Origin of the sequence: Myxococcus sp. AS-1-15 (assembly GCF_020037055.1) — a bacterium.
Taxonomy (GTDB): Bacteria; Myxococcota; Myxococcia; order Myxococcales; family Myxococcaceae; genus Myxococcus; species Myxococcus fulvus.
The window spans coordinates 1-56646 of record NZ_JAIQDF010000009.1; the positions used below are offsets into that span (position 1 = coordinate 1).

General features: G+C 69.5%; 53 protein-coding genes and 1 pseudogene (1 of these 54 only partly in view). 26 read left to right on the forward strand and 28 right to left on the reverse strand.

Annotated features, from left to right (window positions below; all coding sequences use genetic code 11):
• The coding region (locus K8625_RS23400; RefSeq protein WP_223783955.1) for a double-CXXCG motif protein at positions 1–735 on the forward strand (735 nt) is incomplete at its 5' end.
• A gap of 90 nt (positions 736–825) precedes the next feature.
• On the opposite strand, the gene K8625_RS23405 is transcribed toward K8625_RS23400, so the two are convergent.
• The 19 genes from K8625_RS23405 to K8625_RS23495 all read right to left on the reverse strand — a co-directional run bounded on the left by K8625_RS23405 (position 826) and on the right by K8625_RS23495 (position 16755).
• Positions 826–1905, reverse strand: a complete 1080-nt coding sequence (locus K8625_RS23405; RefSeq protein ID WP_223783956.1) for a hypothetical protein — start codon at positions 1903–1905, stop codon at positions 826–828.
• A 190-nt stretch (positions 1906–2095) separates the two neighbouring features.
• On the reverse strand, positions 2096–2653 hold the full coding sequence (locus tag K8625_RS23410; protein WP_223783957.1) for a hypothetical protein: 558 nt from the start codon (positions 2651–2653) through the stop codon (positions 2096–2098).
• Entirely contained in the window at positions 2650–2976 is a 327-nt protein-coding gene (locus K8625_RS23415; protein WP_223783958.1) for a hypothetical protein, read from the reverse strand. The genes K8625_RS23410 and K8625_RS23415 overlap by 4 nt, the downstream gene beginning before the upstream one ends.
• A 356-nt stretch (positions 2977–3332) precedes the next feature.
• Positions 3333–3572 carry a hypothetical protein gene (locus K8625_RS23420; protein WP_223783959.1) on the reverse strand — a complete coding sequence of 80 codons (240 nt, stop codon included), beginning with the start codon at positions 3570–3572 and terminating at the stop codon, positions 3333–3335.
• Positions 3573–6226: 2654 nt separating this feature from the next.
• Positions 6227–6682, reverse strand: coding sequence for a hypothetical protein (locus K8625_RS23425; RefSeq protein WP_223783960.1), 456 nt, complete (start codon positions 6680–6682; stop codon positions 6227–6229).
• Positions 6679–7782 carry a hypothetical protein gene (locus K8625_RS23430; protein WP_223783961.1) on the reverse strand — a complete coding sequence of 368 codons (1104 nt, stop codon included), beginning with the start codon at positions 7780–7782 and terminating at the stop codon, positions 6679–6681. Before K8625_RS23430 ends, K8625_RS23425 begins: the two co-directional genes overlap by 4 nt.
• Positions 7779–7940, reverse strand: a complete 162-nt coding sequence (locus K8625_RS23435) for a hypothetical protein (RefSeq protein WP_223783962.1) — start codon at positions 7938–7940, stop codon at positions 7779–7781. The genes K8625_RS23430 and K8625_RS23435 overlap by 4 nt, the downstream gene beginning before the upstream one ends.
• On the reverse strand, positions 7937–8431 hold the full coding sequence (locus K8625_RS23440) for a hypothetical protein (RefSeq protein WP_223783963.1): 495 nt from the start codon (positions 8429–8431) through the stop codon (positions 7937–7939). The genes K8625_RS23435 and K8625_RS23440 overlap by 4 nt, the downstream gene beginning before the upstream one ends.
• The gene (locus tag K8625_RS23445; protein WP_223783964.1) at positions 8424–10229 is read right to left on the reverse strand and encodes a hypothetical protein; all 1806 of its coding nucleotides are present in this window, start codon (positions 10227–10229) and stop codon (positions 8424–8426) included. The genes K8625_RS23440 and K8625_RS23445 overlap by 8 nt, the downstream gene beginning before the upstream one ends.
• Positions 10230–10327: 98 nt before the next feature.
• The gene (locus K8625_RS23450) at positions 10328–10906 is read right to left on the reverse strand and encodes a hypothetical protein (protein ID WP_223783965.1); all 579 of its coding nucleotides are present in this window, start codon (positions 10904–10906) and stop codon (positions 10328–10330) included.
• 86 nt (positions 10907–10992) lie between these two features.
• Complete coding sequence (locus tag K8625_RS23455; protein ID WP_223783966.1) at positions 10993–11274, reverse strand: hypothetical protein; 282 nt, start codon at positions 11272–11274, stop codon at positions 10993–10995.
• Positions 11271–13052, reverse strand: coding sequence for an amidohydrolase (locus K8625_RS23460; RefSeq protein WP_223783967.1), 1782 nt, complete (start codon positions 13050–13052; stop codon positions 11271–11273). The genes K8625_RS23455 and K8625_RS23460 overlap by 4 nt, the downstream gene beginning before the upstream one ends.
• Positions 13053–13401: 349 nt before the next feature.
• Complete coding sequence (gene bet, locus K8625_RS23465; protein ID WP_223783968.1) at positions 13402–14454, reverse strand: phage recombination protein Bet; 1053 nt, start codon at positions 14452–14454, stop codon at positions 13402–13404.
• Between the two features lie 10 nt (positions 14455–14464).
• Positions 14465–14608: a hypothetical protein gene (locus K8625_RS23470; protein ID WP_223783969.1), complete on the reverse strand. Its 144-nt coding sequence runs from the start codon at positions 14606–14608 to the stop codon at positions 14465–14467.
• Positions 14609–14699: 91 nt separating this feature from the next.
• The gene (locus tag K8625_RS23475) at positions 14700–15074 is read right to left on the reverse strand and encodes a hypothetical protein (protein ID WP_223783970.1); all 375 of its coding nucleotides are present in this window, start codon (positions 15072–15074) and stop codon (positions 14700–14702) included.
• A complete protein-coding gene (locus K8625_RS23480) occupies positions 15071–15457 on the reverse strand; it encodes a hypothetical protein (RefSeq protein ID WP_223783971.1) in 387 nt (128 codons plus the stop codon). The genes K8625_RS23475 and K8625_RS23480 overlap by 4 nt, the downstream gene beginning before the upstream one ends.
• Complete coding sequence (locus K8625_RS23485) at positions 15454–15927, reverse strand: hypothetical protein (RefSeq protein ID WP_223783972.1); 474 nt, start codon at positions 15925–15927, stop codon at positions 15454–15456. Before K8625_RS23485 ends, K8625_RS23480 begins: the two co-directional genes overlap by 4 nt.
• Before the next feature lie 159 nt (positions 15928–16086).
• Positions 16087–16425, reverse strand: a complete 339-nt coding sequence (locus tag K8625_RS23490; RefSeq protein WP_223783973.1) for a hypothetical protein — start codon at positions 16423–16425, stop codon at positions 16087–16089.
• A gap of 117 nt (positions 16426–16542) precedes the next feature.
• Positions 16543–16755 carry a hypothetical protein gene (locus K8625_RS23495; protein ID WP_223783974.1) on the reverse strand — a complete coding sequence of 71 codons (213 nt, stop codon included), beginning with the start codon at positions 16753–16755 and terminating at the stop codon, positions 16543–16545.
• Positions 16756–17086: 331 nt separating this feature from the next.
• On the opposite strand from K8625_RS23495, the gene K8625_RS23500 reads away from it, so the two are divergent.
• The 4 genes from K8625_RS23500 (at position 17087) to K8625_RS23510 (ending at position 20387) form a co-directional block, all read left to right on the forward strand.
• The gene (locus tag K8625_RS23500) at positions 17087–17329 is read left to right on the forward strand and encodes a hypothetical protein (RefSeq protein ID WP_223783975.1); all 243 of its coding nucleotides are present in this window, start codon (positions 17087–17089) and stop codon (positions 17327–17329) included.
• 95 nt (positions 17330–17424) lie between these two features.
• Positions 17425–18132, forward strand: a complete 708-nt coding sequence (locus K8625_RS23505) for a hypothetical protein (protein WP_223783976.1) — start codon at positions 17425–17427, stop codon at positions 18130–18132.
• Positions 18133–18873: 741 nt separating this feature from the next.
• Positions 18874–19125 carry a helix-turn-helix transcriptional regulator gene (locus tag K8625_RS44520; RefSeq protein WP_370641956.1) on the forward strand — a complete coding sequence of 84 codons (252 nt, stop codon included), beginning with the start codon at positions 18874–18876 and terminating at the stop codon, positions 19123–19125.
• Positions 19122–20387: a site-specific integrase gene (locus K8625_RS23510; RefSeq protein WP_223783977.1), complete on the forward strand. Its 1266-nt coding sequence runs from the start codon at positions 19122–19124 to the stop codon at positions 20385–20387. Before K8625_RS44520 ends, K8625_RS23510 begins: the two co-directional genes overlap by 4 nt.
• Here K8625_RS23510 and K8625_RS23515 read toward each other — a convergent pair.
• Positions 20336–21829 carry a sigma-54 dependent transcriptional regulator gene (locus tag K8625_RS23515; RefSeq protein ID WP_223783978.1) on the reverse strand — a complete coding sequence of 498 codons (1494 nt, stop codon included), beginning with the start codon at positions 21827–21829 and terminating at the stop codon, positions 20336–20338. The two genes, K8625_RS23510 and K8625_RS23515, sit on opposite strands and share 52 nt — an antisense overlap.
• Positions 21830–22048: 219 nt before the next feature.
• On the opposite strand from K8625_RS23515, the gene K8625_RS23520 reads away from it, so the two are divergent.
• From K8625_RS23520 to K8625_RS23580, 14 genes and pseudogenes are all read left to right on the forward strand, one after another.
• Positions 22049–22801, forward strand: coding sequence for an OmpA family protein (locus K8625_RS23520; RefSeq protein ID WP_141332153.1), 753 nt, complete (start codon positions 22049–22051; stop codon positions 22799–22801).
• A gap of 27 nt (positions 22802–22828) precedes the next feature.
• The gene (locus tag K8625_RS23525) at positions 22829–23263 is read left to right on the forward strand and encodes a chemotaxis protein CheW (protein WP_046715198.1); all 435 of its coding nucleotides are present in this window, start codon (positions 22829–22831) and stop codon (positions 23261–23263) included.
• Positions 23264–23266: 3 nt separating this feature from the next.
• On the forward strand, positions 23267–23638 hold the full coding sequence (locus K8625_RS23530; RefSeq protein ID WP_223745496.1) for a protein CrdC: 372 nt from the start codon (positions 23267–23269) through the stop codon (positions 23636–23638).
• On the forward strand, positions 23635–25425 hold the full coding sequence (locus K8625_RS23535) for a methyl-accepting chemotaxis protein (RefSeq protein ID WP_223745497.1): 1791 nt from the start codon (positions 23635–23637) through the stop codon (positions 25423–25425). Before K8625_RS23530 ends, K8625_RS23535 begins: the two co-directional genes overlap by 4 nt.
• Positions 25422–27242, forward strand: coding sequence for a methyl-accepting chemotaxis protein (locus tag K8625_RS23540; protein WP_223783979.1), 1821 nt, complete (start codon positions 25422–25424; stop codon positions 27240–27242). Before K8625_RS23535 ends, K8625_RS23540 begins: the two co-directional genes overlap by 4 nt.
• Before the next feature lie 44 nt (positions 27243–27286).
• A pseudogene (locus K8625_RS23545) lies at positions 27287–27457 on the forward strand (Hpt domain-containing protein); the annotation flags it as partial.
• Positions 27458–28684: 1227 nt separating this feature from the next.
• Complete coding sequence (locus K8625_RS23550) at positions 28685–30367, forward strand: response regulator (RefSeq protein WP_223784130.1); 1683 nt, start codon at positions 28685–28687, stop codon at positions 30365–30367.
• A 79-nt stretch (positions 30368–30446) separates the two neighbouring features.
• Positions 30447–31502, forward strand: coding sequence for a chemotaxis-specific protein-glutamate methyltransferase CheB (gene cheB / locus K8625_RS23555; RefSeq protein WP_141332148.1), 1056 nt, complete (start codon positions 30447–30449; stop codon positions 31500–31502).
• Positions 31503–31569: 67 nt separating this feature from the next.
• Positions 31570–32769 carry a protein-glutamate O-methyltransferase CheR gene (locus tag K8625_RS23560; RefSeq protein ID WP_223784131.1) on the forward strand — a complete coding sequence of 400 codons (1200 nt, stop codon included), beginning with the start codon at positions 31570–31572 and terminating at the stop codon, positions 32767–32769.
• Positions 32770–32828: 59 nt separating this feature from the next.
• Entirely contained in the window at positions 32829–33677 is an 849-nt protein-coding gene (locus K8625_RS23565; protein ID WP_223745499.1) for a tetratricopeptide repeat protein, read from the forward strand.
• Positions 33674–33805, forward strand: a complete 132-nt coding sequence (locus K8625_RS43820) for a hypothetical protein (RefSeq protein ID WP_255665906.1) — start codon at positions 33674–33676, stop codon at positions 33803–33805. The genes K8625_RS23565 and K8625_RS43820 overlap by 4 nt, the downstream gene beginning before the upstream one ends.
• A gap of 66 nt (positions 33806–33871) precedes the next feature.
• A complete protein-coding gene (locus tag K8625_RS23570; protein WP_223745500.1) occupies positions 33872–34816 on the forward strand; it encodes a 5'-nucleotidase in 945 nt (314 codons plus the stop codon).
• A gap of 109 nt (positions 34817–34925) precedes the next feature.
• The gene (gene rpmE / locus K8625_RS23575) at positions 34926–35195 is read left to right on the forward strand and encodes a 50S ribosomal protein L31 (protein WP_141323673.1); all 270 of its coding nucleotides are present in this window, start codon (positions 34926–34928) and stop codon (positions 35193–35195) included.
• Positions 35196–35414: 219 nt separating this feature from the next.
• Positions 35415–36296, forward strand: coding sequence for a site-specific DNA-methyltransferase (locus K8625_RS23580; protein ID WP_223784132.1), 882 nt, complete (start codon positions 35415–35417; stop codon positions 36294–36296).
• 30 nt (positions 36297–36326) lie between these two features.
• Here K8625_RS23580 and K8625_RS23585 read toward each other — a convergent pair whose 3' ends face one another.
• The gene (locus K8625_RS23585; RefSeq protein ID WP_223745502.1) at positions 36327–38081 is read right to left on the reverse strand and encodes a M1 family metallopeptidase; all 1755 of its coding nucleotides are present in this window, start codon (positions 38079–38081) and stop codon (positions 36327–36329) included.
• A 132-nt stretch (positions 38082–38213) separates the two neighbouring features.
• Between K8625_RS23585 and K8625_RS23590 the strand changes: the two genes are divergently transcribed.
• Both K8625_RS23590 and K8625_RS23595 read left to right on the forward strand, forming a co-directional pair.
• Entirely contained in the window at positions 38214–40604 is a 2391-nt protein-coding gene (locus K8625_RS23590) for a 3-hydroxyacyl-CoA dehydrogenase/enoyl-CoA hydratase family protein (protein ID WP_223783980.1), read from the forward strand.
• Positions 40605–40681: 77 nt separating this feature from the next.
• A complete protein-coding gene (locus K8625_RS23595; RefSeq protein WP_141323678.1) occupies positions 40682–41854 on the forward strand; it encodes a thiolase family protein in 1173 nt (390 codons plus the stop codon).
• A 71-nt stretch (positions 41855–41925) separates the two neighbouring features.
• Here K8625_RS23595 and K8625_RS23600 read toward each other — a convergent pair whose 3' ends face one another.
• The 4 genes from K8625_RS23600 to dgcN form a co-directional block, all read right to left on the reverse strand.
• Positions 41926–42462 carry a hypothetical protein gene (locus K8625_RS23600; protein WP_141323680.1) on the reverse strand — a complete coding sequence of 179 codons (537 nt, stop codon included), beginning with the start codon at positions 42460–42462 and terminating at the stop codon, positions 41926–41928.
• Positions 42463–42695: 233 nt separating this feature from the next.
• Positions 42696–44543, reverse strand: a complete 1848-nt coding sequence (locus K8625_RS23605; RefSeq protein WP_223783981.1) for a DNA mismatch repair protein MutS — start codon at positions 44541–44543, stop codon at positions 42696–42698.
• A 91-nt stretch (positions 44544–44634) separates the two neighbouring features.
• Positions 44635–45621: an N-acetyl-D-Glu racemase DgcA gene (gene dgcA / locus K8625_RS23610; RefSeq protein ID WP_223783982.1), complete on the reverse strand. Its 987-nt coding sequence runs from the start codon at positions 45619–45621 to the stop codon at positions 44635–44637.
• A gap of 6 nt (positions 45622–45627) precedes the next feature.
• The gene (gene dgcN / locus K8625_RS23615) at positions 45628–46644 is read right to left on the reverse strand and encodes an N-acetyltransferase DgcN (RefSeq protein ID WP_223745507.1); all 1017 of its coding nucleotides are present in this window, start codon (positions 46642–46644) and stop codon (positions 45628–45630) included.
• A 207-nt stretch (positions 46645–46851) separates the two neighbouring features.
• Here dgcN and K8625_RS23620 point away from each other — a divergent pair, with 207 nt between their 5' ends.
• The 3 genes from K8625_RS23620 (at position 46852) to K8625_RS23630 (ending at position 49487) form a co-directional block, all read left to right on the forward strand.
• The gene (locus tag K8625_RS23620; protein ID WP_223783983.1) at positions 46852–47946 is read left to right on the forward strand and encodes a vWA domain-containing protein; all 1095 of its coding nucleotides are present in this window, start codon (positions 46852–46854) and stop codon (positions 47944–47946) included.
• A gap of 153 nt (positions 47947–48099) precedes the next feature.
• Positions 48100–48870 carry a metallophosphoesterase gene (locus K8625_RS23625; RefSeq protein WP_223783984.1) on the forward strand — a complete coding sequence of 257 codons (771 nt, stop codon included), beginning with the start codon at positions 48100–48102 and terminating at the stop codon, positions 48868–48870.
• A complete protein-coding gene (locus K8625_RS23630; protein WP_223745510.1) occupies positions 48870–49487 on the forward strand; it encodes a hypothetical protein in 618 nt (205 codons plus the stop codon). The genes K8625_RS23625 and K8625_RS23630 overlap by 1 nt, the downstream gene beginning before the upstream one ends.
• A gap of 16 nt (positions 49488–49503) precedes the next feature.
• Here the strand turns inward: K8625_RS23630 and K8625_RS23635 are convergent, their stop codons facing one another.
• On the reverse strand, positions 49504–51438 hold the full coding sequence (locus K8625_RS23635; RefSeq protein ID WP_223783985.1) for a sulfatase-like hydrolase/transferase: 1935 nt from the start codon (positions 51436–51438) through the stop codon (positions 49504–49506).
• Between the two features lie 135 nt (positions 51439–51573).
• Between K8625_RS23635 and K8625_RS23640 the strand changes: the two genes are divergently transcribed.
• Together K8625_RS23640 and K8625_RS23645 are read left to right on the forward strand one after the other, a co-directional pair.
• Positions 51574–52482, forward strand: coding sequence for a LysR family transcriptional regulator (locus K8625_RS23640; RefSeq protein ID WP_223783986.1), 909 nt, complete (start codon positions 51574–51576; stop codon positions 52480–52482).
• A 107-nt stretch (positions 52483–52589) separates the two neighbouring features.
• Positions 52590–54164, forward strand: coding sequence for an aromatic amino acid hydroxylase (locus K8625_RS23645; protein ID WP_223745513.1), 1575 nt, complete (start codon positions 52590–52592; stop codon positions 54162–54164).
• 608 nt (positions 54165–54772) lie between these two features.
• Here K8625_RS23645 and mrpC read toward each other — a convergent pair.
• Positions 54773–55519 carry a Crp/Fnr family transcriptional regulator MrpC gene (gene mrpC / locus K8625_RS23650; protein ID WP_015351149.1) on the reverse strand — a complete coding sequence of 249 codons (747 nt, stop codon included), beginning with the start codon at positions 55517–55519 and terminating at the stop codon, positions 54773–54775.
• Positions 55520–55783: 264 nt separating this feature from the next.
• Positions 55784–56646: the 3' portion of a sigma-54 dependent transcriptional regulator gene (locus K8625_RS23655; protein WP_223745514.1), read on the reverse strand. Its footprint extends 589 nt past the window's final position; the window shows 863 of its 1452 coding nt (coding positions 590–1452); the start codon falls outside the window, past its right edge — the gene reads right to left on this strand; it ends in the stop codon at positions 55784–55786.

Sequence of the window (56646 nt, forward strand, 5' to 3'; positions counted from 1 at the left end):
ACGCTGACGGAGCGACGCGATGTGGAGCGGTCGAAGTGGTCCGGGGGCTACCACCTCGGTCGGCAGTGGGTGTTGCCCGGCGTCGAGTGTCCGACCTGCAAGGACGCATGGAGTGGTGTCGGTCACGACTACCCGACGGTCGACCTCTCCTCGTTGCCGGGCAAGCGCGACTTCGAGCGGGCTCGGTGCGTGCCCTGGGACGAGTTCGTAGGCCTGCGGCAGCGAGTGTTGCCCTTGGTGCCGGCGGGCGCAGTCGTTGGGCCAGGTACAGGGTTCGGAGCGCTGACGGGGAAGGCCAGCGGGAAGTTTCCCCCTGTGTCCATCCACATGCCGTGGATCATCCTCGTCCAGCCGCCCGTTGCTGCTCGGCTTGAGGGACTCACGGGGGCCATCCCGGTCCCGACGCGGTTCAAGGCACGGCCTGGAGTGGCCGAGCTGCTGGAGCTGGAGGTTCGACCTGGAGGGAGCATTCGCGGAGGGAGCGACGGTACGCCTTGCAGGACTTGCGGCCGCGTGGGCGGCGCAGCACTTCCTCCCCTGAACGAGTTGCGGCTGGACGACGTGCCCTCCACCGATTTCGCGAGGGTCTGTCCGACCGTGGTGGCGGTGAGTGAGCGCGTCGTCGAGCGACTGGCGAAAGAGCTGGACGAGTCGGAGATTGTCGCCGTTGACATCACGGGCCCGCCTCGCCGAGGAGCGGGCGCTCGTTCCACAGGCATCGACGTGTCGCCTTGATGCTCGCCCAGGGCCGTGCGTAGGTCACCAGCCTCGGGATGAGCGCATTGACTACTTGCTCGCGCCCACGGGGCCCTCTGCTGGAGGGGGCTACCGGATCTCGTGCGTCGTCGTGACTGGCGCTGTGCCGTCGTCCGGTCCGCGCCAGTAGGGCTGCACCCAGATGAGCTTCCGCTCGCGGCGCTCGGTGCCGTGTGCCTGGCGCTTCCAGTGCCCGGAGACGCGCACGCGGACGACGAGCGGATGTCCGGTGCCCGCGGACTCGGGAGGGCGTTCCACGGGAGGGACACCGCGGCCGAGGATGATGCGGCGCTGCGGGTCCATTCCCTTCAGCTTCGCGCGGAGCTTGTCGCGCTTCTCCCCCTTGGGGAGCTTCTCCATGCGCTCGCGGAGCTGCCGTGCTTCGCGGTTGTGCCACACCTCTTCCCGCACTCCCCCGCTGGCCGAGTAGAGGGCGACGTTCATGGCCCAGTCCCAGAGGGCTCGCCAGTCGCCGTGGGGGGCTTCGCCTGTCTTCGCCGCGTGCTCGGTGAGGGCGTCCTCCAGCATGCGCCCTTCCGAGAGCCCCACCGAGAAGAGGTTGAGCGTCCGGGCCCCGTCAGGACGCCGCGCCTCAACGCAGATGCGCCAGCACCGTCCTGGCTCCGGCTCCTCGGCGAGAAGCATCCCCGTCACCGGGAGGGACGAGCCGTCGCTGTCGGGAAGCGTCAGCGCAGCCTCCAAAGGCACCCGAATGAGCAGGCACGGGTGCGGCAGGTGGAGGTCGTCGGTCGTGAGTCCGCGCAGCTCGGTGTGGCGCAGGCGCTGGGCAAGTCCAGGCGCCACTTCGTAGTCGTGGCTGCCCGCGCGCTCGTAGGCGAGGCGGAACCACAACTCCATCGCGTGGACCTTGTACTGGTGCTGGTGCTCCGGACTGCCTGCTACTCGGTCGAGGGTCGCCGTGAAGCGCGGGGCCGAGAGGGCGTCGTCCAGGCGGAGCGTCTCGCTCGCGGCGAAGGCATCCTCGAGAGCGAGGAAGGGGAGTGAGCCGAAGGCCAGGTCGTAGAGGGCGGGAGCGAGGCGGCCTGCCTCGAAGTCCTGGCGCATGGCGGTCAGGGTCGCGTCGGCGCTGCCGCGTCGCCAGTATCCGCGGGCCGCGGGCGGTGGGCCGGGCCAGTTGAGAATCTCCATGGGGGTGTCCTTCAGGCCCGCGACGTGGGCGGTGACTGAGTCCGGACTGCGCCTGCGTCCAGCGCGTTCATTTGCTCTCCTCGCCCCGTGCGGAGGCATGTGGGAAGTGCCCGAAGGCATCGGCCACAGCGGGCCGCGAAGACTCCACCAGGGGAGACGCCACCGGCGACGAAACCCCTCGCGGAAATCGTCAGTACAAGTCCAGCGCGCGCCGGAGGGACTCCTTGCTGACGCGGAGCCGCACCTTGCGCTTGTCGCTGGCGTCCTGCTCCCGCTGGACGTCGAGCCCGTCCCGGATGCGCTGGCCAATCCACGCCTGCACGCCACGTGGTTGCATCGTCAGCAGCGCACCCAGTTCCTGGGGCGTGCATCCGTCAGTGGAGGACAGCCAGGAGAGGGCGCGGAAGTCGCGGGCCAGCGAGGACTCTCCCTCCGGCGCACCTACGAGCCCCGACCGAACCTCGGCGATGGGGTAGTTGGCGCGGCGCGCCTCCTCAACCAGAGCGAGCTGGTCCTCCGTCAGCACCAGGTAGAGGTCAACTGCCCCAGCGAAGTTGAGGTGCTCGCCCACGAGGAGCGGACGGGACTCACCAGGAGGGATGACGGTGCCGTCATCGGCAAGGAGGACGACGCGTCCCCCGGAGCGGCTGAGCCACCCCTTGCGGTCCACGTCCATGAACTCTGAGAGGAGTCGCTCGGCCGGCACGTCACGCTCCCACTTCACCGGCACACTCGTCTCCGCGCTCATGTGCCCACCTCCGCCTGGAGGGCAGCGAGCCCAACCGTCAGCCCCGGGCGCATCTCCTGGAGCATCGTGAGGACGTCGCCCCGAAGGTCAATCCAGTAGCGCGCGTCCGCGTGCGACACTACGACCTCTCCGAGGACCCGAAGGAAGAGAGCCTGCTCCTCGGGGTGGGCACGGAGATGGGCGGCGCGGGAGGCCGGCGACGAGAGCCGGCCGAGGGCCAACTTGATGAGCTTGTCCCTCTCCTTCGAGGCCCACTCCACCTGCTTGGGCGAACCGACGAGAGCGGGCAGCGTGACGTCCAGCGACAGCGGCTGCGAGGTCATGAGTCCCCTTTGGGTGACGGGATGAATATGCGCACGTGACGTGCGCATATCAAGGCCCATGAGGAGGCCTGGCCGGGAGGGGTGACTTTCACCCGTTCGGCGGTCGGGCGCTGTACCACCTGAGTGGTATGGCATCGATTGGTGGAGGTGGTCGGGTTGGCACCCGGCGGAGGCGTCCGTTTCGCCCCGGGCGGTACAGGCAACCGGGTTGACGCGGGCGATGACGGGGCTTGTCCTCCCTCGGACAGGCCAGCAGTCCATCAGCACGCGTGAGGAGCGGGCATCCGCAGGCCGGACAGCGGAAGGCGTTTGGCATGCCCTGGGAACGCGGGACGCTGCGGATGTTACGTGGGCCGCTACGCGAGCACGGAGGGCGGGCGCGGCGGAGCATCCTCCTCGTTCGCGCGCACCAGGTAGCCCAGAACCATCAGCGACAGCACTTCGTCGAGCACGGCCTCGCGGGACTCCTCGGGGAGGAGAGGGGCTACGTCCTCAAGCAGCTCGCTCGTGTGGTCCTCGAAGAACATCCGGAGCTCGGGCTCGACGCTGTCGAGCAGGTCGACCAGCTCTCGCGGGGTGGAGGTCTTGAGGCGCACCAGGAATTCGCGCGCGCGTGTGACGCGGTCGTGTGGCATGGCGCGGAGGGTACATCAGGGCCACGGCAACGGCAGCGGCGGGGCGCCTACCCGTTGGCGGCGTGGTCCCGGGCGGCTGGCGCGTAGAATTTCCCCTCGAGTTCCACGATGCCCTTGGCCGCGCCCGTGGGGGCCTGCGCCTGCACCCAGCACGCGCCACGCAGTTCAAGCTGGGTAGCGCTTCACCAGCTGCGTCTTGAATGCATCCGCGTACGGCACTACGTCCTTCCTGCTCTCGCCCCTGAGACGTCGTCAGTTCGGCATGTCCGCCGAGGCGACAACTTCCCAGACACAGGAGGCGAGATCCAGGAACTCGACTGAGCGCACAGGGTAAATGCATATGCTTCCTCCACTCCCTTCCCTTCGGGCGATGGGGTTTGAGAAGCACAGGCGGCCTATCGGTCTCGGACTGTGGTTCGATGTGAGCAATGTCGGGCTTGTGTGTTCCGGGGGGCTCTTGAAGGGTAAGGGCTGGGGTTGGGATGCATAGTTGAGTTTGCTGCAATTGGAGTGCTATGGAGGGCGTGCGGGGGAGAGAATGAATCAAAGAGCATTTGATGCGGCGTGGAGTCGAATCCGTCTGAGGTGGTTGGCATTGCTGCTTGCGCCGTTGCTCCTGATGCAGGGATGTCTCTTGGAGGATATGCATTTTGAGACGTTTAATTTAGAGAGTGATGAGGCGGTTATTACTCCGGACTACTTGGTTCTGGAGTTGGGATTGGCCACGGCAGATGGCGGGAGTGCAGACGGGTACGGCGCTTTCACGATTGTTGGCACGCGAAAACGGGACAGTCGGCCGTTGGAGGGCGTTCACTTTGATGTTTCGTTCGACAGTTGCGCAAGGGTTGTTTCCGTAGCCGATGGTGGCGTAGTTCGAGAGCCTGCTTCCGAAACACCGTTGGTGATGGAGCCTGATGTTGGGTGTCAGCAGCGCTCGACTTCGTTTCTGCAGTGCATCCTTGGTGCAGACGGTACTGCAAGGTTCAATGTGCGGTTGGTGCCAGATCGTGTCCGCAGGGGGACTCGGTCGAGCATTGCTATTCGTTCGGGCGGTAGGGACGGGATTTGTCGGCCGGCTGTAATCTCGATTGAGAATGGTATTTCAAGTGATTCGATCCTGCGTGTCGACGTGACCACGTTGGAGCCGGAGCTTGTGGCCGGTACTCTTGCGTGCGGTGCTGTGTCAGCGCCGTGCCTATATAAGCAGTCGGCCTTTGTCCAGTCGGCGCTTATGTCGGCGGATGGCGGGATCCCGTCAGTGCTGATAAGGTCAATTCCTGTTGATTTGGAGATTGATGCTCAGACGGGGCAGTCGGTGTATTTTGCAAATCCTAGAGGAGGCGCTCCCTGTGAGTCCTCTCCGGGTGTGGTGAAGTCGAATCAGTTTATTTCGCCCTCGTCTGCTTTGAGTGAATTGACTCCGCTGTGTGTGTCTACGCAGGGAGCTCGGTTCGGTGTCGTGGCTTCAGTTGCGCCTTCAGGTTCGGTGGAGTTGTTTAGATCTAGGGGCGATGTGATAATCCCTCCTGTCCCGACAAACCTTGTTGCGACCGTTGTTTCGGTTGGCGAGGAGGGGGCATTGGTGGACGTCCGGGTTTACGACTGTCGCGGGTTGAGCGTTCCCAGACCACGCTTGGTGTTCGAGTCGGCGTTAGGGGTCCCCTTGGCGGTTGATGTTGTTGAGGAGACCAGTGCCGGTGGGTTTTATCGGACGCTCTTTTTGGTTCGTGGTGTCGCGGCAGGATCGGTGGCGAGGGTTAGGGCTGCGGGCTCTTCGCAGGGGTGTGAGGTTTCTTTCCTATGAGAATTGGATTTGGATTGGCGCTTCTTCTGGGGGGAGTGCTTTCTTTTGGATGTGGATTGCGCCGGTTTGCGGAGGTGACCGAGACAAGTCGGGGTGCGCGGTGTGCTACTGCTATATGCATGGGAGGGGAGGGCGGTTTGGAGGGGGAGTACGCAATTGAGCCCCTCGTAGAACTCCCTGTTGGGAAGAGTTTTGCGAGCGGCAGTAGTGGCCTGGGGCGCTATGTGAACAATCACGACCTGACTGCTACGTTTGCGGCTGGGGTTCGGTTTTGGGCGTGGTACGATCTTGTTAGTTTCTCGGTTTATTTTTCTAAGCCGTTGATTACTGATTCGTCGAAGGTGAGGGTGAGAGGGTCGGCATTTGAGTATTCCCCAAGTCAAATTCGGAGGCCCTATCCTGGAGTTGCCGTGGGGCTCTTGGGGGATTTGTTGTGGGTGGGGTTTGATTATGATCAGCTCCGAAATGGCGATAGTGAGAGTAATCGAGACATGAATTATCCGCGTGATGCTGTTGTGTCGCACTCGGTGTCAATTACGATTGGGCTTTCCACTGTCGCAACAACAAGGGGGGTGGCGGCAAACGCTAATGGGCGCACAAAACCAGCGGCGGACGGCGGAGCGCAGCCAGCAGCGGACGGCGGAGCGCAGCCAGCAGCGGACGGCGGAGCGCAGCCAGCAGCGGACGGCGGAGCGCAGCCAGCGGCGGACGGCGAGCGCAGCTAACAGCGGACGGAGGGGAACTGGAGGGGTGGTTGTCTCTCATCGACGCCAGCGGCAACCATACCTCTCAAGGAGTATAGCCGGCCATGTCAGCCCTGCACACCAGGGAAGAGCGGGCCCGCCCCGAACTCCGGCATGCGGGCCAGTCGCTCGAGCGCCAACGTTACGAGTCCGAGGCCCTGGAGTCGCGTTAGCCCGCCCACGTCGCTCCACGTGTCGAGTCCCAGCCCGCCCCTGCCTGGAGGTGCCATGTTCCGTCGTGCGGTGAGGCATGCCTCCATCCAGCCGCGGTAGGAAAGGAGCTGCTGTTCGGTCGGGCCAGCAGGGAAGGGGCTGTCCATCTCCTGCGGCGTGGCGTCGTAGCGGATGCCATCCAGGAGCTTGTCCATGAGGACAACGGCCTTCTCGGAGAGCGCGGCGGTGGGTTCGGGAAACAGCCGGCGCGAGCGCGCGACGAAGTAAAGGGCGGTGTGCAGGTCTGGGTCGCCGGACGCCACGCGGGCGCGAACCATCTCCAGCGCCTTGGTGAGGGTGTGCCTCATCATGACGTGCCGCCATTGTTCTCGGTGCTCGCGCCCCGGGCGGTGAACCAGCACCTCCCCTGTCCATCGCCTGCCACTGTGACGGGGACCTTCCACGGCGCGAGCGGGCCGCCCTCAGCTGGGCATGCCGTCACCCGGTGGTAGAGGTTCCGCCCCTTGAGGTCGTCGCCGGCGGCGGCCATCACCTCGCGGAAGTCGTGGCGGGCTCCGTCCGCGAGGAGGGCGAGGACGCGCGCGGTGGCGGCCAGGAGCACCGACGGTGGGGTGCCGCACGGGGTTCTGGCGTCGAGCAGCTCGGCGGGAGACGCGTAGGGTGGCGTGGGGGACTCGGTGCTCGAGCGCGCGTCGGGCGCCGTGGCAGGCCCAGGCTCCCCGAAGAGTCCGAGCTGCTGCACGGGCCCCATGGGAGGGACGGGGGCGTCGTTGGCCGGCAGCTCGCGCCGCGGCGGCTTGACCTGGTGTTGCGGTGGGGCAGGTGGTGGCGCGGGCTCCGGAGCGAGCAGTGGGAGCGCCAGCGGCACGGGATAGACCTCGGGACGCCAGAATCTGTCCTTGGCGAGCCGCACGCGCTCACGGAGCTCGGGGAGCAGCTCCTGGTCAACGTAGGTGAGGCGTCCGGCCTGCGCTGCGGGCAGGGGCTCGAACACCACCATCTCTTCAAGCCACCACGCGATGGTGCCCCGGCAGTACGGCGAGCCTGCGGGTGCCCACCATGGGTCGCGGCCGAAGCTGCGCGAGTCGTTGCCGATGGTGCTCACCTCGGCGAGCCGTGCCATGGCGACGTACGACTCGGCGGGCAACACGTCGCCAGCAGGCGCCTCCAGGCCGCGTGCCTCGCGGAGCCACCGAACCGCGTCCGCGTCGTACGCGGCGGTGGCGTAGATGGCGAGCCAGTGCCCCAGGACGCTCTCCGGCGGGTGGAGGGGGAACCGGCGGCCGGGAACGCCCTGGCGCGCGGGCTCCTGGTCGGTGACGAACAGGCTCCACATCCCGTGGTGAGTGAGGGCCGAGGACCACGGGCGCGCGAGGGGCATGTGGTAGACGTCGCGCCCCGCGCGCGTGAAGCGGTACGGCCCGCGGGCGTTGATGTCGTGGACGCTCACCGCTCGCGCTCCAGTCGCTCGCGGCGCTCCCGCAGGAACTGCTCAACCTGCCGCTGCTCGTGCTCTTTGTCTGCGAGCACACGGGAGTAGACGAGGACGGCCAGGCCGGCGACGAAGAGGGCCCAGCCGACGATGCTGGCGATGGTCGACGGGCTCATGGCTTCGGCGCCTCCCCGGGCAGGAGCAGGGGCTGCACTTTGCCCGTCCGGTATGACGCCTCCAGCGCGGGAAGGACGTGCTCGCCCACGGTGCGCCCGTCGGCCGTCACCACGTGCGCGAGGAACGCCTGCTCGAACGTCTCGATGCCGCCCTCCAACGAGATGAACTTCGCTTTCAGCGCGGCGTGCAGCGCGCGCCAGGATTCGCGGCACGCCCGCTCGTAGGCGGTGCGCTGCTGCTCCGCGCTCGCCGGCACGGTGCGTCCTCGTAGCTTGCGAGTGGTGAAGGCATCGACCTGCGGCAACGGCATCCGGAACCGGACGATGCGGTCATGCAGGCGGAACGTGACCACCGCCTCGCCGCGCTCTCGGCTCTCCGACGTCTGGCGTGGGTCCGCGCCGTGCTGGTCGAGCAACTCCTCAATCTGCGCCCGCGACCTGTAGACGGGGACGCTCGTCTTTGAGGCGAACCGTCTAGCTGACCTACGCATGCGGGACTCCCGTCAGCGCCTCGGACAGCATGGTGATGGCCTCGCCCACTCGCCCCGTGGGGCTGGCACGCAGGTGTCCCAGGGCTGTCCGAACGGAGTCAACCAGCCGGGGGTACGCGCGAAGCCGCGAGTCCAGCTCTCGCACCGCCTCGGCCAGGGCGCGAGCCAGGAGATAGGGCCAGGGCCCGACGTTGAGCTCGTACCACTCCCCATCCAGTCCGCGCGCCTCGGCATGCTCCGCGCCACGCGGCCCGACAACGCGGATGCTCCCGGGCGCCTCCCACACCACCTCGGGCGCGGAGGGGGCGTCCGTGAGCGCAGGGACGGCCGGCACGGGCGTCATGGTGCGAGGGCGCTGCGGCGGCGGCGCGATGGGCGTGGTGTCCGCGGGAGGTTGCTCGCGCGTCGCGTGACGGGCCCTCGCGGCGTCGTAGGCGACGCGGATGGCCACCCAGTCCACGCTCCGGAGCTGGAGGTTCCAGTCGAAGTCCTGCCACGGGGGAACGATGGATCGGGGGCCGGACTCGACCTTCCGAATTTCCTCGGCCAGGGGAGCAACCGCAGCCACCAGTTCCGGCGCCTCGGGAGCCGCGGCGCGGGCCGCGTCGTAGGCGGCACGGAGCGAAGCGACGGCCTCTAGGAGGTCCGCACGCGCCTGAGCAACGCGCCCATCGGCGACGCGCTCGACGTGCGCTAGGGCCGGCAGGACGCGCCCCACCGCATCCACCAACGCGGGTGGGGTGGTGGTGGGGCGCAGCGCGAGAGCAGCGATGACGCCGTGCTCCCTCGCCACCGCCGAGGACATCCCCTCGGCCTTGCTCTGCTTGTAGCCGCGCTCGGCCTCCGCGAGCACAGCGTCCTCGGACACCTGTGCCGGGGCGGGCTGGGGCTGGGAGATGGCCCTGGCCTTGACGACCCGCTCCACCGAGCCGAGTACGGACTCCATGGCGCGGCCCTGCCGCCCGGCGCGAACAGCGTGGTAGAGCGCGTCCAATGCGTGACGCTCCACCGACAGAGCCTGCTCGACCTCGGAACGGAGCTCATCCACCTTCTGGTCTCGGGCCCGGCGCTCCTCCACCACCTTCGAGAACACGTCATCCAGGGCCGCGTTGATCTCGGCGACGCGCGACATGGAGGCGTCGCCCTCGGCCGCGGCGTCCACCGCCCGCTGCTCGGCGGCCGCGGCGTCCGTGATGATTCCCCTGAGTCGGTTCGGCGCCTCGGCGGCCGTCGGCGTGTAGTCCAGTCCCGTGGCGAGCGCGGACAGCATCGCCTCGCGCCATGCCTCCAACGCCGGCACCTTGGCCGCCTCAGTGGCGAGGGCCGCGATGTGCCCGCAGACGCGGCTCTCAGCGTCGGCGCTCAATGGCTCCATCGCCTCCTCCAGTTCCGCTTTCGGCAGCAGCTTCGCTTCACACGTCATCGCCATCACCTCGGGGTTCGCAAACGGAGAAGAGGAAGCCAGCAACTCAAGCTGGGCCTGGAGGGCTGCGATGTCAGCGGCAGACGAGCCCGGATCGTGGGGGTCGAACACCCGCGCACCGTCAACAACGATGGACTCGTCCAACTCGTGCAAGATGAAGCTCCGCAACACCTCGCGAAGCGAGGCCAGCAGCGCCGGACGGTCCAGCTCGCCGTACGCCAGGCGCTTCGTGAATCGGGCGCGCCGAAGATCCCCTGACTCCCGCTCTGCGAAGGCGGCGCTCACACGGACGAAGACGTGGACTCCATCGTCGTGCTGCAGCTCCACCTGGAAGTCCAGCAGCGAGAAGGGCGGCCCGAACTTGAATGCCTCCACAGCTTTTCGCATCTCGTCCTGCGTCACGTTTCACCTCGGGCACAGCAGAGAGGAGCGCGGGCGGCCCGTACTGCACCGCCCGCGCGTGAGTCAGAGGGCTACGGGAGGACCGGGACGGCTTCCTTCGCGAGGATGGCGACGGCGATGGCGACAGCGAGCGCAATCTGGCCGGCGCTCACCGAGGAGCCGTCATCCGCGAGCTGCTCGGCTCGCGACTCGTACTTCTTGGTGATGCTCTTCGCCTGGGACGTGCCCTCGGTGTTCCTCTTGATGAACAGCTTGACGAGCTCCTCCCCGCGGTTCACGGAGGCCCCGGGGGGCGGCCGGCAGAACTGCTCCTCGAGCGCGCGGTAGTGAGCTACGGCATCGGGAAGCCCCTTGATGTCATCCGGGCTCAGCCCCTTGGGCGGGTTCAACATCATGTCCTGCGCGAACCCAGCGCCGAGTTTCGCCATGGCGCACTGGATGTCCTCCATCGCAAGGGGTGACGACATATCCACTCGGTTCCGGAAGGCGCTGGTCAGTGTCGACAGCAGGCGCTTGGAGTTCGAGAAGATGACCTCCGAGTAGACGCGCTTCAGCCCCGGGATGTTGCTGGTCTGGGTGAGTGGCGGGTGAGCGGCGAGCGCGACAGGCGCCCAGGCGAACAACATCAACAGCACAATGGCCTTCTTCAAGGCATGCTCCATGTTTTGGATTGGTTTGAGCCAGCAGGTGGCGCGGGCGACGCGTGCCGCTGGGCCCGCGCGCGAATCAGGGGACGTCAGTCCTTCTTGGTTGCCTTCGCCTTCTCGCGCTCAGCGGCGATTTCTCGCGCCGCCTCCGAGCAGGCTCCGACGGCGCCACTCCCGGCCTTGCAGGGCGCCTCGCAGAGCGGCGTGCAGACGGACTCATCACCATGCACCTCGAGGTCATCGAGGCAGTCGTTGCAGGATGCGTGGCTCCTGTCGTACTGCGTCCGGAGCGCGCTGCACTTCGCCTGCGTGGTGGTCTTGCAGCCGGCCGCGCAGAGCATCAGTGCCACCATCAGGTAGCGGGCCCTCACTGGAGCACCCCCACGCCGAAGCACCCGCGGTCGAGGTGTGCCTTGGAGCCGCTCACCACGGTGAGGCACGAGGTGATGGCGGGCAGCACGTCCGGCGTCACCGAGAACGGGTCCACCGAGGGCAAGAAGAACGTGGCGTCCTTGCCCGGGGCCAACGTGCCCAGGTTGGGGAGCAGACGCGCCCGCGCGGACCCGCGGGTGTACGCGCCCAGTGCCTGGGCCACGCTGATGGCCTCCTGGCGGTAGTACGGGTTGACCACCGTCAACATGACGTCCAGCCAGGGGTTGGGTGCCACCGGCACGCCTGTGTCGAGCGGGTCCGAGCCGAAGGCGTCGGAGCCCAGCGCCAGCGGCACGCCGGCCGCGTAGAGCGAGCGGAGTGGCTCGGCCTGCGCGTAGAGCGCCGGGTCGTTGACCTCCATCATCATCGGAGGCAGCAGCACCAGGTGCGTCCCCTCGCGTACGAAGGTGATTCCGAGGGCAGCCGCGCGCGCCACCTGGCTGGGACTGGCCATGTTGGCGTGCTCGAGCGTCACCTTGCCGCTCCAGTCGACGTCGGGACGCGCCTCCAGCCGCGACAGCGTCTGCTCGACACCGGCGTCGCCGATGGCGTGCACCAGGAGCTGCCCGCCGCGAGTCACGGTGTCCTGGAGGGCCCAGTCGAACTGGGCTTCGCTCATGTTGCGCAGCCCCAGGCCGGTGTTGGCGGGGAAGCCCTCGGGCATCGCCGCGGTGGGCAGGTACGGGATGGAGACGAAGGCGCTTCTCGCGACGGGCGTCCCGTCCGCGAACACCTTGCGGCGCACCACTCCGTCCGGACCTGCCGAGCAGAGCTTGCCCGAGTGGGTGATGATGCACACGGGCACCATGGCGCCTGGGCGGCGCATGGCGGCGCGGATGTCGCGGTCGCGTTCGTCCGAGTAGACGAAGACGACGTTGGCGGTGGTGGTGAGTCCTCGGGCCGCGCTCGCTGCGGCGTACGCGTCGTGCTGGACGACGTACTCGGCGTCGCTGATGCGGCTGCTCAGCATCTCCACTGCGGGCAGCACCGCGAACTCCTGGAGGAGCCCGTTGTGTCGCCCGAGCGCGTCACGGCCCACCCAGCCGCCGTACGGGTCCGGCTGGTAGTCGCGGAGCCCCGACTCGTCCAGGGCCACGGAGTTCACAGCCTGGGCATGGCCCGACCACTCCAGCGCGTAGACCGGGTTGCGCGGCGCCAAGGCGTCGAGGAAGGCGCGGGCGGTGATGCCGGCGGCGCGCAACTCGCCGTAGAGCTGCGCGCCGTAGAACACCACGATGGGCTCGCCCGGCGGCGCGGTGGCGGCACGTGGGCCGACGAGCGCGGCGATGTCCGTCATGGACGGGCCGCCCGTAGGTGCCCACGTCGACGGGTGAGGGCCCACCGTCCAGCGCTTGAGCGCGAGCATGGCGACGTGCGAGTGGGCGTCCACCAGCCCAGGCAGCACCACGCGGCCCTGGAGGTTGACTAGGTAGCGACTCGGCCTCGCTGCGGCAGTCACCTGGGCGGACGTGCCGACGATGACGACCGTCCCGGCCCGGACGAGCATGGCCTGCTCGAACACGGGCTCGTCGACTACTCCCGTCCAGATGCGGCCGCCGTAGTAGACGACGTCTCGCCCTCCGCAGAGGGTGGACGGGATTCCGTCGCCCGTGCACACAGGCACGGACAACCCCACCAGCTCGCTCGAGCTGATGGTGGGTGGGGCGGCGCTCGCGGCGGTGGCAGCGAGCGACAACAACAGGAACAACAGCCTCATGTGGGGACCTCTGGGCGTACGAGGGGAGTGCCCGCTGTCCGAGACATTCGGACCGAGCCGGTGTGCGTGCGTGGTGAGGTGCTGCGGTGCTGCGACTGCAAGAGGCGCGGTGACCGGCCGGAAGGGGGAAACCGACCGGTCACCGCATGGCGCGACTTCGCGCCGTGAATGGCCTGCCGGGCCCAATGCCCAGCAGGTGTGGCTGGCGCGCGTGCTGATCGGCCGCCTCGGGAGCCGAGCTTTCACTCGACTTCTTGGGGTTCACCCGCGCTGGCCACGTAGAGGCCCCGCCCGGACGGGCACGGGGTGCGCGCGGAGTCCCGGGCCGAGGACTCGACGCGTGCGCGTGTCAGTCGTCCTCGCCCGGCTGGCGAGGTTGCTGCTGGCTTTCGCGGAAGGAGAACTCGGCTTCGAGCACCTGGAGGTTCTCTCGCATGGCCTTCGCCCACCGGGCCCGGGGCTGCTCGGCCAGCTTCTCGTTGGCGAGGTTGATGGCGTCCGTCACCTCCTCGTCCGACAGCTCGCCGACGAGCTTCCCCTTGCAGGGGCCGAAGGCGACGAGGGCGGCAGAGTTCCTCGGGGTGGGCGGAACGGGCTGGGTCGCCTGCGCTGTCGGCGCAGGGGAAGGGGCCCTGGTAGACGCCACGGACTCCTTCGCCTTCGCGGTGATGCCAGTGGCGGCCAGCTCCGCGGCCTCGCGCGTGGCCGTCTTCTCTGGGAGAAGGGCAGGGCTGATTGCCGGGCTCGTGGGCTCTTCAACGACCACGGAAGAGGTTGGAGGCGGCTCCTCAGCCAGGGAGAACTCGTCCGCAGGGAGCTCCTCACGCACGTACAGGCTGCCGAAGGCTTCCGGGTACGCCTTGCGCAGGGCGGCCACCCGGGCGCACTTCTCGATCATCGTCATGGGAATCTTGGCCCACAGCGGCGTCTGCTGGACGTAGCCGCTGAAGTCCAGCCACACCACGACGGGCAATTTCCCGTCGCGCACCACCCGGGCCCACGCGCCCACCAACGCGCCCTTGCGCTTGGCGGGGTTGAAGCGGTGCACCACCTGGCCCTGGCCCTGGTCCAGGGTGATGTCGTCCTCGGCGAACACCGCACTGGCCTGGATGCCCCTGAAGTCCGGGAAGCGCTCCGCGCGGGCGAGCATCCCGGCCTCGGAGGGCTGGAACTCGTGCTTCGTCACCCAGTTGGGGCGCTCCCGGTTTCCGACGTTCTGCCTCCGGGCGACGCAGAAGGCTTCCTTGAGCAGCGGGTCCAACCCGCTGCGCTTGCACTGCTCCATGAAGAGCATGAACTCGTCTTCGCTGATTCCACGAGGGCAGATGGTTCGCCGCACCAGTGCTCGACGCTCCTCGTTCCAACCGCCCCCGACACTCAGCTCGCTGCTTCCGTCCGCCATGCTGCTCTCCTCACTCGTAGCGCTCGCCCGCGTCCTGCTCGGCGCGGCGAATCAGCTCGCGTTCCACCGCAGTGGAGTCATCCACCGCGTCGGTCCATTCGTGGTCCCGCCACCGATGCGGGCCCGTGTGTCCGTCCTCGCGCTCGCAGAGCACCCAGCTCTTCTCGGGGTGCTCCGTGTGCGCGTGGCATCCATGCTGACTTGATAGGTCTACTAAACAGAAGACTACCTGATGGGTCCGACGCTCAGCGGCCGTGCGCGTTCGCGTTCTCGACGCCCTCGCGCCAGTGGTTGGTGCGCGCCCACCACAGCTCGACGCCGAGTGCCGCGTAGAGGGCGCTCGACGCCACGGCCAGGTCGTTGAGGGACTTCCTCGCGGCCGTCACTCGGCGCTGCAGTTCGCGCCACCGCGACTGGGTGGCGTCGGTCCCGTTGGGCACGAGTTCGCGCAGCTCGTCCTCCGCCACGCGCAGCGCCTCACGCTCCGTGGCTTCGCGCTCGGGGAGCTGCTCTGCCTCCTCGATACACGCCGCGATGACGTCCACCTCTTCGGGGCGCCACCACTTCCTGAGCGTCCGGAGTCGCGCACAGCAGTCAGCCAGCTCGCCCACGCAGCTCACGGCCCGACCTCATGCCCGGAATGGGTCTGCGACTCCGCGCACTCGCGCTCGGTCCTGGTCACCACCCGAGCGCACTCGAGGCGCTTGCACACCTCGGCATCCACCTCGGGCCAGCTCTCGGGGTGCGCGGGCAGGCGCAGGCGAAGCTCGTCGCCGACCAGGGCGTAGCCTCGCACCTCGCCGCCGGCGGGCTTCGACATGACGTGCACCCAGCGGACCATTCCGGATGCGTCCGCCGCATTGCCTCCGCACACCATCGAATCGCGGTGGCCGGCGGACCGCTCGGGCCTGCTCACCAGCACGTACATGAAGCCATCCGCGAACGCGTCTCGAACCTCGGTGTCCTCCGTGCCCAACTCGAGCACCATCTGGTCGGCGCTCACGGGCGCACCTCGCGGCCCAGCGGGTAGCGGTTCCGCCACCAACGGCGCCAGAGCGGGTAGCCCAGGCGCCACGCGAAGCCGACGGCGCCCACCCAGCCGAAGGCGTACGCCAGCAGGCCCAGCGACATCCAGGGCTGACGTCGACGGAGCAGTGCAGCTCGCGGCGTGCACTCCACCTGGATGGGCTCGCGCCCCTCCGCCTCGGCCCGCTCACTCTCCCGGGCGGCGATGCTGTCCAGCTCCGCCCCGTAGACGGCGTCCAACAGCGACACCGCCAACATCACGACCGCGAGCCACCCAACCGTCACCGGGCTCAGCCCCAGGGCTGCGAAGATGCCCGTGGGGGGAATGGGCAGCCCGAGCGTGTCCCGGTGCTCCCCCCAGACCGCGCCCAGCAGCGCGGACACGTAGAGCCCGCGCTCGACGTGCCACGTCTTCAGCCTGGGTGCGCTGCGGAGAGCGTCTGCCACCGCATGCGTCGTGCGCCGGAGCCAGGGACCCGGGTCCTCGCGTTCATCGACCACACGACAAAGCTCCGCCATCAGGCTCATGTCGAGCCTCCATTCAGCTCAGAGGTGATTGAGGGGTTGCCGGGATGCGCCCGGCGGGGACTACTTCAGCGGTGCACTTCAGTCGTCACGCATCGGCAGCGAGGAGTTCGGGACGAAGACCCACGCGCTCACGAATGCGCCGTCCTCCCCGATGGACACCTTCGGCTCGCTGTCGAATTCGATCTCCGTGCTCCCGTACATCTCACGAGCCGCCGCGACGATGGCGTCGTCCTCGCCGTCTCCCTCCGTCGCATCCTCCTCCTGGTGCAGGGCTGCGAGCTGCAACTGCTCGTAGAGCCCATCGGGCCAGGACTCGGGAGTCCCGTGGTGCTCCATGGACGCGAGAAGCGTCTGGAGGGACTCCCTCGGCTCCGGGGGCGGCTGCTTCCCTCCGTCGTTCGTCGTGTCGTTCGCCATTGCTGCCCCTTCAGTTGCCGCGCTGCGCGGCGATAAGCCTGTGGTGGAAGGGCCCGCCCCGAAGGGCGGGCTGCGATGAGAGGAGGGCCCAGGCTCATCACCTGGGGCCGGGAGCCGCTACGCCTTCGCGGGCTCGGGCTCGTCCAACCCCGGTCGGCCCGCCGCGCGCTCGGTCGCGTCCGCCAGGTCCCCGAGCGCCGTCGCCTCAGCGTTGGCGGCGTCGTACTCCGCCTCCGTCCCGCTGAACGCCTCAAGGTGGTCCAGCCTCGCCAGCACGTCCTTAACCCTCTTCCTCAGCTCCGCCGTCGTCACAGCTCTGTCCGTCGCCATGTGCTCCCCCTTGTGGGTGCTGCGCTTCCCGACGTCCTCGCTGGCCACCCAGCTCGCGCCCGCCCAACCCCGCTCTCCCTCCCGGGAGCCCCGTCCGTCCGTCGATGAAGAGAACCGTAATCGCGAGTTGGTACCATGTCAATGTTCTAAGTCGACAACCTTGTCTAGGTACCGTAATCATGCGTCAACACAAGGACGTCGGCATTGCGCCGCGCCTCGGTGGACCACTAAGACGGAGGCACACATGGGCGCGCAGGCCCGCAGACGAGAGGCCGGAGACGTGGAGATCGGAAAGACGGTCGGACCGTGGGACGAGGAGACACCGCGAAACGTGCGGCTACCGCGGTGGGTGTGGGCGAAGTTGGCCCACATCGCCAAGCGCGAGGCTGACGCTGGCAAGAAGTCGAAGCGGACGCGGCAGAAGGTGAGCAGCAACGACGTGCTCATGTCTGCGTGCGAGCACCTCATCACCACCGACGAGCTGACGAACGGCAGAATCAACCTCCCCGCAATTCCGCCGCCCGAGCGCGCGGCGAAGAAGAAGCCGGCGGCGAAGAAGGGCAGGGGCACGTGAGCCGCCCCAAGAAGGGGCCGTACGGGCTCGGCCCGCGACTCCGCTGGCTGCTCGCGCGGGGGCGCGTCTACCTGTCGCGGAACCCGGGAAGCGGCATGCCCGCGCTCCTCGAGGTGCCAACGGGCGAGACGCCCCTCCGGGTGCCCACGGGCGCCGTGCAGGTGCTCGTCACCACTTACCTAGCCCCGTCACCTGCCACTTCCGTGGAGTTGCGCGCCGGGCGCGTCGAGCACGTGCACAACGCGCTCGACTTGGCAGCGTCGCTCGCGGAGAGCGCGCTCGACGAGCCCGAGGCCCGGGCCCACCTTGCCACGGGGCAGGTCATGTACTCGCCGCCGCTGCCCGTCGTCTCGATCACTGTGCAGCAGGTGCAGGCGCGCACACCGTGGTGGCTGCCTCATGTCGTGGCAGTCGCTGCGGTGGCGGCTGCGGTGTGGCCGTGGTCTGTCGACCACGTGGCTGCAGGCATCGGCGGCTCCGCGCGCGTCGAGTACACCTACCCAATGGCAGATGACTCCGCGCGGTACATGACGGACTTGGTGGAGTTCCGACAGCCGGTCCGCGCAATGGGGGGGAAGCCGCTGTGTACCAAGGTGCCCAAGGAGCCGTTGCCAGGGCAGGATCTGCCGCCCTGCCGGAGCCCGGCCGAGCCCCTGCATGGAGGGTGTTGGGTCAAGATTGATAAGCGGCCGAATCCGTGCTGCCCGGAGAACGCTGCCGAGTCTGAGGGCGCGTGTTTCATCGGCCTTCGCGGCGGAGCGCCAATGAAGATCCCGACCCGGATTGACCGGAGGGGGCCATGACCCCCGCGCGCGCAGCTCGGCACCGCGCCAGAGTGCGGCGCCCTGTTGTCCTGGAAGCCGTTTGCCGTGACGGCGCGATGTGTTGCCGCCGCGGGCAGCCGGTGGCCTGCGATTGCGTCCGCACCTACGAGTGTCCGATGCACGGAGAGACGCACTCCACGCACTCGGACGACTGACGCTGGACTTGACAGGGCCCGCGTCGCGGGCTCATCTTGTCCCCGACGTACCCTCGCTGAGCAGCACCGATGAGGCAGCGAGCACACCGACAGCTTGTAGAGCAGGTTCGCGGGCGCGAAACCGCCCCGGCACTGCTCCGGCGCACGACGGCGGTTCCTCATCGACGACGTCGGCGCGCCGTCTTTTTTCGGGGTGATTCATGGACGTCCGCCAGGGACAGACCGATGTGATGACGCTGGATGTATCAGCGTATCAATCGGGGGCTTCCGTCTCGTTTGGCGGACTGCGGCGCCACCCAATCCCAGACATCACGGGAGTCATGCGGGACGGTGAATCCTCGGGCACCCTGAGTGCGCGCGCGGCCGTCAAGCAGTTTCCACACCCCCGGTTGCCTGCGGGTCTGGTGGCTGGTATTGGCTCTCTTCTGTGGTCGCCACGAGGCTCGGCTGTGTTTCAGACGCCGGCCAGGGGTGAGCGAGCGGTGACCATGTTCCTGGACAGGCGGCCCCCTGTTCTCGCGTCGGCACAAATACTGCTTCCCCGTACAGTAGTGGGGGTGACGTGATGGTTGGCTGTGATGACGACGGTCGGGCTGGCAGCAAGGGCGGTGGGCCGCTCGTGGTGGTTCCGGAGGCGGGGCTCTGGCGCGCTGCCGATGTCGCGCGATTTCTGAACGTGAGTGAGGACTGGGTCTGGAAGCAGATCCGACGCCGGTCGGGGTTCCCGTTCATTGAGCTCGGTCCTCGCAACTATCGATTCGACCCTGACGCCGTTCGGGCGTGGGTCGCTGGGCGGCAGCGTGGGAGTGAGCGATGAAGCCTGGAGCGTTCTTTCGGCCGAACAAGGCTGGTGAGGCCGTCCTCGCAGCGGGGAAACGACTCTATCGTCGCGCTCCTGACTTCGGCACATGGCACGTCCGGTACAAGGACTCGGCTGGTGCCATCAGGCGGGAGGCGTGCAGCGCGGAACTGGAAGAGGCAGCGACCCGCTACGCGATGGAACTCCACATCAAGTCGGAGCGTCGCCGGAAGGGGTTGGAGCCTGCGGAGTTCGACATCATCCCGTGCACCAAGCTGCACGCGATGTACCTCGAAGCGCACGCACACCTCTCCAGCCAGGCGCCGATGCGCAGCCAGGTGAAGATCTGGTTTGATGCCCACTTCAAGAGCAAGCCCACGAGCGATGTGACTCCGGCGGATTGTGAAGCGCTGCTGGTCAAGGCGCGTGCCGCGGGGCAGGCCGAGTCGACCGTCCGCCAGCTCCACATCCGAGGCAGGCTCATTTGGAAGTACGGCGTCAACCGGCTGCGGTGTGCCCGCGAGAACCCGTGGAACGCTGTGCCACGCCCTACGGTTGCTGCGGCCGATGTGGTGGTGTTGTCCCGCGTCCAGGTCGAAGCTCTGCTCGAGGCGGCCGGCCCGTATCGCCTACTCCTGATTCTTGCGGTGCTCACTGGCGGGCGGCGGGGTGAGTTCGGCGGCCTTCTGTGGACTGATTTTCGCTTGGATGAGGGGCCGCACGGCACAATCCACTTCCGGCGCAGCTGGGAGCGGCAGACAACTAAGGGAGCGAAGGTGCGCGTGGTGCCGCTGCATCCAGCGCTCGTGCCGGAGATTGAGAGGGCCCGCGCCACGGCGACCTCGGCGCTCGTGTTCCCGTCGCCCCTGGAACGTAAGAAGGGGGGCATGCGGAGCAAGTCGTGGAAGACGGCGAACCTCCTTCGGCGCATCGCGAAGAGGGCTGGCGTGGTGCTGCCGGAGGGGACGACGTTCCACACCCTCCGGAAGACATTCATCACCCACCTGCTGCGGGACAGCGGTGGAGATATTGCGACAGCGCAACAACTTGCGGGGCACTCAACCCCTGCCGTCACCGCGACCTACTACGTGGGCCGCGACGTCGACTACCAAGCCAGCCGAGTCAATGCACTCCAGTTGGTGGCACGTACTCCAGTTGAGCACGCCGTGAACACGCGACAGATTCCGGCCGTCCTGGCCGGCCAGGAGACCCAAGTGAATACCAATGCTTACGCGTCAGAACTGCCTCGCCGCAGCCCGAGGGCCTTCATCTTCTTGTAGAAGTGGCCCCGCTCCAGGTCCAGGAGCCGGGCGGCCTCCGTGACGTTGTCGTGGGTATGGGCCAGCACGTAGAGGATGATCTCCCGCTCGGCGTCCTCCACCTGCTCGCGGAAGGTCTTGTCCGCGCGAGGTCGGAAGCCCACCACGGTGGCCGGTGCCGACGTCGGGGGAGGGGGCGCCACCAGCGCGTGCGCGGGCGTGCTCGCCGCGGCCACCACGGCCGAGTCCAGCGTGGACGCCGGCGCGGCCACCGTCTCCATCGGAGGCGGCACGACGCCGCGTCCCCGGGGCAGCAGCTCCAGCGCGTCCGCGCGCGTGACGACGGGGCCCTCGCACAGGATGGCCAGCCGCTCGACCAGGTTGCGCAGCTCGCGCACGTTGCCGGGGTAGTCGTAGGCGCTCATCACCGCCAGCGCGTCCGGGGACAGCGTCAACGGCCGCCGCCCGTTCTTCGCGCAGGCCTCGCGCAGGAAGGTGCCGATGAGGTCCGGCAGGTCCTCGCGCCGCTCACGCAGGGGCGGCGAGTGAATCTGCACGACGTTGATGCGGTAGTACAAATCCTCGCGGAAGCGCCCCGCGCCAATCTCCTGCTCCAGGTTCTTGTTCGTCGCGGCGATGACGCGCACGTCCACCTTGAGCGTCTCCGCGCCGCCCACCCGCTCCAGCTCCCCCTCCTGGAGGACCCTGAGCAGCTTGGCCTGCATGGCCGGCGGCATGTCGCCAATCTCGTCGAGGAACAAGGTCCCCTCGTGCGCCAGCTCGAACTTGCCGCGGCGCACGCTCACCGCCCCCGTGAACGCGCCCTTCTCGTGGCCGAACAGCTCGCTCTCGATGAGCTCGTGCGGCACCGCCGCGCAGTTGAGCTTCACGAACGGCGAGGCCTTGCGCCGCGAGTTCTGGTGCAGCGCCCGGGCGATGAGCTCCTTGCCCGTGCCGTTCTCACCGGTGATGAGCACCCGCCCCTCGGACGGCGCCGTGCGCTGGATGAGCGAGAAGATGCGCTGCATGGCCGGGCCGCTGCCCACCATGTCGTAGCGCCCCAGCTGCTCGCGCAGCTCGCGCAGCTCCTCCATCGCCGCCTGGTGCTTGAGCACGTTGCGCAGCGCGACCAGCAGCCGCTCCCGCGCGATGGGCTTCTCCAGGAAGTCGCGCGCCCCCAGCTGCGTCGCCTTCACCGCCGTGTCGATGGTGCCGTGCCCCGACATCATGATGACGGGCAGCTCGGGCCGCAGCTCCGTGAGCCGGGCGAGCGCCGTCAGCCCATCCATGTCCGGCATCTTCACGTCCATCAACACCGCGTCCACCGGCCGCGCGCTCACCACGTCGAGCGCCACCTGCCCGCTGGCCGCCAGATGTGTCTGATATCCCGCAAGCTGCAACGACTGGCTCAGGGTCAGCAGGATGTTCTTCTCGTCATCGACGATGAGCACGGATGCGGGCATGCGGGGCGCTCCCGGCCCGGGGACCACGTCACGCGGCCGCTCCCGGGCAACAGCGACAATCTCACGGAAAATATTTGGACATTCAAGGGTTTCGGGGCGCGGAGGGGTGTCTCGAAAGGGACAAAAGCTTTGACTCACCCCGGCGACTGAGACTACACGCGACCCGACTACCCGTCCCCTGCGGGTGCTTCTTTCGTTTCAATGATTTCGGGAGGAATGATGCGTCGGATTTCTCTGTGGGCGGGTCTCGGCCTCGCCATGGCCGTGCTGACCGGCTGCCCCCCCAGCTACCCCAACTGCAAGGACGACTCGACCTGCTCCGAGAAGGGCGAGGTCTGTGTCCAGGGCACGTGCCAGGAGTGCGCGACCGACGCCAACTGCAAGGAGGGCTTCTCCTGCCAGGGCAACAAGTGCGCGCCCAAGCCGCCCGAGTGCACCGTCGACAACCAGTGCGGTGACGGCCGCATCTGCGAGGCCGGCAAGTGCGCCGAGGCCCAGTGCAAGGACGACTCCTCGTGCCCGTCCGGTGGCAAGTGCCAGGGCGGCCGCTGCCAGGTCCCCACGGACACGTGCGCGTCCAACTCCGACTGCGGTGACGGCCAGGAGTGCAGCGCCGGCCGCTGCGTGACGGCCTCCGCGGACAAGTGCGACTGGAGCCCCATCCGCTTCGGCTTCAACGAGTCCTCGCTGGACTCCGAGGCCCAGCAGCGCCTGTCGGACCTGGCCAACTGCCTGAAGACGGGCCAGGCGGGCAAGCTGACCCTGGCGGGCCACGCCGACGAGCGCGGCACGGAGGAGTACAACCTCCAGCTCTCCAACCGCCGCGCGGCGGCCGTCAAGCGCTACCTGACGGACCTGGGCATCAAGTCCAACACCGTCACGACGGTGGGCTACGGTGAGACGCGCCCGGTGAACAACGCCTCCTCCGAAGAGGCGTGGAGCGAGAACCGCCGGGTCGAGTTCCAGCGCTAGTGGAGGCTGAGGTAGGCTTGGCGCCACATGGCCGTCCACGAGCCGGAAGCGCGTCAGTCCTATCTCGTCTTCGCCTGCGGTAGCAGCTGGTACGCGGTACCCGCGGACAGCGCGGCGGAGGTCGTCACCTTCCCCGAGCTCACGCGGGTACCGGGGGCTCCAGCCCACCTGCTGGGTGTGTTCGCCCACCGGGGAGAGGTCATCCCGGTGGTGGACATGGGCCTGCTGGTGGGCGGCGCCAGCCAGTCCTCGCGGCGGGCCGTCCTCGTGCGGCTGCCGCGCGGCACCCTCGCCCTGACGGCGACCACGGTGGCCGGCGTCTCCCCGGTGACGGGAGCGCTCGAGCCCCTGGGCTCCGCGGGCGTCCAGGTCCACCTGAGAGGCCCCGCCAAGAGCGGCCCCCGGGATGTGGCCGTCATCGACCCCGAAGGGCTCTTCGACCACCTCAGCCAGGGCGCCTGAGTCATGGCCCCGGCAGGCCCCGTGCGGGGCATGTTGTTGTGTCACGCGGGCCCGCATCGGCTCGCGTTCCTGGCCCATGAGGTGCTCTCCATCACCTCGCCGGGGGAGGAGGACGCGGCCTCGGCCCGGCTGGCCTTCCAGGCGTCCGCGGGCGCCCAGCGCGTGCTGGTGGCGACGTCGGGCGGGGCGGTGGGCGTGGACGCGCTCGAAATCGAGGCGGAGGCGCACCCGGTGCTGACCGCGCCGCCGGTGGCGGTGAGCGCGTCGGGTGGTTGTCTGCGCGGCTTCGTGCTGGCGCGCGGGGTGCTCTGGCCCTTGTTGGGGCTGGCGGACTTCGAGCGGTTCCTCCGGCGGCGGATGGGGGGCGCGGCGTGACGGGGCCTTCAGACGTGCGGGGGCTGGCGCTCTGGGTGGCGAGGCCGGTGATGCCGGCGAGCACGGTGGGCATCTGCCTGGCGCTCTTGCACGGGTTGCTGACGGATGCGCTGCCCCGGGAGGCGTGGCTGCGCTTCCTGGGGCTGGTGGTGGTGGTGACGGCGCTGTCCTTGTGGCTGGTGCGGCTCAACGCGCGGCGCTCGCTGCGGGTGCTGCACGCGGTGGGGGAGGGGGCGCTGCCCGCCTCCGCCGAGCACCTGCGCCAGGCGCTGCTGGAGGCCCGGGCCTTCCCCGACAGGGTCTTCTCCTTCGCGCTGCGCAGCTGGTTGTTGGGCGCGCTGGTGGTGGCGTTCATCTTCATCCCCTGGACGGACGCGTCGCTGGGGCTCGCGCCGCGAATCGTCCTGGTGGGCGCGTGTCTGGGCTCGCTGACGGCGCTGCTCATCTACCTGCTGGTGATTCGGCGCTGTCGTCGGGCGGTGGAGCTGGTGGCGGCCCGGGGGCTGTCCCCGCTGGACGTGGTGGCGGCGGCGCCCCCCCGGCGGCTGCACATGCGCCGGCACATGGTGCTCTTCACCGCCATCGCGGTGCTCACCCCCTCGCTCTTCATCCTCGACGCCACCGTCACCGGCACCTCGCGGGCCATGGACGAGGTGGTGCGCGCGAAGTCGCCCCAGGAGCGGGACATGGCGGTGCGGCGGGTGGACGACGAGCGGGGGTTGGCCGTCGCGGGGCTGGTGGCGGTGCTGGTGCTGTTGACGGCGCACCTGGGCGGCACCGTCATCGCGGGGCCCCTGCGCGCCATCACCGAGGAGGCCACCCGCATCGCCCAGGGAGACCTGCGGCCTCCGCGCGTCATCCCCGCGGAGGACGAGGTGTGGGCCACCTCGGCGGCCTTCGCGCAGATGCAGGCGCAGCTCGGCCAGGCGCTCACCCAGCTGCGCCGCGCGGGCCTTCAGATATCCACCACCACCGAGCAGCTGGTGGCGACGTCCGGTGAGCAGGAGGCGGGCGCCGACGAGCAGGCCAGCTCGCTCAACGTGACGAGCGCGACGACGGAGGAGCTGGCGCGCTCGGCGCAGCAGATCGCCGGCAACGCGGAGTCGGTGTCTACCATCGCCGAGTCGACGTTCTCCGCCGCGCAGACGGGCCAGCGCGGCGCGGCCGCCTTCCTGGGCGCCATGCAGCGCATGAAGCAGGACAACCAGGCCATCGCGGACGCGGTGGTGCGGCTCAACAAGCGCGTGCAGCAGATTGGCAAGGTGGTGGAGTTCATCAACGAGATCGCCGACAAGTCGGACCTGCTGGCGCTCAACGCGGAGCTGGAGGGGACGAAGGCGGGCGAGGTGGGGCGGGGCTTCTCGCTGGTGGCCGCGGAGATGCGCAGGCTCGCGGAGAACGTCATCCGCTCCACGAAGGAGATTGAGGGCCTCATCGAGGAGATCCGCGACGCGACGAACGCGGCGGTGATGGCGACGGAGGCGGGGCTGAAGGCCATGGACGCGGGCACGGTGCTGGCGGCCGAGGTGGACGAGAGCCTGAGCCTCATCCTGGAGCTGGCGCGGCAGACGTCCCACGCGGTGCGCAGCATCTCGCTGGCCACGCAGCAGCAGCAGACGGGCACCGACCAGCTTGCCGCGGCGATGGGGGACATCCTGCGCGTCACCGAGCAGAACTCGGCGGCCACCAAGCAGATGGCGGTGGCCAACGCGGACCTGTCCACGCTGGCGAGGGATTTGAAGCGCGTGGTGGAGCGCTTCCACGTGGTGGCCGGGGAGGACGCATGAGCCCGCGTGCGAGCTCCAGGCGGACGTCCTTCACCCGTCATCTGATGCTGCCCGTGCCGCTGACCAACCTGGTCGGCGTGGTGTTCGGGCTGCACTACGCGTGGCTCACGCTCTCCGACGCGCCGGGGATGGCGGGCCGGATGGAGCTGTTCGTCCGGTGGGCGTGCGGGATGGGGGCGGTGGCCATCATCCTGGGCGCGTGGGTGTCGCTCGCGCGGCTGCGCACGGTGCGGGCGCTGGAGCTCGGGCGCGTGGCTGCGACGCCGGAGGTCTTGAAGGCCGCGGTGACGGAGGTGACGCGCTGGCCGGACGAGGCGTTCCTGCGCTCGCTGGGGCTGTGGCTGTTCACCACGCCCCTGTTGGGCTTCGCGGTGTGGTGGACGGCGGGCGTGGACGCGGACGCGGCGCGGCGCATCGCCGGGTTGGGGCTCTTGTTCGGTCCGCTGACGGCGCTGCTGGTGCACTGCCTGGTCATCCTGCGCTCGCGCAAGGTGGTGCTGTGGCTGGCGGAGCTGGGCATGACGCACGGCCAGCTCATCGCGGCGATGCCGAGGCGGGCGGAGATTCGCGCGCGGCTGGTGGCGTTCGCCTTCATCTCCGTGGTGACGCCGGCGGTGTTGTCCGTGCAGCTCTCCTCTGCGCTGGGAGAGCGTGCGCTGCGGCAGCTCATGGCGCATGCTGCGCCGAGCGCGGAGCTGGCCTCGCGGCTTCGCGTGGAGGCGCTCGTGTCGGGCGGGCCGCTGGTGCTGCTCGTCTTCGCGCTGGCGCTGACCACCGCGTACCTGGGCGGCACGCTGCTGGGGCGGCCCCTGCGGGAGCTGTCGAGCGAGGCGCGGCGCATCGCCGAGGGAGACCTGGCCAGCCCTCGCGTGGTGCCGACGGAGGATGAAATCTGGGACGTGTCCGCGGCCTTCACCACCATGCGGACGCACCTGGCGGACGTGATGTCCCAGCTCCAGCGCGCCGGGGCGCAGATTTCGGCGACGACGGAGGAGATCCTCACCACCTCCGGACGCTACGAGATGGGCGCGACCGAGCAGGCCAGCTCCCTGGACCAGACGAGCGCGACGACGGAGGAGCTGGCGCGCTCGGCGCGGCAGATCGCCGAGAACGCGGGCTCGGTGGCGCAGATTGCCCAGCGCACGCTGGGCGCGGCGCAGCAGGGCCAGCGCAGCGCGGAGTCCTTCCTGGGCTCGATGGAGCGCATGAAGCAGGACAACGTCGCCATCGCCTCCTCGGTGGTGCGGCTGAACAAGCGCGTGCAGCAGATCGGCAAGATTGTCGAGTTCATCAACGGCGTGGCGGACAAGTCCGACCTGCTGGCGCTGAACGCGGAGCTGGAGGGGACGAAGGCGGCGGAGGTGGGGCGGGGCTTCTCGCTGGTGGCCGCGGAGATGCGAAGGCTCGCGGAGAACGTGCTCGAGTCCACGAAGGAGATTGAAGGGCTCATCGAGGAGGTGCGCGAGGCCTCGGCCGCGGCGGTGTCCGCGACGGAGGGCGGCGTGCGCGCGGTGGAGTCCGGGACCACGCTGGCGCAGCAGGTGTCGGAGTCGCTGCGGCAGATCACGAAGCTGGCGGGGAAGACGTCGGACGCGGTGCGGAGCATCTCGCTGGCCACGCAGCAGCAGCAGACGGGCACCGACCAGCTCGCGGAGACGATGGCGGACATCCTCCGCATCACCCAGCAGAGCCTCAACGCCACCAAGCAGGTGAGCACCGCGAACACGGACCTGCTCGTGCTGGCGCGGGACTTGAGTGAGGTGGTGGAGCGCTTCCAGATTGGTCAGGAGACGCTGCGAGGGGAGGAGGGCGGGTGAACCCGAGCGAGCGCCTGCTCAGGCAGTTCCGGGACCTGGTGACGGTGCGCCTGGAGCGCATCAACCGGGCGCTCATGGAGCTGGAAGCAGGGGCGAGCCCGGATGCGGGACGGGGTGCGCTGCGCGAGCTGCACGGGCTCAAGGGCGAGGCCCGGATGATGGGCTTCGACGATATCAACGTGCTGGTGCACGAGATGGAGGAACTCGTCCGCTGCGTGGAGCCCCGGCGCTATGCCTTGTCCGCGGACTCCGCGGATGCGCTCCTGAGCGCCGCTGACGCGGTGCTGTTGCTCTCGGGGGCGCAGCCGGGCGCGGCGTCCTCGCCCGAGGTGGTGCGGCTGGTGGGCTGGCTCCAGGCCTGTACCCGCGCGGAGACCCGGGACGGTCCGACGGGAGAGGGCGCGGGGGAGTCCTCGAGCGCGAGGGTCGATGGGGCCGAGTCGTTGGCGCGGACCGTCGCCGCCGCGTCGGTTGGGGCCGGGGCGCCGCGTGGTGCGACTGGCGACATCGGTCGCGAGGCTTCTGGTCCACATTCATCGTCACGAGGTGACGATGACTCGCGGAGCGGGGGGCACGCGGCCGACGCTTCCTCGCGAGGCGACGGGAGGGGGAGGAGTGGGGCGACCGCTGCCGACGCCGCGCCCCGAAATGGCGGGAGCGGGAAGGACGTGGCCGCTGCGGCCGATGCCGCATCCCGAAGTGACGGGCGAGAAAGAAGCGGGGCCCACGCTTCTGATGCCGCATCCCGAAGCGAAGGCGATGCGAGGAGCCTTGCTCCTGCCGCTGATGCCGCGTCCCGAAGGGAGGCCGATGCGCGGAGCCATGCTCCTGCCGCCGATACCGCATCCCGAAGCGAAGGCGATGCGAGGAGCCATGCTCCTGCCGCTGATGCCGAGTCCCGAAGGGAGGCCGATGCGCGGAGCCATGCTCCTGCCGCCGATACCGCGTCCCGAAGGGATGCCGATGCGCGGAGCCTAGCCCCGGCTTTCACCGTCGCGCCTCGCGGTGAGGCGCATGCACTCGATGTGACCTCGCACGGCGAGGCGCGCGTTCCCGACGTCCCATCCCGAAGCGGAGGCGCCGTCCCCGATGCGCCCCTCTGGCTGGACGGAGCTGTCGCCGAAGGGCCCGCTCGCAGCGGGGTGCGCACGGCTCCCGGTGGCAATCCGCTCTGGCGGGTCTCAGGGACGGGGATGACCCGCGTGTCCACGGTGGCACCCTCCGAGCCTCCACTGCGCGGTGGCGCCCCACCTCCCACGGGAGGCATCTCGACCGTCGCGCAGAATCGCGGTTGGCCCTCCGCGCCACGTCCCGAGACGAGCCCCGCCCGCCCCTCAACAGGAGCGACTGGCGCGAGTCCCTCGCCCACGCCTGCCCCGGGCCCTCGCGTGGCCGCGCCAGGGCAGGGGACCTCGACGTCGCCCCGTCAGCCCGAGACGCGCATGGACGCGGTCCGCATCGACGTGGCAAGCCTGGACCTGTTGACCAGCGCGGTGACGAACCTGGCCCAGGTCGCCCGTCGCCGGGAGCGCGCCAACGCCCGCCGCCTGGCCCTGGCCCGGGAGCTGGGAAAGCTGGCCCGCGAGGCCGAGGACCTGGGCCCCGCCGCCGCCGCGCTGGTGGCCCGGCTGGGCACCGCCAAGGAGCTGGCCGCGGACCTCCATCGCGAGTCCAAGCTGCTCTCCAACGAAGAGCTCCGCGACCTGGGAATGGTCGTCGAGGAGGTCCAGGGCCTGCGCATGCTCCCCCTGTCCGTCCTCTTCGAGCCCTATCCGCGCATGGTGCGAGACCTGTCGCGCACGCTGGGCAAGGAGGTGGAGCTCGTCGTCGACGGCGAGGACACCCGCGCGGACCGGGCGGTGGTGGAGGCCTTGCGCGAGCCGCTGATGCACCTGGTGCGCAACGCCCTGGACCACGGCCTGGAGACGCGCGTGGACCGCGTCACCTCCGGCAAGCATCCCCGGGGCTGCCTCACCCTGCGCGCCGCGCGCGAGGGCAGCCGCATCATCCTGCGCGTCGAGGACGACGGCATGGGGCTGGACCCCGTGGAGCTGCGCCGCGTGGCCGTGCGCCGGGGCGTCCTGGACGAGAGCGCCGCCAACGCGCTGTCCGACGCCGCCACCCGCGAGCTCATCTTCCTGCCGGGCTTCACCTCCCGGGAGGTCGTCACGGACCTGTCGGGTCGGGGCGTGGGCCTGGACGCCGTGCGCGCCTCCATCCAGGGCCTGGGGGGCGACGTGGGCGTCGAGTCCGCGCCCGGCTGGGGCACCATCTTCGAGCTGCGCGTCCCCGTGTCCCTCACCGTCGCGCCGCTGCTCTTCGTCCAGGTGGGCACGGAGACGCTCGCCTTGAGCGCCACCCACGTCTCGCGCGCCCTCAAGGTGGAGCCCCTGCACCTGTGCGAGGTGGCGGGCCGGCCCGCGCTGCTCGTGGAGGGCCGCGTGCTGCCGCTGGCGTCCCTGGGCTCGCTGCTCGGCCTGTCCCCGGAGCGCGAGGTCCGGGAGGGGGAGCTCGTCCTGGTGGTCCGCAGCCAGAGCGGCGCCGCCGCCGTCGTCGTGGACCGCGTGCTCGAGGAGCGCGTCCAGGCCATCCTCCCCCTGCGCGGCGTGCTGGCCCGCTTCGGCCACCTCACGGGCGCGACCTCCCTGGCGGACGGCCGGCTCGCCATGGTGCTGTCGGCGGCCTACCTCACCGCCAGCGCCCACGGGACGTCCCCGCTGAAGCTGCCCCGCTCGTCGGCCCCGGAGACGGAGTCACGGCGCCGGCGCATCCTCGTCGTGGACGACTCCCCCCTCACCCGGGAGCTCATCTCCAACCTCCTGGAGGCGGTGGGATATGACACCGTCATGGCCGCCGACGGGGCGGACGCGCTGGACGTCCTGGAGGGCACCCCGGTGGACCTGGTGGTGACCGACCTGGAGATGCCGGGCATGGACGGCCTGGCGCTGACCCGCCGGCTGAAGGAACTTTCCGCCCGGCCGAGGCTGCCCGTCGTCATCCTCACCACCCGTGGTGGAGAGGATGACCGGCGGCGTGGGCTGGCGGCGGGGGCGGACGCCTACGTCACCAAGGGGGACCTGGTGCGCCAGGACCTGGTGGATGTGGTGGGGCGACTGTTGTCCTGAGGGCCCCCGCTCAACCTCCTGAGGACAGGACGGAGCATTGGCTATACTCGGCGCCTCGCGCACGGGGTATGGACAGGGCATGGGCAAGAAAGTGTCGGTGCTGGTGGTCGATGACTCACTCATCTGCCGACAGCTCATCTGCGAGGCGTTGAGCAAGGACCCCGACATCGAGGTGGTCGGCTCGTGCGCGGACGGCAAGCAGGCCGTGGAGATGACCAAGGAGCTGCGGCCCCACGTCATCACCATGGACGTGGACATGCCCGTCATGGATGGGTTGACGGCCACCGAGCACATCATGGCCGAGTGCCCCACGCCCATCCTGGTGCTGACGGCGGACCCCCGCTCGCAGGCGCCGGAGCTGACGTACCGGGCGCTGGAGCTGGGCGCGCTCGCGCTGCAAATCAAGCCCGCCATCGACGCCGGCCCCGAGGCCTGGAACCTGGTGCGGGAGATCAAGCTGCTCTCCTCGGTGCGCGTCATCCGCCACCTGCGCCGTCCCCAGAAGGGCATCACCCCGCCCCGCGTGACGACGTCGGTGCTGCCCGCCGTGTCCATGGGCGTGGTGGTGGTGGCCGCGAGCACGGGCGGGCCGCAGGTGCTGTGCCGGATGCTGTCGGAGCTGCCGGCGGACTTCCCCGCGCCCATCGTCATCGTCCAGCACATCAACGCCGCCTTCGCCGAGTCGCTGGCGGGGTGGCTGGGCAACACCAGCCGGCTCAAGGTGCGGCTGGCGCAGGATGGCGAGCCGTTGATGCCGGGCCACGTGCTCATCGCGCCGCCGGGGCAGCACACCATGATTCCCTTCCGGGGACGGGTGGCGCTCAAGGCGGGCGTGGAGCGCGACGGGCACATGCCCTCCGGGACGACGCTGCTGGAGAGCGCGGCCCGGACCTACGGCCGGCGCGCGGTGGGCCTGGTGCTGACGGGCATGGGCGCGGACGGCGCGGAGGGGCTCCTGGCCATCCGTCAGGCCGGAGGGCTGACGCTGGCGCAGAACGAGGAGTCCTGCGTGGTGTTCGGCATGCCGGGCGCGGCGGTGGAGCGCAAGGCGGTGGACCACCTCATCCACGGCGACGAGGTCGCGGCGACGCTGTCGCGGCTGGCGCGGGGTGAGTCGTTGGCCGTGGGGCGCTGAGCTGGCGGTGCGTGCTCCGAGCGCGCCATGGGCTTTCGTGCGCGCCTTCCTCACGGCGCGTACGGGCATGGCCTTGAGCGGGCCCCAGATTCGTCGGCTGGATGACCGGCTGGCGGAGCGGTGTCGCGGGCTGACGCCGCACCAGTACCTGGCGTTCCTCAAGTCGCCCACGGGCGCCGCGGAGCTGGAGGGGCTCATCTCCGCGGTGGTGGTGAACAAGACGGACCTCTTCCGGGACGAGGTGCAGCTCACGGACTTCCGCGAGCACGTGCTCGGGCCGCTGGTGGAGCGGGCGAGGGGAGGGCCCCTGCGGGTGTGGAGCGCGGGGTGCTCGACGGGCGAGGAGGTGGCCACGCTGCTCGTCCTGCTGGCCGAGGCGGGCGCGAGCCCCGGGAGCACCGTGCTGGGCACGGACATCTCGGAGGCGGCGCTGCGGCGCGCGCGTGGGCTCTCCTTCTCCGCGGAGCAGCTGCGTCGGGTGCCGCCCGCGCTCCGGGAGCGCTACTTCGTGTCGACGGGCTCGCGCCAGGCGCTGGTGGGCGGGCTTCGCGAGCGGGCCAGCTTCCAGGTCCACAACCTGATGGACGTGCCCTATCCCCGGGCCCCGGCCGAGCGCGGCTTCGACGTCATCTTCTGCCGCAACGTCCTCATCTACTTCACGGTGGAGTCCTTCCACCGGACCGTCGCCACGCTGGCGGAGAGCCTCGCGCCCGGGGGCACGCTGGTGCTGTCGTCCTCGGAGCCGCTGCTCCAGGTGCCGCCCACCCTGCGCGTGGTCCGCACGGAGTCGGCGTTCTTCCACGTCCGGAGCGACGCCGAGCGCCTGGCGCTCGTGGAGCCGACGCGAGGCCCGCCCGCCTCCGTCCCGACGGGACCTTCCAAGGGGCCCTCCCGGGGCACGGCGCCGTCCTCCTCGGCGACCCCGCTCGAGGCCCCTGCGCTGGCGCCCGCCTTCGCCGAGGCGGACCTGCTCTTCGCGTGCGTGCTGGACGGCGCCGCGTCGGGCGTGTCGGACGCGGTGGCGGAGCGGGACCTGCGCCAGTGCCTCCAACTGGACCCCGACCATGCGGCCGCCCGCTACCTGCTGGCCCTGCTCTTGGAGCAGTGCCGCCGCCCCCTCGAGGCGGCCTCCGAGTACCGCCGCGCCCTGGTCGCCCTGGAGGAGGGCCGCGCCCGGCCGGTGCCCTTCTTCCTCAACCCCAGCCGCCTGCGGGTGGCGTGCGCGCACGCGGCCGGCCGCCTGGAGCCCCTGGGCGGACCCCGCTAGCCGCCCCCTTGGCGAGAAGTCCGGACGACGCGCCGATTTGGCCCTAAGATGCCGGCCCCATGCGAAGGCTCGTCCTGTTCGCGCTGCTGGTAGCGCTCCCTGGCTGTTTCTATCCCGCGGACCGCGGCCGCGCCCTCGAGGCGAAGGTCGACCGGCTCGGCACCGACTCCGCGCAGATGCAGACGGAGTTGAAGGAGGCGCGCGCGCAGCTCGCCATCGTCCTGCCGAAGATCGACGAGAAGGTCGCCGAGGTCACCAAGGCCCTGGACGGCCTGGACACCGCCGCGCGCCGCAAGGACGCGGACATCGGCATCCAGCTCCAGAAGACGATGGAGGACCTGTCCCAGCTGCGCGGCCAGGTGGAGACCTACCTCCATAAAATCACCGAGCTGGAGACGGCGCTCGGCGCCCAGGACCAGAAGCTGCTCGCCATGCAGGGCGCCGCCGCCGTGAAGGAGGCCGAGGCCAAGAAGAAGGCCGAGGAGCTCCAGCGCCCCACCAACCCCAAGGACTTCCTCGCGCTCGCGCAGGAGCGCGCCAAGGCCGGCGAACTGCTCGTGGCGCGCCAGCTCTTCAACGAGCTGATGAAGAAGTGGGCCAAGGACGCGCTCGTGGGCGAGGCCCACTACGGCCTGGGCGAGACGTACTTCTCCGAGTCCAAGTGCCGCGAGGCCCTCTTCGAGTACGGCAAGGTGGTGCAGGACCACCCGAAGACGCCCTCCGCGCCGGATGCGTACCTGCGCTCCTCGGAGTGCTTCGCCCAGCTCAAGATGAAGGACGAGTCGCGCCTGGCGCTCGAGGAGCTGGTGAAGAGCTACCCCAAGTCCGCCGCCGCCAAGACGGCCAAGGAGCGCATCGCCGAGCTGGACAAGGCGAAGGCGCCCGCGAAGAAGGGGGGCAAGAAGTGAGCCTCCGCCTGCCCGGGCTCGCCCTGCTGGCCGCGCTGGTGTTCCCGCTCGTCGCGGGGGCCGCGCCCAAGCAGCTCGTGCTCCTCTTCACCGGAGACAACGGGGGCGAAGTCGCCCCCTGTGGTTGACGACACAACCCGTCTGGCGGTCTGGCCAGAAGAAAAGTCACGATAGAGAAGGAGCGCGCGAAGGGCGTGCCGGTCCTCGTGTTGGACGCGGGCAACGCGCTCTTCAAGAGCCGGGACAGCGGTGAGGCCCCGGATGCCCGCGCACGCGCCGAGCTGGTGTTCGCGCAGATGAACGCGCAGGGCACCACCGCCATGGCCGTGGGCACGCGCGATTTGTCGCTGGGCGTGGACTTCCTGCTCAAGCAGTCGCGCAAGTCGAAGCTGAAGCTTTTGTCCGCGAACCTCGCGGACGCGCAGGGCAAGCTGCTGTTCCCCGCGTCGATGGTGACGCAGGTGGGGGGCCTCAAGGTGGGCCTCGTGGGCGCCTCGCCCGCCACCGAGCGCCCGGAGCCCATGGAGCCCTTCGCCCAGGGCAAGGCCGCGGCCGTCCAGCGCCAGGGGCTGCCCGTGCTCCCCGCCGTCACCGCCGAGGTGAAGCGCCTGCGCGAGCAGAAGGTGGACCTGGTCATCCTGCTGGCCGCCGTGCCCTACAACGACCTGCTCCAACTCGCCGGTGAGCTGGAGGGCGTGGACTTCGTGATGCAGTCGCACGAGGGGCGGGGCTCCGGCATCGCCCAGCGCGTGGGGCTGACCACCGTGGTGCCTCCGGGGGAGCGGGGCCGCCAGGTGGCGAAGCTGGAGCTGTCCATCGACGGCCCCGGTCGCTTCGTGGACGTCTCCGAGCGCGAGCGCACCCGCGACAGCCTGCGCATCGTCGAGACGAACCTCGCCCGGGCGAAGGAGCGGCTGGGACAGATGAAGGACGAGGCGCAGAAGCGGGCGCTCGAGGCCTCGGTCGCCAGCCTGGAGACCCGGCGCCAGTCCCTGGAGAAGACGTTGGCGGGCGGCGCAACGCCCTCGGCCCGGACGCATCTATTGTCGTACATCCAGCTCGGCAGCGACGTACCGGCGGACCCGGTCGTCCAGAAGGCGGTGGAACGTGTCGAGCCCCCGGGCTCGGCGGCCCACTGAGCCGCGCTGGTCTTGTGCCCCGGTCGGCGCGCCGTTATAAGCGCCGGCCATTACAGTGCCGGACCTCCCTGCCGTGGGCGGCTGGGGGCAAGGCACCCTGGAGAGCGTCATGAAGCCGGAAGTGCATCCCGTCTATCCGCCGTCCCGCATCACCTGCGCGTGCGGCAACATCGTCGAGACCCACTCCACCCGCGGCTCGTTCTCGGTGGAAATCTGCTCGAACTGCCACCCCTTCTTCACGGGCAAGTACAAGCTCGTGGACACGGCCGGCCGTATCGACCGCTTCCGCAAGAAGTACGCGGCGAACCCCACGGAGACCGCCGCCGCCGAGGGCGCCATCGCCGTCCCGGCCGCCAAGGGCAAGAAGGCCAAGGCCTGATTCCAGCCGTCGCGCGCTCGCCGCGTGACAGCCATTCGCAGCACCGTCGAGCAGGGTGTCGGAGGGCCTCACTGGAGGCGCTCCCGCCCTGCTCGAGTCGTTTCCACGGCAAGCCTCCCGGGTCAAATTTCAGGGTGCTACAGGCCAGAAATTAGACGTAGCACTCAAGTCACCGCACATTCCGCCGCGTCCCACGACGAAGAGTCCGACGGAGGCGTGATGTTGGCTGAAGCTGCTGCCCCTGACCTGAAGATTGTCCGGCGCTCCCTCAACGAGAGCGTGCACGCGAAGGGCGACGCCTGGACGCTCCTGCACGGGGACAGCCTGGAGCTCCTGAACCGGTTCGAGCCCCAGACGTTCGACATGATCTTCGCCGACCCGCCGTACTTCCTCTCCAACGGCGGCACCACCTGCAAGGGTGGCAAGCGCGTCTCGGTGAAGAAGGGCAACTGGGACGTGTCGCGCGGGGTGGAGGAGGACCACGCCTTCACCACGGCGTGGCTCGAGGCCTGCCAGCGGCTGCTCAAGCCCACCGGCACGCTCTGGGTCAGCGGCACCCAGCACGTCATCTTCAACGCCGGCTTCGCCATGCAGAAGCTCGGCTACAAGCTGCTCAACACCGTCACCTGGTTCAAGCCCAACGCCAGCCCGAACCTGGCCTGCCGCTACTTCACCCACTCGACGGAGCTGCTCATCTGGGCCTCGCCGAAGTCGGGCGGCAAGCTGCAGCACGTCTTCAACTACAAGAAGATGAAGTCGGACAACGGCGGCAAGCAGATGCGCGACGCGTGGGTGCTGCCGCCCTCCGGCGACGCGGAAGTCACGGACGACGGCGAGGGCCGGCTGTGGACGCTCACCGTCCCGCGCGGCGGTGAGGAGAAGGCCCACGGCAGCCACCCCACCCAGAAGCCGGTGGCCCTGCTGGAGCGCATCATCGAGGCGAGCACCCCCGAGGACGCGCTGATTCTCGACCCCTTCAACGGCAGCGGCACCACGGGCGTGGCGGCCCTCAAGCTGGGCCGCCGCTACGTGGGCATCGACATGGACGAGAAGTACCTGGACCTCTCCGAGAAGCGCCTGAAGGCGCAGTCGGCGAAGTAGTCCGTCGTCGTCCTCCTCCCCGCGCCTTCCTCAGGCGCGGGAGAGGATGAGCTCCACGCCCTGCCGGGCGATGGGGTGGTAGCGCTCCTGGTGCTGCTGGAAGAGCGAGCGCGCCAGCGACTTGTGCTCGCGCGACGCGCTGAGCACGCCGTACAGGGGCTTGAGGTACTTCATGCGGCCCACCTCGCCCAGGAAGACCTCGGTGCGCGCCACCGCCGGCTCCCAGCCCGCGCGCAGGGCCGCCACCAGCCACGCCACCAGCACCTCCGAGTTGCGGCTCTTCGTCAGCTCGAAGCGCTCGTCCAGCTGGCGGAACAAGTCCCGCGGCGCGTCCGACGGCAGCCACTCCAGGAAGAGCTGCCACTCCGCGGGCGTCCAGTCCTTCACCGCGTCCTTCGACGGCACGGTGCCACGCAGGCGCAGGAGCGTCTCCAGCCGGCTGGAGCGAGGGGAGGGCGCGCCGCCGGGGATGCCGGGCCGCTGCAGGTACGCGTCCGCGTCCACCTTGGCCAGGGCCCCGGGCAGCTCGCGCTCGGTGAAGGCGATGAACTCCTCGGTGGTGAGCGCGCGGAAGCGGTACGTGGCCAGGTAGCGGCGCAGGAAGCCGTCGAACGTCTCGCGGCCCACCGCGTCCTCCAGCGCGCGCAGGAACAGGTAGCCCTTCTCGTACGGAATCTGGGAGAAGGCCTCGTCCGGGTCCACGCCCGTCAGGTGCGTGCGCAGCGCCGTCAGGTGCGGGTGCTCGCGGAAGTGGTGCATCGCCTCTTCCAGCGCGCGTCGTCCCAGCGCCCCGTGCAGCGCGGCCACCTCCTTGCCCGCCAGCGCCTCCAGGATGCGGCGCTCGGCGAACACGGTGAAGCCCTCGTTGAGCCAGAAGTGCTCCGCGGACGCGTTCGTCACGAGGTTGCCCGTCCACGAGTGCGCGAGCTCATGCGCCACCACGTTGACCAGGCTCTTGTCGCCGGCAATCAGCGTGGGCGTGAGGAACGTCAGCCTCGGGTTCTCCATGCCGCCGTACGGGAACGACGGAGGCATGGTGAGCAGGTCGAAGCGCTCCCAGTCGTACGGCCCGAAGAGCGACTCGGCGGCGCGCAGCATGTCGTCCACGCCGGAGAACTCCTCCGCCGCGTCCTCGAGCAGCTCCGGCTCCGCCCACACCCGCGAGCGCGGCCCCAGCTCCTTCGGCGCGAGGCTGCCCACCGCGAAGGCGAGCAGGTACGGGGGCACCGGCTGCGGCATCTCGTAGTGCTCCTCCGCCTCCACGCCGTGCTCCTCGCGGCCGACGAAGCTGGCGGCCATCACCGCCTTGAGCGCCTTGGGCACGCGCAGCGACGCGCGGTAGCGGATGCGGATGCGCGGCGTGTCCTGCAGCGGCACCAGGCTGCGCGCGTGGATGGCCTGGCACTGGCTGTAGAGGAACGGGTGCTGCCCGCCCGCCGTCTGCGAGGGCGTCAGCCACTGCAGCGCGCTCGCGGTGGGGGACGTGCGGTAGTGCACCGTGAGCTGGCGCACGCCCTGGGGCAGCTCCACGCGGAGCCTGCTCCCCAGGATCGGCTCGGGCGGCGCGAGCATGTAGGGCAAGGGGCGACCATTGCCGTCTACGACTCTGAGAATCTCCAGGTCCCGGGTGTCCAGGTCGAGGGGACCGGCGGACGCTTCCTTCAGCGTCAAGGTGGCCTCGGCGTGCAGCCTTCGCGTGCGGAAGTCGACGCGGGCCCTCCAGTCCAGGGTTTCCGTCTCGGGCTGCGTGCTGTCGTTGTACGAGTGCGGGTCGGGGCGAGCCATGGAGGTCCGGTTTGTAGTCCCTGGCGCGCCGGGTGGCGAGTGCTCCCACCCGCTGAACCGATTGACTTTCGGGTCAATCGCCTACATTTGTGCAGTCCCCTCCTTCCCACAAGAGCAAGGGAGCCTTCCCCAATGACGACGCGGATCCGCAAGGTAGCTGTGCTGGGCGCCGGAGTGATGGGCAGCGGCATCGCCGCCCATCTGGCCAACTCGGGCGTGCGCGCGCTCCTCCTGGACATCGTTCCGCCGAAGGCCGCACCGGGCGAGGACACCTCGACCAAGGCCTTCCGCAACAAGTTCGCCCTCGGGGCGCTGGCCAACATGCGCAAGCAGAAGCCCAGCCCCATCATGTCCGAGCAGGTGTTCACCGCCATCGAGGTGGGCAACTTCGAGGACGACCTGTCGCGCATCTCCGAGTGCGACTGGGTCATCGAGGTGGTGAAGGAGGACCTGGCCGTCAAGCAGGCGCTCTTCGCCAAGGTGGAGCAGCACGCCCGCAAGGACGCCATCATCTCCTCGAACACCTCCGGCATGTCGATTGTCGGGATGACCGAGGGCCGGGGCGAGGCCTTCAAGAAGAACTTCCTCGTCACGCACTTCTTCAACCCGGTCCGCTACATGAAGCTCCTGGAGCTCGTGGCCGGCAAGGACACGGACCCGGCGGTGATGAAGGCCATCCACCGCTTTGGCGAAGAGGTGCTCGGCAAGGGCATCGTCTACGGCAAGGACACCACCAACTTCATCGCGAACCGCATCGGCGTGTACGGGATGATGCGCACCATCGCGGCCATGGGCCCCGCGGAGCTGTCCATCGAGGAGGTGGACAAGATCTTCGGCCCGGCGATGGGGCGCCCCAAGTCGGCCGTGTTCCGCACCGCGGACATCGTCGGCCTGGACACCTTCGTCCACGTGTCGAAGAACTGTTACGACACGCTGACCCAGGACGAGGAGCGTGAGGTCTTCGCCATCCCCGGCTTCCTCCAGAAGATGGTGGAGAAGGGGATGCTGGGCGACAAGAGCGGCGGCGGCTTCTACAAGAAGGACAAGAGCTCCGGCGGCAAGGAAATCCTGGCGCTCGACCTGAAGACGCTCGAGTACCGCCCGCAGGGCAAGGTGCGCTTCGAGTCGCTGGGCGCCGCCCGCGAGGTGGAGAACGTCAAGGAGCGCGTCGCCGTCGTCATGAACGGCACGGACAAGGCCGCGAAGTTCGCCGAGCAGGTGACGCTGGACGTGCTGGCGTACACCAGCCGCCGCATCCCCGAGATCGCCGACGACGTGGTCAACGTGGACCGCGGCGTGCGCTGGGGCTTCGGGTGGGACCTGGGCCCCTTCGAGGTCTGGGACGCGTACGGCGTGAAGAAGGGCGTCGCGCGGATGAAGGAGCTGGGCCTCAAGCCGGCGAAGTGGGTGGAGGACATGCTGGCCACGGGCCGCGAGTCCTTCTACGGCGTGGAGGGCGGCAAGGACACGTACTGGGACATCCCCACGAAGTCCGTGAAGGTGGTGCCGGAGAACGCGCGCACCCAGCGCGTGGAGTACCTCAAGCGCGGCAACAAGAAGGTCGCCGGCAACGACTCCGCCACCCTGTGGGACCTGGGCGACGGCGCCACGCTGCTGGAGTTCCACACGAAGATGAACTCCATCGATGACCAGATCATCGAGATGATGCACACGGCGCTGGACGAGACGGAGAAGAACTTCAAGGGCCTCGTCATCGGCAACGACGGCGCCAACTTCTCCGCGGGCGCGAACATCGTCGCGCTGGTGTGGGCGGCGAAGAGCGGCCAGTACGAGGACATCCGCAAGCTGGTGACGTCGTTCCAGGCGGCCAACCAGCGCATGCGCTACAGCCCGGTGCCGGTGGTGACGGCGCCCTTCAACCTCACGCTCGGCGGCGGCGCCGAGGTGACGATGGGCGGCAACGCGGTGCAGGCGAGCGCCGAGCTGTACATGGGCCTCGTCGAGGTGGGCGTGGGCCTCATCCCCGGCGGCGGCGGCAACATGCAGCTGCTCCGCAACGTCTACGGCGCGTACTCCACGGACAAGGACTTCGATCCGTTCCCCTTCCTCAAGAAGGTGTTCCTATCCATCGGCACGGCGAAGGTCGCCACCAGCGCCGAGGAGGCGCGCGAGGCGGGCTTCCTCACGCAGGCGGACGGCATCAGCGCCAACCGCGACTTCCTCCTGTCGGACGCGAAGGCGCGCGTGCTGGGCATGGCGGACGCGGGCTTCCGCGCGCCGCGTCCCTCGCGCTTCCGGCTGGGCGGCCCCAGCGGCTACGCCACCATCGACATGATGCTGTACGACATGGAGATGAACGGCCAGGTCAGCGCGCACGACCGGAAGATCGGCCAGAAGCTGGCGCGCGTGCTCACCGGCGGCGAGACCAGCACCTCGGCGCTGGTCACCGAGGAGAAGCTGCTCGAGCTGGAGGCCGAGGCCTTCCTGAGCCTGTGCGGCGAGGAGAAGACCCAGGACCGCCTGACGCACATGATCGAAAAGGGCAAGCCGCTGCGGAATTGACGGCCGGCCGGTACTCATTGGCGACGACATAAATTTCGCTGCATGCCCGGGTGTTACCCGGGCAAGGAGACATCAAGATGCCTGGTCGAGTCGTGATTGCCAGCGCGGTCCGCACGCCGTTCACCCGCGCGCACAAGGGAGAGTTCAAGGACACGCGGCCGGATACCCTGGCGGCCGTCGCCATCAAGGAGGCCGTGGCGCAGGTCCCCGGCCTGAAGCCGTCGGACGTCGAGGACGTCGTCCTGGGCTGTGCCATGCCGGAGGCCGAGCAGGGCATGAACGTGGCGCGTCAGGCCACGCTGCTGGCGGGTCTGCCGGTCGACGTCCCGGCGATGACCATCAACCGCTTCTGTTCGTCCGGGACGCAGGCCATCGCGCAGATTGCGGCGGCCATCCAGGCGGGCCACATCCAGGTGGGCATCGGTGGTGGCACCGAGTCCATGACGATGGTGCCCATGGGCGGCAACAAGGTCAGCGCCAACCCGGACATCATGGCGAACCACCCGGAGATCTACAGCTCCATGGGTGTGACGGCGGAGAACATCGCCTCGCGTCACAACGTGTCGCGTGCGGACTCCGACAAGTTCGCCGCCGAGAGCCAGCGCCGCGCGGCGACGGCTCGGGAGACGGGGAAGTTCAAGGAGGAGATCGTCCCGGTCACCACCACCGTCTACGACGAGGAGGGCAACGCGCAGACGGTGACGGTGTCGGTGGACACCATCCTGCGTCCGGAGACGACGGCCGAGGGCCTGGGCAAGCTGCGCCCGGCGTTCAACGCCAAGGGCGTGGTGACGGCCGGCAACGCGTCGCCGCTGACGGACGGCGCGGCGGCGGCGGTGGTGATGAGCGAGGAGAAGGCGAAGGAGCTGGGCGTCAAGCCGCTGGGCTACTTCGTGGACTTCGCCGTCGCGGGCGTGCCTCCGGAGGTCATGGGTATCGGCCCCGTGCCCGCGGTGCGCAAGCTGCTGGCGAAGAACAAGCTCGAGGTGAAGGACATCGACGTCTTCGAGCTGAACGAGGCCTTCGCTCCGCAGGCGCTGTACTGCATCCGTGAGCTGGGCATCCCGGAGGACAAGGTGAACCCGAACGGCGGCGCCATCGCCCTGGGCCACCCGCTGGGCGTGTCCGGTGCGCGGCTGGTCGCGACGATCCTGCGCGAGCTCAAGCGCCGCAACGGCCGCTACGGCGTCGTCACCATGTGCATCGGTGGCGGCATGGGCGCCGCGGCGCTCATCGAGCTGGCGAAGTAAGCGCCGCACGCTCCTGAAAGTTCACGGGCCCCGGGGAAGCGCTTCCCGGGGCCCGTTTTCGTTCGGAGACCTCAGAAGAGGCGGGTGATGACGAGGACGGAGGGGCCCGCGACGGAGGTGACGCCCTGGGGCGTCGAGCATGCGAGAAAGTCCGTCTGGAGCAGGGTGGAGGTGACGACCACCGTGGCGCCCACGAAGCGGCCCTCGGTCACCGTGGACTCCGTTGCGATGACAACCTCTCCCAGGGGCGCGGCGCGCAGGAGGGCTCGACCCTGCCCCGTGCTGTAGGTCCCGTCGTTCCACTTCAGTGTGAGGGACAAGTTTCCGTTCTCGAGCAGGCCACACGAAAGTGGGGTCTGCGCGAACGTATCGAGACTCGCGGACACGAGCCCCAGGGGGAGCCCCGTGCAGGGGCCGTAGAGCGCCTTCGAGTCGACGGTGATGAGCCGAGGGGTGTTCGAGAGCCCGGGCGCGTAGTTGACCCTCAAGGTGCCCGGGCAGGTGAGGGCCACGGGCTGCGCACGGCTGGCCGGGGCCAGCAAGAGGGTCGCCATGAACAGGGTGGACAGGACCGCGTGGAGCGCGTGGTTCATCATCAGTTCCTCCATGGACCGTGGCTCGAGCGCCACGTGAGCCGATGATGGTCGGGCGCGGGAGCGGTCGAGCGATGGGCACGCGGAGGCGGAGCTCGTCCGACATGATTCGCGCCAGCGGGTGCTCAGCACCTCACGAAGGGATTGGACTCGAAGACAGGGGCCGGACGCAGGGCCGGCGGTGATGGCGAGCAGGGGCTCGCCATGGGGCTGCGCGCCCGGAGCATGGGCGGCGGGGTGGAGCGGGCCTACTTCCGACGCTCGGGCGCCTCGGGGTCGTCCACGGGGACACCGGCGAGTCGCAGCACGCGCAGCGCGTTGGTGGTGTCCACCACGCCCTCTCGCAGCGTGTAGTCGAACACCATCTGTCCCTCCTCCAGGTGGTCCCTGAAGTGGACGTTGCGGACCTTCGCGTTCGTGGTCTCCTCGGCGAGCGAGGTGAGCGACAGGTCATGCGTCGTCACCGCGCCGCTGGCGCCCGTGGCGAGCAGCAGGCGCAGCACCTCGCGCGAGGCGAGCTGGCGCTCTCGCGTGTTGGTGCCCAGCAGGATTTCGTCGAGCAGGAACAGGGCCTGGCCGTTCGCCGCGCGCGCCGCGTCCAGCACGGCCTTGATGCGCTGCACCTCCGCGTAGAAGTACGAGACGCCGCGCTCCAGCGAGTCCTTCACCCGCATGCTGGTGAGCACATGCAGCGGTGACAGGCGGAACGACGCGGCGGACACGGGCGCTCCGGCGAGCGCCAGCACCACGTTGGCGCCCACAGCGCGCATCAGCGTCGTCTTCCCGCTCATGTTGGAGCCGGTGATGATCAACGCGTGCGCGGGGCCGGGGAGGGACACGTCGTTGGGCACGGGCGCGTCCAGCAGCGGGTGTCCCAGCTTCGTCGCCTCGACGATGGGGCCCTCCTTCACCAGCGTGGGCCAGGCGAAGGCGGGGCGGTCATGCGCGAGCCCGGCGACACAGGACAGGGCCTCCAGTTCCGCGAGCGCCTCGAACCAGTGCCGCACGCGGGTGCCGTGCTTCTCGCGCCAGTTCTCCAGCGCGAACAGCGCGTGGATGTCCCAGAGGGTGAGCCAGTGCACGATGGGGTGGAACTGGTGCCGCTTGAACTCGATGAGCGAGAAGAGCTGGCTGAAGCGACGGAAGTGCGAGGACACCGGCGGCTCGCCCTGCTGTTGGAGGCCCGTCTGGAGCTGGCGCAGCAGGGGATGCTCGAAGCGCTGGCTCTCGATGCGCTCGAAGAGGGGGGCATACCGCGCGAAGCCCCGCTCGCCCTTCTCCACGTTGTCGTCCATCCGCTTGAGCGTCTTGCGGGTGGCGGCGGCCAGCGCGAGCTGTGCGATGAGGCCCGCCCAGACGGATGCGCCGGGAATCACGCCCACCTCGCCCAGGATGAAGAGCGCGAGCGTCACGAAGGGCAGCACCACCGCCAGCGGACGGGACCAGCGGATGGAGTCGAGCGAGGAGCCGGCTTCCGCCCACTGGATGAAGAGCGCGGGGTCCGCCTTCTCCTTGGCCACCGTGCGCGCGTCCACGCAGAGGTCCTGGCGGAAGTCCACGCGCGGGGCCAGCTCCTGGGCGGCGCCCTGTCGGGCCTCGACGACCTCCCGTGAGGCAGGGGAGGAGAGCCACGCGGCGAGCCGCTCCTCGCCGGCGCGGGTGGCCGTCTCGTTGAGGAGCTGGAACAGGCTGCCCTGGCCGAAGACGTCCAGGTCCGGCGTGTAGAGGTGGGCGGGGGAGGCGAAGCGCTCGCCCTGTTCGGTGAACTCGTGCCAGCCATGTCCCAGGCGCGCCAGACCCCGCTCGTTGAGCGTCACGTAGAGCCGCTGGCGCTCCTCGCGACGGAACACCTGGTGGTGCATGACGGCGAGGATGATGAAGACGACGACGAAGCCGAGCGCGCCCCACCACCACGTCTTCGGCAGGCGTCCGGTGAGGATGAGGCCCGAGATGATGGCCGCGGCGAGGACGGCCACGGTGCGCAGGTTGGCGTAGCGGGCGCTGATGCGGTCCAGGACGGACAGCTCCGCCTGGGCGGCGGCGCGGCGCTCGGTATACGTGTGGTGGGGACTCGGGCGGGTGGCGTTCACGGACACGGTGGCCGCGCATGCTGTGCTTCCGGCCCGCCCAGGGCAAGAGGCCCTTGTCGTCGGGTGCCATCGGGACGACGAAGCCCCACCCGGGCCTTCAGCCCCACAACTCCCGGGGCGGCCAGAACAGGGTGTTGCCCTCGAAGAGCAGGCCCGGCTCGCGGTCCTTCGCCAGCAGCAGGGGACCGTCCAGGTCCACCACCTCCGCGTCCTGGGCCACCAGGGCCGCGGGGGCCATGGAGAGGGACGTGGCCACCATGCAACCCACCATGAGCTGCAGCCCGTGCCCTCGCGCGTCCCGGGCCAGGGCCAGGGCCTCGGTGAGCCCTCCCGTCTTGTCGAGCTTGATGTTGAGCGCGTCGTACTTGCCCACGAGCGCCGCCAGCCCGTGCCGGTCATGCGCGGACTCGTCAGCGCACACGGCCACCGGGCGCCCCAGGCCCCGCAGGGCCTCGTCGTCCGAGGCGGGCAGGGGCTGCTCCACCATCACCACCCCCAGCTTCGCGCACGCATCCAGCAGGCCGGGCAGCTCCGCGGGGCTCCAGCCCTCGTTGGCGTCCACGATGAGCCGGCTGGTCGGGGCTCCCTCGCGGATGGCCCTCAGACGCTCCAGGTCCTCGGTGCTCCCGCGTCCCAGCTTCACCTTGAGCAGCGGTCGGTGCGCGGACTTCACCGCGGCCCGGCCCATGGCATCCGCCGTGTCCAGGCTCAGCGTGTACGCGGTGACGAGCGGCCGGGGCTCGGGCATCCCCAGCAGCGCCCAGACGGGCCTGCCGGTCCGCTTCGCCTCCAAGTCCCACAGGGCGCAGTCCAGCGCGTTGCGCGCGGCCTTGGGCTCGAGCACCTCGGAAACCTCCTCCCGGGACAGCCCTCCCTCGATGCGCGCCCGCGCGGCCTCCAGCGCCTTCAGGACACCCGGCACCGTTTCGCCATAGCGGGCATAGGGCACACACTCGCCGCGCCCCACGGCGCCGCCTTCCTCCAGCGTGACGACCACCACCTCGGCGCTCGTCTTCGAGCCCCGGGAGATGGTGAAGCTGCCGGCGATGGGCCAGCTCTCGTGTCGGACGGTGAGCTTGCGCATGGGCCTTCAGCTCCGGACGGGGAAGCGGCGAGAGAGCTCGTCGACGAGCGGCCCGACACCGGTGCGGATGGGGTCCACGCAGGGCAGCCCGTGCTCGCGCCCGGTGCGCTCCAGCAGCGCCAGGGCCTCGGCTTCGTCCAGGTGCTCGGTGTTGATGGCCAGCCCCGTGCACTGGATGGCGGGGTTGGTGAGCTGTCCCTCCAGCACGGTGCGCTCGATGACGGCTTGAATCGAGGGCAGCGCGTGCTGGACGCCACGCATCTTGGTGCGCGTGGGCTCGTGACAGACGATGAAGGCATCCGGCTGCGCGCCATGCAGCAGCCCCAGCGTCACGCCCGCGAACGAGGGATGGAACAGCGAACCCTGTCCCTCCACCAGGTCCCAGTGGTCCGCGTCGTTGGCGGGGGACAGCCACTCGGCCGCGCCCGCGACGAAGTCGGACACCACCGCGTCGATGGCCACGCCCCGACCCGAGATGAAGATGCCCGTCTGTCCCGTGGCCCGGAAGTCCGCCTTCAGGCCACGCGCCCGCATCTCCTTCTCCAGCGCGAGCACGGTGTATTTCTTTCCCACCGAGCAGTCCGTGCCCACCGTCAACAGGCGCAATCCCTGACGCTTGGTGCCCTTGCCCGTGGCGAAGTCCTGGTCGGGGATGCGCACGTCGTGCAGCGCGCGGCCGTTGCGTCGGGCCGCCTCGGCGATGGCGGGGAACGAGGACAGCCTCTTGTGCAGCCCCGTGGCGACGTCCATCCCCGCGTCCAGCGCATCCACCAGCTTGCTCACCCAGTGCTCCGGCAGCACTCCGCCCGCGTTGGCCACGCCGACGATGAGCGTCCGGGCGCCCTTGGCCTTCGCCTGCGCGATGTCCAGGTCCTCGAGGCCACAGTCCGCCTTGCAGCCCGGCAGCCGCAGCTGCCCCACGCACCAGTCCGGCCGCCAGTCGACGATGCCGTGCGCCGTCTTCGCCGCGAGCTGGTCGGGGACATCCCCCAGGAACAACAGGTAGGGCTTCTGGATCTCCACCAAGGTCCTCCCCGGGCCCCAGGCAGGGGCTGTGGCGCGCTTTTCAGCACGGCCCCTCGAAGCCCGCAAGGACAACGCGGACCCCGCCAGGATTGGCGTCGGAAAGGGCCCGGAACCACCCCTCACGTAGGCCCTTGCGGCGCCCCGAAAATGTCAGACCCACCCCGTATTCTTCCTCTCGTCACGGCACACGAGGGGAGCCAAGAAATGGGCAAGTCCGTCGTCGATAATCGCGTCGAGATTGTCTTCAGCTTCGATACCACCGGCAGCATGTATCCCTGTCTCGCGCAGGTCCGAAAGAAGCTGCACGGCACGGTGTCCCGGCTGATGAAGGAGATTCCGGGCATCCGCATCGGCGTCATCGCGCACGGCGACTACTGCGACGCGCGCTCGACGTACGTGACGAAGATCCTCGACCTCACGGACGACGTGAACGCGGTGGTGCGGTTCGTGGACAAGGTGGGGCAGACGGGCGGCGGCGACGCGCCGGAGTGTTACGAGCTGGTGCTGCACGAGGCGCAATCCCTCTCATGGACCGCGGGCTACAAGCACGCCTTCGTGTTGATTGGCGATGACGTGCCGCACGCGCCCTCGGACAATCCGAAGCGGCTGGACTGGCGCAAGGAGGTGGACGCGCTGGGTAGGCTGGGCATCCCCGTGTACGGGGTCCAGGCCCTGGCGCGCCGCCACGCGACGCCGTTCTACCGGGAGCTGGCCCAGAAGTCGGGCGGCTTCCACCTGAGCCTGGACCAGTTCTCCCACGTCACCGACATGCTGCTGGCCGTCTGCTACAAGCAGGCGTCGGACGCCCAGCTCCAGGCCTACGAGGCGGAGGTCTCCCGCGAGGGTCGCATGAGCCGGAGCCTGAGCGGCCTGTTCAGCACCATGCTCGGGCGCGCGCCCACGTCCGTCTTCGGCGAGGCGGACCTGCGCGCCGTGCCTCCCGGCCGCTTCCAGTCGCTGGAGGTGGACGCGGACATGCCCATCAAGACCTTCGTCCAGGAGAACGGCCTGGGCTTCAAGACGGGCAGGGGCTTCTACGAGTTCACCAAGACGGAGACCATCCAGGGCCACAAGGAGGTCATCCTCATGGACCGCAAGACGGGGGACTTCTTCAGCGGCGAGCGCGCGCGGGAGATGCTCGGCCTGCCCCCGGGAGAGACGGTGCGCATCCGGCCCGCGAGCCTGGAGAAGTACGTCGTCTTCGTGCAGAGCACCTCCGCCAACCGCAAGCTCGTGAAGGGCTCGCGCTTCCTCTACGAGGTGGAGGACTGGGACGGCGCCAAGGCGCTCGCGGCCTGAGTCCCGACGACAGGGGCAACGGCCCGGAGTGCGTGTTGCGATGACGGTGACTGTCGGTCAGGTGATGGTCGACATGAGCCATTGTGTCTTGGGAGCGGCCCGGGCGAATCCAAGGGTTGAAGAGGTGGCATCGGGTCGTTAGTTCCGAGGGTCGTGAGACCCTGGCTCCCATCGCTGCTGCTCCTCTCGGGCTGTGGCGCGTTCGAGATGCACCCGTACGAGGTTCGCGGGGGCGAGCGGGACTCGAATGCGCGGGCCGTGGAGCGGCTCCAGCAGCGGATGAGCTCGGGGCCCTTCCGCTTCGCGGTGATTGGGGACATCGGCATCTTCCAGGGCTCCTCGGAAGCGGCGGTGCGGGACCTGGCGCGGCGGGACGTGGACTTCGCCGTGCAGATGGGGGACCTGACGGAGTTCGGCTCGGCGGACGAGTACAAGTGGGTGTCGAAGCTGCTCAGCGACGCGTCGGTCCCCACGATGGCGGTCATCGGCAACCACGACATGGTGGGTAAGGGGACGGAGCTGTTCCTGGCCCGCTTCGGTCCGACGTTCCTGTCCTTCGAACATGGCGGCAGCCGGTTCGTCCTCTTCGACTCGAACTCCCGCGAGTACGACTTCCCCGGCGACGTGCCTGACCTGGCCAGGCTCGGGCAGGCGCTCGCCGATGCTCCGCCGGACGGCCACCTCTTCACCTTCTCGCATGTGGCGCCCGGGCATCCGGACTTCGACCCGGTGCTGACCGGGCCCCTGGAGGAGCTCCAGTCGGAGCGGGGCGTGACGGTGTCCTTCCACGGCCACGCCCACCGCTTCCAGAGCGATGAGCGACAGGGCGTGCGCTACTTCGTCACCGACGCGCTCGACATCCGCAGCTACCTGCTGGTCTCCGTCGAGGGGCCGTCGGTGGATGTCGAACAGGTCTTCTTCTGATGTCGCGCTCCGGGCTCGCGGGAGGACTGCTGGCGTCGCTGCTCCTGGCGGCGTCCTCGGCGCGCGCGGAGGAGCAGGAGCTGCACGAGGACGTCTCCGAGTCGAAGGGGGCGCCGTGGTACGTGCCGGACCATGCGGCCGTGCAGTTCGCGGGCTCCATCGGGATGCTCGCGGCGGGGCCCGGGTGGGCGTTCCTGGACGAGCAGGTGGACCTGGAGGTGCTCGTGGGCTGGGCGCCGCAGGCGGTGGCGGGCTCGGACTTCGTGACGCTGACGCTCAAGGCGCAGTGGCATCCGTTCCGGGTGCGCCATGGGGAGTGGGACCTCCGTCCGCTCACCCTGGGCGCGGCGTTCAGCTACACGTTCGGCGATGACTTCTACCTGACGCTGCCGGACCGGTACGAGTCGGGCTACTACTGGTTCAAGACGGCGCTGCGTCCGGCGTTCCTGCTCGGAGGGGGCGTGGGGCGGCCGGCGAAGGTGCTCGGGTTCGAGCGGCTCGAGGGGTACTACGAGCTGGTCGCCACGGACTACCGCATCGTCCAGTTCCTCCGGAACCCGGACACCGTGAAGCTGGGCCTGTTCTCGCTCGCGCTCGGCGCCCGCGTCCGCTTCTGAGTCACGGACGCGTGCCTCAGCGTGGCGGCTGGGTCGCGGTTGCGGGAGCCCCCGTGGGGACGGGCCGGGGCGTGGGCTCGGAAGCTTCGCTCTGCGCGCCACCGCCGCGCAGCCTGCGGAGGATTCGCGGCGCCTCGGCCGCGAAGCGCTCCTGCGCATCTGGCAGCGGGCGGTCCCACAAGTCACTCAGCTCGGTGCCGGGCAGGCCCGCGCCGAAGCGCACCTTCAGCTCACGTCCGATGAGCGCGTAGCGAGGCTCCCAGCCGATGGTGGTGAGCAGGTAGCGCCGAGGGTCCGGACGGCTCATCGGAATCCCATCGCCCAGTTGCTCCGGCGCGTGCGTGTCCCCCAGCAGGTCGAACAGCGTGGGCACCAGGTCGATGTGGCCGGTGACGGCTTCGACCTTTCCGGGCGGCAGGCGTTCATCGAAGACGAGCATGGGCACATGCAGTTGCAGCTCGGTGACGTCGCTGGCGTGGCCCACGCGGCCGTGCTCGCGGAACTCCTCGCCATGGTCTCCGGTGAAGACGACCAGGGGGCGCGTGCCGCGCACGGCCTCCCACTGGGACAACAGTTCCTCCACCTTCGTGTCCACCTCGTAGGCGGAGTTCCACGCGCGGGCCTTGAGGTGCTCGGCGGGCACGCGCGCGGTGGCGAGGCCGCCCTTGCCGTCCCACGCGGGCGAGAACACCGCCGAGCGCGGCGGGTAGTCGTAGTCGAAGTGCGTGCCCGCGAAGAACACGAACGTGAACAGCGGCGTGTCCACGGGCGTGGAGCGCGCCAGGTCCAGCGCGTCCTTCACCATGGCCGCGTCGCGCAGGTGGCTCTTGCCCTCGTAGTCCGTGCGCAGGCCGCCCTGCACGTCGCGGAACACCGTGTCCTTCAGCCCCATCCAGTCCACCGAGGACGCGGCGAAGAAGGCCTGGCGATAGCCGTTCTCCCGCAGCGCGGGGAAGAGCAGGGGCGCGCGGCCCGCGCCCACCACCGCGTCACGGCGCTGGGCCTCCAGGCCGAAGAAGAGGCTGAAGACCGAGTAGTCCGTGGAGCTCGCCGCGCTGTGGTGGTGCAGGAAGCGCGTGCCGTGCTCCGCGCGCTTCCACAGGTGGGGCATGACGTCCGGACGGAAGAAGTCGTCGCGCAGGCTCTCGACGAGGATGAGCAGGATGTCGGGCTTGCGCGTGAAGCGCACGGCGGCGGGGTCGATGGTCGACGCGGGCACGCCGGCCTCGGGGCTCACGCCCAGGCGCAGGCCCGACGCGGGAGGCCGGCTCGTCAGCCGCATCAGCAGCGTGTTCATCCGCACGGGCGGCTGGAGGGGCAGGGTGGTGGCCGCGTGCAGCACCGCGCCACCATGGGCGAACACGAGCCACGCGCTCGTCAGGCGCTCCACCGCGGTGGTCAGCACGAGGACGGCGACCAGCCTCGCCACGTGCCGGGGCCGATGGACGCGGCGCAGGAACTGGACGCCCACCCAGACATCGAGCGACAGCACGGCCAGGGTGCCGACCGCGAGGAGCGCGAGTTCGTGCGGCGCGAGCCCCGTCTCCGCGAGCGCGCGAGGCTGCATGGCCACCGCGAGCACCAGGCCGTTGATGTGGAAGCCCAGCGAGGACAGCACGAGCGCGTCCACGCCCAGCATCGCCACGCCGAGCGCCACGGCGATGGGCAGGGCCACCGCGTAGCGCCGCCCGAGCAACATCAGCGGCAGCGTGGCGACGAAGGTGAGCAGCCCCAGGAACAGGGCCTGGATGACGCCGCCCGCCAGCAGCACGGGGCGCAGCGAGGCGGCCAGCCGCTCCACGGAGGCGAGCAGGGGGGCACCGAAGAACGCCAGCGCGAGCAACCCGTGCAGCGTGCACCACAGCAGCGCGGGGCCCAGCAGGGGCGTGGCGCCGGCCAGACGCTGGCGGAGCCCCTGGGCGGGGAGGGTGTCGGAAGGCGTCCGGGACATCGCGCCTTCTGCTAGCCCGCCCCCGGCGCATGTTCAAGCAGCGACGCGCGCCCGACTGCTTCCTCGCAGTGGAAGCGCGCCCGGCGTCTCCAGAGTCCTCGTGCCGCGTGTGGGAGGGGTGCCAGGATGGGGAGCATGCCGCCACGCAAGCTGGTGCGACATCTCGTCTGGCTGGAGTCCTTCACCGCCGCCGTGGAGGCGGGCAGCATCGAGTCCGCCGCCGAGCACCTGGGCGTGGCGCGCTCCGTGGTGAGCGAGCACATCCGCGCGCTGGAGATGGCGCTGGCGGACGGCGCCACGCTGCTCGAGCGCGGCCCCGGGCGTCGACTCCAGCTCACCGCCCGGGGGGAGCGGCTCTTCGCCGGCACCCAGACGCCCCTGCACCAGCTCGACATGAAGCGCCTGAAGGACCTCGCCAGCGCCGAGCCCGTGGTGCGCCTGGGGCTCAATCCCACGCTGTCCCTCTCGCTGCTCGGCAAGGTCGCCCAGAACGCGGCGGCCACGGGGCTCAAGCTGGTGCTCAGCTTCGGCGGGCCGCACGAGCTGACGCGCCAGGTGCAGACGCGCCAGCTGGACCTGGCCCTGGACTTCACGCCCCTGCCGCCACACGAGGGCGTGGAGTCGGAGTCGCTGCTGCGCATGCCCTTCGTCGTGCTCGCGGGCCCCGGGAGTTCGCTCGCGACAGCATCCACGGCCCGGCGCACGCTGCATGTGAGGGACCTGGCGGGCCAGCCCTTCGTCGACTGGCTGCGCGACGACCCCTACGGTGGCGCGAACAGCGCGCGCTTCGCGGAGCACGGCGTCACGGTGCAGGAGGTCGCCCGCGTCGAGAGCTTCCTGCTCCTCTACGAGCTGCTGCGCGCGTTTCGCGCCTGCGCGATCACCCCCGACCTGCGCCCCATGCACCCGTTCCCGGAGGACATCCACGCCTGGCCCCTGAAGGAGGAGGAGCCCCAGGCCGTGGAGGTCGTGGCCCTCTGGCCCTCCGGCTCCCTCAGTCCCGGGGCCGCCAGCGTCCTCGACGGACTGCGTCAGCGCGTGTGAGTTCTCGTCGATAAAACGACGAAGGCGTCGGATTCTGTCGGTTTTCCGGAGCCGACTGCCGTCAGTATCCTCTCCTGATTGGAAGTTTTCACCAGGAGTACTCGGATATGACGCCAACGGAACTGACGATATCCCGCCTGCCCGCGCATCTGCGGCGCTACGTGGTGAGCCAGGACTACGACGCGTACACGCCGAGGGACCACGCGGTGTGGCGGCACATCCTGGGCAAGCTGCGCGGACATCTCTCCGAGCGGGCGCATCCGGTGTACCTGGAGGGCCTGTCGGCGACGGGCATCAACCTGGAGGCGATTCCCAGCCTCGACGAGATGAACGAGCGGCTGTCGCGGCTGGGCTGGGCGTGCGTGGGCGTGCGCGGGTTCATCCCGCCGGCGGTGTTCACGGAGCTCCAGTCGATGGGTGTGCTGGCCATCGCGTCGGACATCCGCACGCACGAGCACATCGGCTACACGCCCGCGCCGGACATCGTGCACGAGAGCGCGGGGCATGCGCCCATCATCGCGAACCGGCGCTACTCGGAGTACCTCAAGGCCTGCGGCCTGGTGGGGTTCAAGTCCATCGCGAGCCTGGAGGACCAGGCGGTGTTCGAGGCCATCCGCAACCTGTCGGTGGTGAAGGAGGACCCGGACGCGAGCGAGGACGAGGTGGCGCACGCGGAGGCGCGGCTGGCGGCGGCGAGCGCGAGCCGGCGCTACGTGAGCGAGAGCACGCGCGCGAGCCGCCTGTACTGGTGGACGGCGGAGTACGGCCTGGTGGGCGACCTGGAGCGGCCGCGCATCTACGGCGCGGGCCTCCTGTCGAGCATCGGCGAGGCGGAGCATTGCCTGACGCCGGCGGTGCGCAAGCTGCCGCTCACGGTGGCGTGCGCGGACACGGAATACGACATCACGCGGATGCAGCCGCAGCTCTTCGTGGCGCGCGACTTCGAGCACCTGTTCGAGGTGCTCGCGGAGTTCGAGTCGACGCTGGCGTTCAAGCGCGGTGGGGACTTCGGGCTGGAGGTGGCGCGCGAGGCTCGCACGGTGAATCACCTGGTGCTGGCGGACGAGCGCGAGGTGACGGGGCGGGTGATGGAGTCGGTGCTCGCGCCGAGGCCGGTGGCGCCCGGGCTCACGTCCGCGCTGGTGCGGATGGAGGGGCCCATCATCGTCTCGCGCGGTGGCAAGGCGGCGGACGGGACGCGGCCGTGGAATGGCTCGGCGTTGGTGGCCTTCGGCGCGGGCGGGTTGCCGGAGCGCGGGCCGTTCAAGTTGTCGCTGTCGAGCGGGTTGGAGCTGGAGGGCTTCGCCGCCGGTGGGGGCGAGGTGCTGGCGCTGCGCGCGCGGCTCGCGGGTCGGGTGTTGGAGGTGCCCGCGGTGACGAAGCTCTTCGTGAGCACGCACCTGCCCTCGGTGGCGGGTGGGCCCGCGGACCCGGCGACGTGGGACCGGTGGTTCGGCGAGCTGGAGGCGTTCGCGGAGGGCGACGGCGAGTCGAAGGCGCGCGAGCGCAAGTCGCTGGCGCTGCATCCGTCACTCGCGGCGCTCTACCGCGAGGTGCGCGGCTTGCGTGAGTCGGGGCGCGCGAAGCCGGAGCGTCTGGCGCAGATCGCCGCCGCCGCGACGGACTTCCAGGATGACTGGCTCCTGCGCGCCGAGGTCGAGGAGCTGAAGGCCCGCGTCTGAGTCGTGACGGGGCCGCGGGTGCAGAGGCGGTCCCGACGGACCCCCAGCACGCGCGTGGGGTTCGCGTGACGCGGCCTCTCGTGGCAGGCGCGAGTCCCACGCCGCAGGTCCCCTGTCGGCGGACGGTTCCGTGGGTCCGCGCGGACAGACGGCTCGACTCGCGCGAGCGGCAAGTTTCTGGCCGCGCTCATCCCGTCGAGCGTTCGCTATCTCGCGCGGCGCGGGACGGATTGAACGAGTTGAACGGAGAGGTTCACTCGTCGGTGTTCGGTGGGCACCGGGCGTTTCGTCGAGTTCGTTCCCTCAGCCCCGCACTGGAGCGGGCTTCGTGGGTTCCACGACAGTGGAAATCACGCCCACATCGCGGCTTGTCCGATGGCCACGGACGTCCACTTTCGAGCAGCCCGGCCTCCGGATTGAACGAGTCGATCATCCGCGCATCCGGGAGCGCATGAAGTCGCCCGCACCGGAGTTGGAGCCATGCCGGGCGATCCTTCACGCCTCGCGCATCACCCCAGAAAACGACGCGGGCCCGGCCACACGCGAAGCGCATGGTCAGGCCCGTCGTTGAACGCTGCTTCGTCACACCCGCGAGCGCGGGCCGTGGCTCACTTCTCCTTCGAGGCGATCTTGCGCAGGGCCTTCTGGTCGCGCACGCAGAGGATGCGGCCGACGTTGCCCAGTACGCCCTCGCGCTTCATCTCGTTGATGAGCGTGGACACGAACGAGCGCGAGGCGCCCACCAGGTCCGCCAGGTCCTGCTGCGTGATTCCGCGCAGGTCCGTCTCACCGCCGTGGGGGCAGCGCTCACCGTGCGCCTCCACCAGCGTCAGCAGGGTGTCCGCCAGACGCGCCGGGACCTCCTTGAAGGTCAGGCCCAGCACGCGCTTGCGCAGGGCACGCACGCGCTCGGCGTAGGCGCGCACCACGTCCACCGCCAGGGCCGGACGCGCCTCGAGCTGCGCGCGGAAGTCACGACCCTCGATGCTCCACACCTCGGCCTCACCCGCCGCGATGGCCATCTCCTCGATGGGCGTCCCCTCGGGGCGGAACAGCTCGCCGAACAGGTCGCCCGGGCGCAGGATGGACACCACCGAGCGGGTGCCGTTCTTCCCGATGCGCATCAGGCGCACGCGGCCGGACTTGAGCAGATAGACGCGGTCCGTGTTGTCGCCGGGGCGGTAGATGGTCGAGTTGTGCGGGAAGGACTCGACCTTGAAGTACCCCTTGAAGTCGATGGCCTCCTGCCCCGGAACGAGCTTGTTCGCGGTGACCATCATCCCGGAGCTGGTCGCCTGGAGCGGCGCCACGACGTTGGAACCGATAGGGCCGAGGGGGCGATTGAAACCGTGCATGGCATTCACTCCGTGGAAGGCAGTCGGGGGTAGAAGCGGCCGCCTGCTTCGGCGGCAACGGGGCTTTCCAGTTCCAAGGAACGTGCCAGCGGGGAATGAAGTGCTCCAGGGGGAACACATCCAAGAATGCCGGGTACTTAGCGCTAGAGGTCCGTAGCACCCACCCTTCTGTGTCCAAAACCTGAAACAGAACGTTCAAACAGTCTGATCAAGTTGAACGAAACGTTAAATCCACCAGGGCCTTTGTCGCGGCCCGGACAATGTTCACGGGTCGTCTTTCACGGGGAACCCCGGCCCTGAAGGGTTCTGTCCCTGTGAAAGATTGTACTTCTGCAGTTTGCGCTCGAGGGTCGGGCGACTGATTCCAAGAATCTGGCAGGTGCGACCCTTGTGCCCCTTGGTGACGGCCATCGCACGGGCGATCAGCATCCGCTCCGCTTCGTCGAGCGTCGGAATCTGGCTGGCGTCGTCCACCGCGGGCGCGGTGAACATGAGGCTGTTGCTCGGGGGCCGTCCGTTGTCCGGTGAGGGCTGGGTGTCGAGTGACGGGAGATCATCCCCGCGGAGCACATCCCCTGGCGCGAGGACGACAGCGCGCGTGAGCACGTTCTCCAGCTCGCGCACGTTGCCCCGCCACGGCAGCCGGGTGAGGCGCTCCATCACCTCGGTGGGCACGCGCGTGACGCGCTTGTGGACCTTCTCGTTGATGCGCTCGAGCAGGTGCTTGACGAGCAGCGGGATGTCCTCGCGCCGCTCGCGCAGCGGGGGAATCAGGAGGGTGATGACCTTGAGGCGCTGGTAGAGGTCCTCGCGGAAGCGCGTGGCCTCCACCTCCTCGGCGAGTGTGCGGTGCGTCGCGGCGATGACGCGGGCGCGCAGCTTGATGCGCTTGACGCCGCCCACGCGCTCGAACTCTCGCTCCTGCAGCACGCGCAACAGCTTCGCCTGGAGCATCAGCGACATGTCGCCAATCTCGTCGAGGAAGACGGTGCCGTCCTCGGCCAGCTCGAACTTGCCGGGCTTGCCCGCGGTGGCGCCGGTGAAGGCGCCCTTCTCGTGGCCGAACAGCTCGCTCTCCAGGAGCGTGTCGACAATGGCCGAGCAGTTGATGCCGATGAAGGGCCGGG

Coding starts and splice junctions, on each gene's coding strand:
- K8625_RS23405 (WP_223783956.1), bottom strand. CDS start 1,905: ATGGAGATTCTCAACTGGCCCGGCCCACCGCCCGCGGCCCGCGGATAC.
- K8625_RS23410 (WP_223783957.1), bottom strand. CDS start 2,653: ATGAGCGCGGAGACGAGTGTGCCGGTGAAGTGGGAGCGTGACGTGCCG.
- K8625_RS23415 (WP_223783958.1), bottom strand. CDS start 2,976: ATGACCTCGCAGCCGCTGTCGCTGGACGTCACGCTGCCCGCTCTCGTC.
- K8625_RS23425 (WP_223783960.1), bottom strand. CDS start 6,682: ATGATGAGGCACACCCTCACCAAGGCGCTGGAGATGGTTCGCGCCCGC.
- K8625_RS23435 (WP_223783962.1), bottom strand. CDS start 7,940: ATGAGCCCGTCGACCATCGCCAGCATCGTCGGCTGGGCCCTCTTCGTC.
- K8625_RS23440 (WP_223783963.1), bottom strand. CDS start 8,431: ATGCGTAGGTCAGCTAGACGGTTCGCCTCAAAGACGAGCGTCCCCGTC.
- K8625_RS23460 (WP_223783967.1), bottom strand. CDS start 13,052: ATGAGGCTGTTGTTCCTGTTGTTGTCGCTCGCTGCCACCGCCGCGAGC.
- bet (WP_223783968.1), bottom strand. CDS start 14,454: ATGGCGGACGGAAGCAGCGAGCTGAGTGTCGGGGGCGGTTGGAACGAG.
- K8625_RS23490 (WP_223783973.1), bottom strand. CDS start 16,425: ATGGCGAACGACACGACGAACGACGGAGGGAAGCAGCCGCCCCCGGAG.
- K8625_RS23495 (WP_223783974.1), bottom strand. CDS start 16,755: ATGGCGACGGACAGAGCTGTGACGACGGCGGAGCTGAGGAAGAGGGTT.
- K8625_RS23505 (WP_223783976.1), top strand. CDS start 17,425: ATGCCCGCGCTCCTCGAGGTGCCAACGGGCGAGACGCCCCTCCGGGTG.
- K8625_RS44520 (WP_370641956.1), top strand. CDS start 18,874: ATGGTTGGCTGTGATGACGACGGTCGGGCTGGCAGCAAGGGCGGTGGG.
- K8625_RS23510 (WP_223783977.1), top strand. CDS start 19,122: ATGAAGCCTGGAGCGTTCTTTCGGCCGAACAAGGCTGGTGAGGCCGTC.
- K8625_RS23515 (WP_223783978.1), bottom strand. CDS start 21,829: ATGCCCGCATCCGTGCTCATCGTCGATGACGAGAAGAACATCCTGCTG.
- K8625_RS23520 (WP_141332153.1), top strand. CDS start 22,049: ATGCGTCGGATTTCTCTGTGGGCGGGTCTCGGCCTCGCCATGGCCGTG.
- K8625_RS23525 (WP_046715198.1), top strand. CDS start 22,829: ATGGCCGTCCACGAGCCGGAAGCGCGTCAGTCCTATCTCGTCTTCGCC.
- K8625_RS23530 (WP_223745496.1), top strand. CDS start 23,267: ATGGCCCCGGCAGGCCCCGTGCGGGGCATGTTGTTGTGTCACGCGGGC.
- K8625_RS23540 (WP_223783979.1), top strand. CDS start 25,422: ATGAGCCCGCGTGCGAGCTCCAGGCGGACGTCCTTCACCCGTCATCTG.
- K8625_RS23550 (WP_223784130.1), top strand. CDS start 28,685: ATGGACGCGGTCCGCATCGACGTGGCAAGCCTGGACCTGTTGACCAGC.
- cheB (WP_141332148.1), top strand. CDS start 30,447: ATGGGCAAGAAAGTGTCGGTGCTGGTGGTCGATGACTCACTCATCTGC.
- K8625_RS23560 (WP_223784131.1), top strand. CDS start 31,570: ATGGCCTTGAGCGGGCCCCAGATTCGTCGGCTGGATGACCGGCTGGCG.
- K8625_RS23565 (WP_223745499.1), top strand. CDS start 32,829: ATGCGAAGGCTCGTCCTGTTCGCGCTGCTGGTAGCGCTCCCTGGCTGT.
- rpmE (WP_141323673.1), top strand. CDS start 34,926: ATGAAGCCGGAAGTGCATCCCGTCTATCCGCCGTCCCGCATCACCTGC.
- K8625_RS23580 (WP_223784132.1), top strand. CDS start 35,415: ATGTTGGCTGAAGCTGCTGCCCCTGACCTGAAGATTGTCCGGCGCTCC.
- K8625_RS23585 (WP_223745502.1), bottom strand. CDS start 38,081: ATGGCTCGCCCCGACCCGCACTCGTACAACGACAGCACGCAGCCCGAG.
- K8625_RS23590 (WP_223783980.1), top strand. CDS start 38,214: ATGACGACGCGGATCCGCAAGGTAGCTGTGCTGGGCGCCGGAGTGATG.
- K8625_RS23595 (WP_141323678.1), top strand. CDS start 40,682: ATGCCTGGTCGAGTCGTGATTGCCAGCGCGGTCCGCACGCCGTTCACC.
- K8625_RS23600 (WP_141323680.1), bottom strand. CDS start 42,462: ATGGAGGAACTGATGATGAACCACGCGCTCCACGCGGTCCTGTCCACC.
- dgcA (WP_223783982.1), bottom strand. CDS start 45,621: ATGCGCAAGCTCACCGTCCGACACGAGAGCTGGCCCATCGCCGGCAGC.
- K8625_RS23620 (WP_223783983.1), top strand. CDS start 46,852: ATGGGCAAGTCCGTCGTCGATAATCGCGTCGAGATTGTCTTCAGCTTC.
- K8625_RS23630 (WP_223745510.1), top strand. CDS start 48,870: ATGTCGCGCTCCGGGCTCGCGGGAGGACTGCTGGCGTCGCTGCTCCTG.
- K8625_RS23635 (WP_223783985.1), bottom strand. CDS start 51,438: ATGTCCCGGACGCCTTCCGACACCCTCCCCGCCCAGGGGCTCCGCCAG.
- K8625_RS23640 (WP_223783986.1), top strand. CDS start 51,574: ATGCCGCCACGCAAGCTGGTGCGACATCTCGTCTGGCTGGAGTCCTTC.
- K8625_RS23645 (WP_223745513.1), top strand. CDS start 52,590: ATGACGCCAACGGAACTGACGATATCCCGCCTGCCCGCGCATCTGCGG.
- mrpC (WP_015351149.1), bottom strand. CDS start 55,519: ATGCACGGTTTCAATCGCCCCCTCGGCCCTATCGGTTCCAACGTCGTG.